This is a genomic window from Streptomyces sp. TRD_SC_5, assembly GCF_056836825.1.
Map to the genome: position 1 here is coordinate 3,055,615 of NZ_JBWZZS010000001.1, position 56,072 is coordinate 3,111,686.

General features: G+C 69.2%; 58 protein-coding genes (2 of these 58 only partly in view). 21 read left to right on the forward strand and 37 right to left on the reverse strand.

Annotated features, from left to right (window positions below; genetic code table 11):
- From AC1P0E_RS14120 to AC1P0E_RS14135, 4 genes are all read right to left on the reverse strand, one after another.
- Positions 1-278: the start of a UdgX family uracil-DNA binding protein gene (locus tag AC1P0E_RS14120; protein WP_482742506.1), read on the reverse strand. Its footprint begins 388 nt before the window's first position; only the first 278 of its 666 coding nucleotides appear in the window; the start codon lies at positions 276-278; its stop codon lies beyond the left edge, outside the window.
- A gap of 63 nt (positions 279-341) precedes the next feature.
- Complete coding sequence (gene mqnE / locus AC1P0E_RS14125) at positions 342-1,505, reverse strand: aminofutalosine synthase MqnE (RefSeq protein WP_482742507.1); 1,164 nt, start codon at positions 1,503-1,505, stop codon at positions 342-344.
- A gap of 85 nt (positions 1,506-1,590) precedes the next feature.
- Positions 1,591-2,043: an Lrp/AsnC family transcriptional regulator gene (locus AC1P0E_RS14130; protein ID WP_482742508.1), complete on the reverse strand. Its 453-nt coding sequence runs from the start codon at positions 2,041-2,043 to the stop codon at positions 1,591-1,593.
- A 122-nt stretch (positions 2,044-2,165) separates the two neighbouring features.
- Positions 2,166-2,873, reverse strand: coding sequence for a UbiX family flavin prenyltransferase (locus tag AC1P0E_RS14135; protein WP_482742509.1), 708 nt, complete (start codon positions 2,871-2,873; stop codon positions 2,166-2,168).
- 103 nt (positions 2,874-2,976) lie between these two features.
- On the opposite strand from AC1P0E_RS14135, the gene AC1P0E_RS14140 reads away from it, so the two are divergent.
- Positions 2,977-3,591, forward strand: coding sequence for a rhomboid family intramembrane serine protease (locus AC1P0E_RS14140; protein ID WP_482742510.1), 615 nt, complete (start codon positions 2,977-2,979; stop codon positions 3,589-3,591).
- On the opposite strand, the gene mqnP is transcribed toward AC1P0E_RS14140, so the two are convergent.
- Positions 3,581-4,483 carry a menaquinone biosynthesis prenyltransferase MqnP gene (gene mqnP, locus AC1P0E_RS14145; RefSeq protein ID WP_482742511.1) on the reverse strand — a complete coding sequence of 301 codons (903 nt, stop codon included), beginning with the start codon at positions 4,481-4,483 and terminating at the stop codon, positions 3,581-3,583. The genes AC1P0E_RS14140 and mqnP overlap by 11 nt on opposite strands.
- On the reverse strand, positions 4,480-5,937 hold the full coding sequence (locus AC1P0E_RS14150) for a menaquinone biosynthesis decarboxylase (RefSeq protein WP_482742512.1): 1,458 nt from the start codon (positions 5,935-5,937) through the stop codon (positions 4,480-4,482). Before AC1P0E_RS14150 ends, mqnP begins: the two co-directional genes overlap by 4 nt.
- Positions 5,938-6,026: 89 nt before the next feature.
- Between AC1P0E_RS14150 and AC1P0E_RS14155 the strand changes: the two genes are divergently transcribed.
- Positions 6,027-6,440: a PLD nuclease N-terminal domain-containing protein gene (locus tag AC1P0E_RS14155; protein WP_482742513.1), complete on the forward strand. Its 414-nt coding sequence runs from the start codon at positions 6,027-6,029 to the stop codon at positions 6,438-6,440.
- 293 nt (positions 6,441-6,733) lie between these two features.
- Here the strand turns inward: AC1P0E_RS14155 and AC1P0E_RS14160 are convergent, their stop codons facing one another.
- From AC1P0E_RS14160 to hemL, 8 genes are all read right to left on the reverse strand, one after another.
- Complete coding sequence (locus AC1P0E_RS14160; RefSeq protein WP_482742514.1) at positions 6,734-7,264, reverse strand: SRPBCC domain-containing protein; 531 nt, start codon at positions 7,262-7,264, stop codon at positions 6,734-6,736.
- Between the two features lie 49 nt (positions 7,265-7,313).
- A complete protein-coding gene (ccsB, locus tag AC1P0E_RS14165) occupies positions 7,314-8,387 on the reverse strand; it encodes a c-type cytochrome biogenesis protein CcsB (protein WP_482742515.1) in 1,074 nt (357 codons plus the stop codon).
- Entirely contained in the window at positions 8,384-10,132 is a 1,749-nt protein-coding gene (gene resB, locus AC1P0E_RS14170; RefSeq protein ID WP_482742516.1) for a cytochrome c biogenesis protein ResB, read from the reverse strand. Before resB ends, ccsB begins: the two co-directional genes overlap by 4 nt.
- Before the next feature lie 5 nt (positions 10,133-10,137).
- On the reverse strand, positions 10,138-10,905 hold the full coding sequence (locus AC1P0E_RS14175) for a cytochrome c biogenesis CcdA family protein (protein WP_482742517.1): 768 nt from the start codon (positions 10,903-10,905) through the stop codon (positions 10,138-10,140).
- Positions 10,906-10,909: 4 nt separating this feature from the next.
- Positions 10,910-11,533 carry a TlpA family protein disulfide reductase gene (locus tag AC1P0E_RS14180; RefSeq protein WP_482742518.1) on the reverse strand — a complete coding sequence of 208 codons (624 nt, stop codon included), beginning with the start codon at positions 11,531-11,533 and terminating at the stop codon, positions 10,910-10,912.
- 67 nt (positions 11,534-11,600) lie between these two features.
- On the reverse strand, positions 11,601-12,839 hold the full coding sequence (locus AC1P0E_RS14185) for a polysaccharide deacetylase family protein (RefSeq protein ID WP_482742519.1): 1,239 nt from the start codon (positions 12,837-12,839) through the stop codon (positions 11,601-11,603).
- 140 nt (positions 12,840-12,979) lie between these two features.
- Positions 12,980-13,654 (reverse strand): histidine phosphatase family protein, encoded by a 675-nt coding sequence (locus AC1P0E_RS14190; protein ID WP_482742520.1) that lies wholly within the window; start codon positions 13,652-13,654, stop codon positions 12,980-12,982.
- Entirely contained in the window at positions 13,651-14,967 is a 1,317-nt protein-coding gene (gene hemL / locus AC1P0E_RS14195; RefSeq protein WP_482742521.1) for a glutamate-1-semialdehyde 2,1-aminomutase, read from the reverse strand. The genes AC1P0E_RS14190 and hemL overlap by 4 nt, the downstream gene beginning before the upstream one ends.
- A 130-nt stretch (positions 14,968-15,097) precedes the next feature.
- Here hemL and AC1P0E_RS14200 point away from each other — a divergent pair, with 130 nt between their 5' ends.
- From AC1P0E_RS14200 to AC1P0E_RS14215, 4 genes are all read left to right on the forward strand, one after another.
- Positions 15,098-15,700 (forward strand): hypothetical protein, encoded by a 603-nt coding sequence (locus tag AC1P0E_RS14200; protein WP_482745755.1) that lies wholly within the window; start codon positions 15,098-15,100, stop codon positions 15,698-15,700.
- Positions 15,701-15,856: 156 nt separating this feature from the next.
- Complete coding sequence (locus AC1P0E_RS14205; RefSeq protein WP_482742522.1) at positions 15,857-16,888, forward strand: hypothetical protein; 1,032 nt, start codon at positions 15,857-15,859, stop codon at positions 16,886-16,888.
- A 148-nt stretch (positions 16,889-17,036) separates the two neighbouring features.
- Positions 17,037-17,276, forward strand: coding sequence for a hypothetical protein (locus AC1P0E_RS14210; protein ID WP_482742523.1), 240 nt, complete (start codon positions 17,037-17,039; stop codon positions 17,274-17,276).
- A 55-nt stretch (positions 17,277-17,331) separates the two neighbouring features.
- A complete protein-coding gene (locus tag AC1P0E_RS14215) occupies positions 17,332-18,081 on the forward strand; it encodes a Mut7-C RNAse domain-containing protein (RefSeq protein ID WP_482742524.1) in 750 nt (249 codons plus the stop codon).
- Between the two features lie 106 nt (positions 18,082-18,187).
- Here AC1P0E_RS14215 and AC1P0E_RS14220 read toward each other — a convergent pair whose 3' ends face one another.
- Complete coding sequence (locus AC1P0E_RS14220) at positions 18,188-18,808, reverse strand: TetR/AcrR family transcriptional regulator (protein ID WP_482742525.1); 621 nt, start codon at positions 18,806-18,808, stop codon at positions 18,188-18,190.
- 105 nt (positions 18,809-18,913) lie between these two features.
- Between AC1P0E_RS14220 and AC1P0E_RS14225 the strand changes: the two genes are divergently transcribed.
- Complete coding sequence (locus AC1P0E_RS14225; protein WP_482742526.1) at positions 18,914-19,264, forward strand: YnfA family protein; 351 nt, start codon at positions 18,914-18,916, stop codon at positions 19,262-19,264.
- Positions 19,265-19,273: 9 nt separating this feature from the next.
- On the forward strand, positions 19,274-20,029 hold the full coding sequence (locus AC1P0E_RS14230) for an SDR family NAD(P)-dependent oxidoreductase (protein ID WP_482742527.1): 756 nt from the start codon (positions 19,274-19,276) through the stop codon (positions 20,027-20,029).
- 129 nt (positions 20,030-20,158) lie between these two features.
- Here AC1P0E_RS14230 and AC1P0E_RS14235 read toward each other — a convergent pair whose 3' ends face one another.
- The 5 genes from AC1P0E_RS14235 to AC1P0E_RS14255 all read right to left on the reverse strand — a co-directional run bounded on the left by AC1P0E_RS14235 (position 20,159) and on the right by AC1P0E_RS14255 (position 24,791).
- Positions 20,159-20,836: a DUF3618 domain-containing protein gene (locus AC1P0E_RS14235; protein WP_482742528.1), complete on the reverse strand. Its 678-nt coding sequence runs from the start codon at positions 20,834-20,836 to the stop codon at positions 20,159-20,161.
- Positions 20,812-21,231, reverse strand: coding sequence for a phage holin family protein (locus AC1P0E_RS14240; protein ID WP_482742529.1), 420 nt, complete (start codon positions 21,229-21,231; stop codon positions 20,812-20,814). Before AC1P0E_RS14240 ends, AC1P0E_RS14235 begins: the two co-directional genes overlap by 25 nt.
- A 3-nt stretch (positions 21,232-21,234) precedes the next feature.
- Positions 21,235-21,933, reverse strand: a complete 699-nt coding sequence (locus AC1P0E_RS14245; RefSeq protein ID WP_482742530.1) for a hypothetical protein — start codon at positions 21,931-21,933, stop codon at positions 21,235-21,237.
- A gap of 155 nt (positions 21,934-22,088) precedes the next feature.
- Positions 22,089-23,261, reverse strand: coding sequence for a Cmx/CmrA family chloramphenicol efflux MFS transporter (locus tag AC1P0E_RS14250; RefSeq protein ID WP_482742531.1), 1,173 nt, complete (start codon positions 23,259-23,261; stop codon positions 22,089-22,091).
- A 336-nt stretch (positions 23,262-23,597) separates the two neighbouring features.
- Positions 23,598-24,791, reverse strand: a complete 1,194-nt coding sequence (locus AC1P0E_RS14255; protein ID WP_482742532.1) for an RtcB family protein — start codon at positions 24,789-24,791, stop codon at positions 23,598-23,600.
- A 161-nt stretch (positions 24,792-24,952) separates the two neighbouring features.
- On the opposite strand from AC1P0E_RS14255, the gene AC1P0E_RS14260 reads away from it, so the two are divergent.
- The 3 genes from AC1P0E_RS14260 to AC1P0E_RS14270 all read left to right on the forward strand — a co-directional run bounded on the left by AC1P0E_RS14260 (position 24,953) and on the right by AC1P0E_RS14270 (position 28,173).
- Positions 24,953-25,846: a DUF3558 domain-containing protein gene (locus AC1P0E_RS14260; protein ID WP_482742533.1), complete on the forward strand. Its 894-nt coding sequence runs from the start codon at positions 24,953-24,955 to the stop codon at positions 25,844-25,846.
- A gap of 64 nt (positions 25,847-25,910) precedes the next feature.
- A complete protein-coding gene (locus AC1P0E_RS14265) occupies positions 25,911-26,621 on the forward strand; it encodes a DUF3558 family protein (protein ID WP_482742534.1) in 711 nt (236 codons plus the stop codon).
- Between the two features lie 160 nt (positions 26,622-26,781).
- Entirely contained in the window at positions 26,782-28,173 is a 1,392-nt protein-coding gene (locus AC1P0E_RS14270; protein WP_482742535.1) for a DUF2637 domain-containing protein, read from the forward strand.
- Positions 28,174-28,574: 401 nt separating this feature from the next.
- On the opposite strand, the gene AC1P0E_RS14275 is transcribed toward AC1P0E_RS14270, so the two are convergent.
- The 3 genes from AC1P0E_RS14275 to lysS form a co-directional block, all read right to left on the reverse strand.
- The gene (locus AC1P0E_RS14275; RefSeq protein ID WP_482742536.1) at positions 28,575-30,851 is read right to left on the reverse strand and encodes an FG-GAP repeat domain-containing protein; all 2,277 of its coding nucleotides are present in this window, start codon (positions 30,849-30,851) and stop codon (positions 28,575-28,577) included.
- 172 nt (positions 30,852-31,023) lie between these two features.
- Positions 31,024-31,206: a hypothetical protein gene (locus AC1P0E_RS14280; RefSeq protein WP_482742537.1), complete on the reverse strand. Its 183-nt coding sequence runs from the start codon at positions 31,204-31,206 to the stop codon at positions 31,024-31,026.
- A 311-nt stretch (positions 31,207-31,517) separates the two neighbouring features.
- Entirely contained in the window at positions 31,518-33,287 is a 1,770-nt protein-coding gene (gene lysS / locus AC1P0E_RS14285) for a lysine--tRNA ligase (RefSeq protein ID WP_482742538.1), read from the reverse strand.
- 159 nt (positions 33,288-33,446) lie between these two features.
- Here lysS and argS point away from each other — a divergent pair, with 159 nt between their 5' ends.
- Positions 33,447-35,216 (forward strand): arginine--tRNA ligase, encoded by a 1,770-nt coding sequence (gene argS / locus AC1P0E_RS14290; RefSeq protein WP_482742539.1) that lies wholly within the window; start codon positions 33,447-33,449, stop codon positions 35,214-35,216.
- Positions 35,217-35,350: 134 nt separating this feature from the next.
- On the opposite strand, the gene AC1P0E_RS14295 is transcribed toward argS, so the two are convergent.
- Positions 35,351-35,623 (reverse strand): DUF1876 domain-containing protein, encoded by a 273-nt coding sequence (locus tag AC1P0E_RS14295; protein WP_482742540.1) that lies wholly within the window; start codon positions 35,621-35,623, stop codon positions 35,351-35,353.
- A 208-nt stretch (positions 35,624-35,831) separates the two neighbouring features.
- Here AC1P0E_RS14295 and AC1P0E_RS14300 point away from each other — a divergent pair, with 208 nt between their 5' ends.
- Complete coding sequence (locus tag AC1P0E_RS14300) at positions 35,832-36,698, forward strand: NAD(P)-dependent oxidoreductase (RefSeq protein WP_482742541.1); 867 nt, start codon at positions 35,832-35,834, stop codon at positions 36,696-36,698.
- Here AC1P0E_RS14300 and AC1P0E_RS14305 read toward each other — a convergent pair.
- Complete coding sequence (locus AC1P0E_RS14305; RefSeq protein WP_482742542.1) at positions 36,688-37,119, reverse strand: ATP-binding protein; 432 nt, start codon at positions 37,117-37,119, stop codon at positions 36,688-36,690. The genes AC1P0E_RS14300 and AC1P0E_RS14305 overlap by 11 nt on opposite strands.
- A 112-nt stretch (positions 37,120-37,231) precedes the next feature.
- Between AC1P0E_RS14305 and AC1P0E_RS14310 the strand changes: the two genes are divergently transcribed.
- From AC1P0E_RS14310 to AC1P0E_RS14325, 4 genes are all read left to right on the forward strand, one after another.
- Positions 37,232-38,056 carry a helix-turn-helix domain-containing protein gene (locus AC1P0E_RS14310; RefSeq protein ID WP_482742543.1) on the forward strand — a complete coding sequence of 275 codons (825 nt, stop codon included), beginning with the start codon at positions 37,232-37,234 and terminating at the stop codon, positions 38,054-38,056.
- Positions 38,053-38,304: a DUF397 domain-containing protein gene (locus tag AC1P0E_RS14315; RefSeq protein WP_482742544.1), complete on the forward strand. Its 252-nt coding sequence runs from the start codon at positions 38,053-38,055 to the stop codon at positions 38,302-38,304. Before AC1P0E_RS14310 ends, AC1P0E_RS14315 begins: the two co-directional genes overlap by 4 nt.
- 873 nt (positions 38,305-39,177) lie before the next feature.
- Positions 39,178-39,402: a hypothetical protein gene (locus AC1P0E_RS14320; protein WP_482742545.1), complete on the forward strand. Its 225-nt coding sequence runs from the start codon at positions 39,178-39,180 to the stop codon at positions 39,400-39,402.
- A 172-nt stretch (positions 39,403-39,574) separates the two neighbouring features.
- Positions 39,575-39,913, forward strand: coding sequence for a hypothetical protein (locus AC1P0E_RS14325; RefSeq protein WP_482742546.1), 339 nt, complete (start codon positions 39,575-39,577; stop codon positions 39,911-39,913).
- A gap of 997 nt (positions 39,914-40,910) precedes the next feature.
- Here the strand turns inward: AC1P0E_RS14325 and hemB are convergent.
- The 6 genes from hemB to AC1P0E_RS14355 form a co-directional block, all read right to left on the reverse strand.
- Positions 40,911-41,915, reverse strand: a complete 1,005-nt coding sequence (hemB, locus tag AC1P0E_RS14330) for a porphobilinogen synthase (protein ID WP_482742547.1) — start codon at positions 41,913-41,915, stop codon at positions 40,911-40,913.
- A gap of 173 nt (positions 41,916-42,088) precedes the next feature.
- On the reverse strand, positions 42,089-43,756 hold the full coding sequence (locus AC1P0E_RS14335) for a bifunctional uroporphyrinogen-III C-methyltransferase/uroporphyrinogen-III synthase (RefSeq protein WP_482742548.1): 1,668 nt from the start codon (positions 43,754-43,756) through the stop codon (positions 42,089-42,091).
- Entirely contained in the window at positions 43,753-44,742 is a 990-nt protein-coding gene (hemC, locus tag AC1P0E_RS14340) for a hydroxymethylbilane synthase (RefSeq protein WP_482742549.1), read from the reverse strand. The genes AC1P0E_RS14335 and hemC overlap by 4 nt, the downstream gene beginning before the upstream one ends.
- Positions 44,739-46,352 (reverse strand): glutamyl-tRNA reductase, encoded by a 1,614-nt coding sequence (locus AC1P0E_RS14345; protein ID WP_482742550.1) that lies wholly within the window; start codon positions 46,350-46,352, stop codon positions 44,739-44,741. Before AC1P0E_RS14345 ends, hemC begins: the two co-directional genes overlap by 4 nt.
- A complete protein-coding gene (locus AC1P0E_RS14350) occupies positions 46,349-47,140 on the reverse strand; it encodes a redox-sensing transcriptional repressor Rex (protein WP_482742551.1) in 792 nt (263 codons plus the stop codon). Before AC1P0E_RS14350 ends, AC1P0E_RS14345 begins: the two co-directional genes overlap by 4 nt.
- A gap of 280 nt (positions 47,141-47,420) precedes the next feature.
- Positions 47,421-47,702 carry a glutaredoxin family protein gene (locus AC1P0E_RS14355; RefSeq protein ID WP_482742552.1) on the reverse strand — a complete coding sequence of 94 codons (282 nt, stop codon included), beginning with the start codon at positions 47,700-47,702 and terminating at the stop codon, positions 47,421-47,423.
- 149 nt (positions 47,703-47,851) lie between these two features.
- Between AC1P0E_RS14355 and AC1P0E_RS14360 the strand changes: the two genes are divergently transcribed.
- The 3 genes from AC1P0E_RS14360 (at position 47,852) to AC1P0E_RS14370 (ending at position 51,390) form a co-directional block, all read left to right on the forward strand.
- Entirely contained in the window at positions 47,852-48,796 is a 945-nt protein-coding gene (locus AC1P0E_RS14360; protein WP_482742553.1) for an HAD family hydrolase, read from the forward strand.
- A gap of 342 nt (positions 48,797-49,138) precedes the next feature.
- Positions 49,139-49,921, forward strand: coding sequence for an ECF subfamily RNA polymerase sigma factor, BldN family (locus AC1P0E_RS14365; RefSeq protein ID WP_069927590.1), 783 nt, complete (start codon positions 49,139-49,141; stop codon positions 49,919-49,921).
- 257 nt (positions 49,922-50,178) lie between these two features.
- Positions 50,179-51,390 (forward strand): DUF5667 domain-containing protein, encoded by a 1,212-nt coding sequence (locus AC1P0E_RS14370; protein ID WP_482742554.1) that lies wholly within the window; start codon positions 50,179-50,181, stop codon positions 51,388-51,390.
- A 66-nt stretch (positions 51,391-51,456) separates the two neighbouring features.
- On the opposite strand, the gene AC1P0E_RS14375 is transcribed toward AC1P0E_RS14370, so the two are convergent.
- The 6 genes from AC1P0E_RS14375 to AC1P0E_RS14400 all read right to left on the reverse strand — a co-directional run bounded on the left by AC1P0E_RS14375 (position 51,457) and on the right by AC1P0E_RS14400 (position 55,791).
- The gene (locus AC1P0E_RS14375) at positions 51,457-52,566 is read right to left on the reverse strand and encodes a lysophospholipid acyltransferase family protein (protein ID WP_482742555.1); all 1,110 of its coding nucleotides are present in this window, start codon (positions 52,564-52,566) and stop codon (positions 51,457-51,459) included.
- A 1-nt stretch (position 52,567) separates the two neighbouring features.
- Positions 52,568-53,611: an NAD-dependent epimerase/dehydratase family protein gene (locus tag AC1P0E_RS14380; protein ID WP_482742556.1), complete on the reverse strand. Its 1,044-nt coding sequence runs from the start codon at positions 53,609-53,611 to the stop codon at positions 52,568-52,570.
- A gap of 240 nt (positions 53,612-53,851) precedes the next feature.
- The gene (locus AC1P0E_RS14385; RefSeq protein WP_003948845.1) at positions 53,852-53,950 is read right to left on the reverse strand and encodes a 30S ribosomal protein bS22; all 99 of its coding nucleotides are present in this window, start codon (positions 53,948-53,950) and stop codon (positions 53,852-53,854) included.
- A 110-nt stretch (positions 53,951-54,060) separates the two neighbouring features.
- Positions 54,061-54,273 carry a helix-turn-helix domain-containing protein gene (locus AC1P0E_RS14390; RefSeq protein WP_014046653.1) on the reverse strand — a complete coding sequence of 71 codons (213 nt, stop codon included), beginning with the start codon at positions 54,271-54,273 and terminating at the stop codon, positions 54,061-54,063.
- A 130-nt stretch (positions 54,274-54,403) separates the two neighbouring features.
- Positions 54,404-55,219, reverse strand: coding sequence for a phosphatase (locus AC1P0E_RS14395; RefSeq protein ID WP_482742557.1), 816 nt, complete (start codon positions 55,217-55,219; stop codon positions 54,404-54,406).
- Between the two features lie 140 nt (positions 55,220-55,359).
- Positions 55,360-55,791, reverse strand: a complete 432-nt coding sequence (locus AC1P0E_RS14400; protein ID WP_482742558.1) for a DUF2000 family protein — start codon at positions 55,789-55,791, stop codon at positions 55,360-55,362.
- A 49-nt stretch (positions 55,792-55,840) separates the two neighbouring features.
- On the opposite strand from AC1P0E_RS14400, the gene AC1P0E_RS14405 reads away from it, so the two are divergent.
- Positions 55,841-56,072: the beginning of an AraC family transcriptional regulator gene (locus AC1P0E_RS14405; protein WP_482742559.1), read on the forward strand. The gene runs 644 nt beyond the window's last position; only the first 232 of its 876 coding nucleotides appear in the window; its start codon is at positions 55,841-55,843; its stop codon lies beyond the right edge, outside the window.

Here is a 56,072-nt window from a genome sequence, read left to right on the forward strand (position 1 = left end):
TCCAGCGCCCGCGTCAGCACCTTGCCGGCCGGGCCGACGAACGGCTGACCCTGCCGGTCCTCCTGGTCGCCCGGCTGCTCCCCGAGCAGCAGGAACCGGGCGTGCGCGTTGCCGGCCCCGAAGACCGTCCGGGTGGCGTCGCGGTGCAGCGGGCAGCCGCGGCAGCCGGCCGCGGCCTCGCGCAGTCCGGGGAGGCCGGCGCGGCCGCCGGGCAGGAAGGGCTCGGCGGTGTACGCGTCCTCGGGCGACCCGCTGCTGTTCCCGGTGCGACTGGCCATGCGGCCCGGGTACCCCCCGGGCCCCGCGTAACACCCCAAACGGCCGTCAACCGCCCGTACGGGTCAGACCCGCATCGCCTGCGGCGTCTCGCGGCGGTCCGCCTCCGGGCCCGGGTACTCGCGGATGATCTCGTACCGGGTGTTCCGCTCCACCGGACGGAAGCCCGCGTCCCGGATCAGCTCCAGCAGGTCCTCACGGCCGAGCTTGTTCGGCGTGCCGTAGTTGTCCGCGTCGTGCGTGATCTTGTACTCGACGACCGAGCCGTCCATGTCGTCCGCGCCGTGCTGGAGCGCGAGCTGCGAGGTCTGCACGCCGTGCATGACCCAGAACACCTTGACGTGCGGAACGTTGTCGAAGAGCAGCCGCGACACCGCGAACGTCTTCAGCACGTCGGCGCCGCTCGCCATCGTCGTACGGGCCTGAAGGCGGTTGCGGATCTTGCCGTCCTTCATGTCTTCGAAGTCGTGCTGGTAGCGCAGCGGGATGAAGACCTGGAAGCCGCCGGTCTCGTCCTGGAGCTCACGCAGCCGCAGCACGTGGTCCACGCGGTGACGCGGCTCCTCGATGTGCCCGTACAGCATCGTCGCCGGGGTCTTGAGACCCTTCTCGTGCGCGAGCCGGTGGATGCGCGACCAGTCCTCCCAGTGAGTCCTGTGGTCGACGATGTGCTGCCGGACCTCCCAGTCGAAGATCTCGGCGCCGCCACCGGTCAGCGACTCGAGACCCGCCTCGATCAGCTCGTCCAGGATCTCGGAGGCCGACATGCCCGACACGGTCTCGAAGTGGTGGATCTCGGTCGCCGTGAAGGCCTTCAGCGAGACGTTCGGCAGCGCCTTCTTCAGCTCGCTCAGAGAGCGCGGGTAGTAGCGCCAGGGGAGGCTGGGGTGGAGGCCGTTGACGATGTGCAGCTCGGTGAGGTTCTCGTTCTCCATCGCCTTGGCGAGCTTGACGGCTTCCTCGATGCGCATCGTGTACGCGTCCTTCTCGCCCGGCTTGCGCTGGAACGAGCAGTACGCACACGACGCGGTGCACACGTTCGTCATGTTGAGGTGACGGTTGACGTTGAAGTGGACGACGTCGCCGTTCTTGCGCGTACGCACTTCATGGGCGAGGCCGCCCAGCCAGGCCAGGTCGTCGGACTCGTAGAGCGCGATGCCGTCCTCGCGGGTCAGCCGCTCGCCCGCCCGGACCTTCTGCTCCAGCTCCCGCTTGAGTCCGTCGTCCATCTCCGGCCGCCTCCCATTTGTCTACGAATCAGGCCCTCAACACCGTACGCCACCCCTCTTTCTGGGGGGCGACCCCCCAGTCCCCCTATTCTTCGGGCAGTTCCCCGACCCGGTTCTCCCACTTCGTGGAGAGCACGATCGTCGTCCGCGTCCGCGAGACGCCCCGCGTGCCGGACAGCCGCCGGATCGTCTTCTCCAGGCCGTCGACGTCCCCCGCCCTGACCTTGAGCATGTACGAGTCGTCGCCCGCGATGAACCAGCAGTCCTCGATCTCCGCGAGATCGCGCAGCCTGCGCGCCACGTCCTCGTGGTCCGCCGCGTCCGACAGGGAGATGCCGATCAGCGCCGTGACGCCGAGACCGAGCGACTTCGCGTCGACCGTGGCGCGGTAGCCGGTGATGACACCCGCCGCCTCAAGACGGTTGATGCGGTCGGTGACACTGGGGCCCGAGAGGCCGACGAGCCGGCCGAGCTCGGCGTACGAGGCCCTTCCGTTCTCCCTGAGGGCCTGGATGAGCTGCCTGTCCACGGCGTCCATATGCCTGAAGCCTTCCATTGTTCAGCAATACCGCGAGTTTATGTGTGCCATCTAAGGCGCGCAGGGCTCAACGCCCGGCAAAGTCTTTCAGACGATCAAGGGCGGGGTGCCGGCCAGCCCTTCTAGTCCTTGCGGGAGCCACCGAGCTCTCCCTCCCAGCGGCGGTACAAGCTGTGCGGCACCCCCGCCGCGTCCAGCACCCGCCCCGCGACGAAGTCCACCAGGTCCTGGATGTGCGTCGCCCCCGCGTAGAACGCCGGGGAGGCCGGCAGCACCACGGCGCCCGCCTCGTCCAGCGCCACCATGTGCTTGAGGGTCTGCCCGCTCAGCGGCGTCTCCCTCACAGCCACCACGAGCCTGCGCCGCTCCTTGAGCGTCACGCTCGCCACCCGCTGCAGCAGATCCTTCGACAGCCCCAGCGCCACACCGGCCACACTGGCCGTCGACGCCGGGACGATCAGCATCCCCTTGACCGGGTACGAGCCGGACGACGGCCCGGCGGCGAGATCCCCGGCCGCCCAGTACCGCACGTCGCCGACATCGGCCACGAACGTGTCGGGCTTCCCGTCCGCGCCGCGCGCCAGCCAGGTCCGCAGGTCCTCCTGCCAGTGCGCGTCCCGGAACGCGATCCCCGTCTCGTCGAGCAGCGTCAGCCGCGAGGCCCGGCTGACCACCAGGTCCACGCTCTCGCCCGCGTCCAGCAGGCCGCGCAGCACGGCGGCGGCGTACGGCGTACCGGACGCGCCGGAGACACCGACGACCCAGGGGCGGCGCGGCGGCTCCTGTCCCGGCTGCTGCGACTGCTGACTGCGTGCATGTCCTGACTCCACGTGCCCGACCTTATCCGGGCACCCGTGGGCGGAACCGAGACAGGTACCCGGGACGTTCCACTGACAGACCGCACGCAGGTCGCACGTACCGCAGGGGGACGTCATGCCACCGACTGCCATGGACCAGAACCGGAACCGAAGCCACCCGGCCAAGACCGCCGCCGTGCTGATGCTCGGCTGGGTCGCGCTGCTGTGGGTCCTGGAGGCGCTGGATTCGGCGACCGGCGCGCTGGACACCTACGGGCTGAGCCCGCGCGACCTCGGCGAACTGCGCGACGTACTGCCGATGTCGTTCCTGCACCACGGCTTCGACCACGTCGCGTCGAACACGATCCCCCTCTTGGTCCTCGGCTTCCTTGCCGCCCTGAGCGGGATACGCCGCTTCCTCGCGGTCGTACTCACGATCATGCTGGTCGGCGGACTCGGGGTGTGGCTCACCGCTCCCGAGTACTCCAACACGGCCGGCGCGTCGGTCGTCGTCTTCGGTCTTCTCGGCTACCTGCTGGTCCGCGGCTTCGTCGACCGCAACGCCGTCGACGTCGTGATCGGCCTGCTGGTGGCCGCGGTCTACGGATCGCTGCTGTGGGGCGTGCTCCCGACCAACACCGCCATCAGCTGGCAGGGTCATCTCTTCGGGCTGATAGGAGGCGTGCTGGCAGCGTTCCTCTTCCGGCGGGCGCCCCTCTCAGCGACACCCGCCTCGCGCCTCATACCGTGAGGCCGCGCACCAGCAGGTCCATCAGCGCGCATGCGAACAGGGCGATCCCGATGAAGCCGTTCGTCGAGAAGAACGCCCGGTTCAACCGGGACAGGTCGTGCGGCTTGACGATCGTGTGCTCGTAGAGGAAAGCCACGACCACCACCACCAGCCCGGCCCAGAAGAACACCCCCGCGCCGGTGGCCAGCGCGTACCAGACGAGCAGGACCGTCGTCACCGCGTGGCACGCCCGCGCGCCGTACAGCGCGGCCGGGACGCCGAAGCGCGCCGGCACGGACTTCACTCCGTGCGCACGGTCCGCCTGGACATCCTGGCTGCCGAAGATCAGGTCGAAGCCGCCGATCCAGATGCCGACGGCGAGACCGAGGATCACCGCGTCCGAGGACCACTCCCCGGTGATCGCGAGCCAGGCTCCGACAGGGCCCATGGCCTGGGCGAAGCCCAGAATGGCATGCGGGAAATTCGTGAAGCGCTTCCCGTACGGATAGACCACCATCGGGATGACGGCGATCGGCGCCAGCGCCAGACACAGCGGGTTCAGCGCGGCCGCAGCACCAAGAAAAATCACCACGGCGACGAGCGCGCCGGTCCACGCCGACCGCACCGAGACCGCGCCGGTGACCAGCTCGCGGTTGGCGGTGCGCGGGTTACGGGCGTCGAGCTCGCGGTCGATGATCCGGTTGCACGCCATCGCGAACGTACGCAGCCCGACCATGGCGACGGTGACGAGCAGCAGCTTGCCCCAGTGGATGTTCCGGTCCAGCTGGAACATCGCGGTGAGCGCGGCGATGTACGCGAAGGGCAGCGCGAAGACCGAGTGCTCGATCATCACGAGCCGGAGGAAAGCCTTGGTCCTGCCAACCTGCGGAACCGCGGCCGCGGCGCTGCTCACAGCCCGTACTCCTTCCAGCGCTTGGTGACCCGTTCGGCGATTGCCGGGTCGGACTCGACCATGTTCGGCCAGCCACCGTCCCGGGTGTAGCCCTCCTCGGGCAGCTTCTTCGTGGCGTCGATGCCCGCCTTGCCGCCCCAGAACTGCTGATACGACGCGTGATCCAGATGATCCACGGGCCCCTCGACCACAGTCAGGTCGCGGGAGTAGTCCACATTCCCCAGCGCCCGCCACGCCACCTCGTGGTAGTTGTGCACATCGCAGTCCTTGTCGACCACGATGATCAGCTTCTCCAGCGAGAGCATGTGCGCGCCCCAGATGGCGTGCATGACCTTCTGCGCGTGCTTCGGGTACTTCTTGTCGATCGCCACGATGACGCAGTTGTGGAAACCGCCCGCCTCCGGCAGGTGGTAGTCCACGATGTCCGGAACGATGATCTTGAGCAGCGGCAGAAAGAAGCTCTCCGTGGCCCGCCCCAGCGGCCCGTCCTCCGTGGGCGGCCGCCCCACCACGATCGACTGGAGCAGCGGACGCCGCCGCATCGTGATCGTGTCGATCGTCAGCGCCGGAAAGTCCTCCTGAGGCGTGTAGAACCCGGTGTGATCGCCGAACGGACCTTCCGGCAGCATCTTCCCGGGCTCCAGCCACCCCTCCAGTACGACCTCGGCCTGCGCCGGGACCTGGAGCGGGACCGTCTTGCAGTCGACCATCTCAATGCGCTTGCCCGACACGAAGCCCGCGAAGAGGTACTCGTCGATGTCACCCGGCAGCGGAGCCGTCGAGGCGTACGTCACGGCCGGCGGCGCACCGAAGGCGATCGCGACCGGCAGCCGCTCACCGCGCCGGGCCGCCACCTGGTAGTGATTCCGGCTGTCCTTGTGGATCTGCCAGTGCATACCAATGGTCCGCTTGTCGTGACGCTGAAGCCGGTACAGCCCCAGGTTCCGGATCCCGGACTCCGGGTCCTTGGTATGCGTAAGCCCCAGATTGAAGAACGACCCGCCGTCCTCCGGCCAGGTGAAGAGCGCAGGCAGCTTGTCCAGGTCCACGTCGTCGCCCGTCAGGACGACCTCCTGAACAGGAGCCGCATCCGACTTGACCTTCTTCGGCGGCACGTGCGCCATCGACCCGAGCTTGCCGAAAGCCTCCCGCACGCCCACGAAACCCTGCGGGAGCTCGGGCTTCAGCAGCCCGCCGATCTTGTCCCGGATGTCGTCGTAGGACTTCAGCCCGAGCGCCTTGAGCAGCCGCCGGTCCGTCCCGAACACGTTCATCGCCAGGGGCATCGCGGAGCCCTTGACGTTCTCGAAGAGAAGCGCGGGACCCCCCGCCTTGTTCACCCGGTCGACGATCTCCCCGACCTCCAGGTACGGATCGACTTCGGCCTTGATGCGCTTGAGGTCGCCCTCGCGCTCCAGCGCCCGGAGCAGGGAGCGAAGATCGTCGTAAGCCATGCGGTCCAGTATCCGGTACGCACTACGCTTGGCCCGTCACCGGGGCCGACCACCGCGCCCCGCGGTCCGCGTTCTGGGAGCTTGCCCTCATGCTCAGGTATCTGCCGTTCCTTCTGGTCCTGGCGCTGTGGATCTATGCCTTCATCGACTGCCTGAACACCCCCGAGGAAGAGGTCCGCCACCTCCCCAAGGTGGTCTGGGTGATCATCGTGCTCCTCTTCGGCGAGGTGCTGATCGGCCCGGTCGCGTGGCTCGCGGTCGGCAAAGTCCGAAAGGGAGCCCGGAACTCCGGCGGTACGCCCTCCGAATGGCAGCGCGGCCACAAATCCAAGAAGTGGGTCGCCCCGGACGACAACCCCGACTTCCTCAAGTCCCTGAAGGACGAGAGCGCCAAGGACGAGTCGATGATGAAGGACTGGGAAGCGGACCTCCAGCGCCGTGAAGAGGAACTCAAGCAGCGCGAGGACGACGGCCCCGAGGACCCGACGCCGCCCAAGTCCTGACGGCGCGCCGGCCTGGTCGAAGTCCGTGAAGAGCATCGCCGCGAACTGCCCCACCACACCAGCCACAACAGGGCCGCGCCGGTGTAAGCAGCGACGGCGACCATGCGGGGGCCCTCTCCTCCCCGCACATCACGGTGCCGGGAGGGGACGTGTCGGGGCGCTCCCCGCAGGGCGTCGAACGCAACCACCCCGACGACAACCCAGTACCCGAACGTTCGACGCCCGAGGAGACGCCCCGGCGCGGCACCGACCCCGAAGCCACTGCCCCCGCGCCCCCGCAAAGGACCGCCCGCTCAGGACTGGCTGCCCCCCGGCGCCTCGTAGGCGGCGTACAACTCCCGGTAGCGGTCCAGGGTCCACGACGACCAGTCCTGCCGACGCCCGTCGAGGAACTCGACGAGGTACTCCAGGTGCTGGTGCCAGCCGGCCAGGCGGCTCAGGCGGTCGGCCTCACCGAGCGCGCCCACCTCGTTGGTGAAGCGCAGCACCGTGCCGTTCGTCGCCCCACTCGGCGCGAGGTGGAAGCGGATCCGCCCGTGCACGGCGACGGTGTACTCGGCGACGTGCTCCAGATCCCAGGCGGTGACCGCGCCCACGGCGACCGCGCCCTCACCGCCGTCGCCGGCGGCGAGCCACCGCAGGGTGACCGCGCCGCCCAGACGCGGCTCCAGCGGCTCGGCGGCCGCGAGCCATCCGCGCAAGCCGACGGGGGTGGCGACGGCCGGCCAGACCCGGTGCACGGGGTGCGCCAGGTTCAGCGTGAACCGGAGCACATCCGTGTGTTCGCGGTGCTCGCAGGTACCAGGACCGATCACATCCGCCATAGCCCCAGCCTCACCCCGCGCCCGGGCTTCTGCACCCGCTGGGAGCGGGTCAGACGCCCGAGTAGGAGTGCAGACCGTTCAGAACCATGTTCACCCCGTAGTAGTTCCACAGCCAGCAGACGAACGCGAAGAGCCCCAGGTAGGCGGCCTTGCGGCCCTTCCAGCCGGCCGTCGCGCGCGCGTGCAGGTAGCAGGCGTACACGACCCAGGTGATGAAGGACCAGACCTCCTTGGGGTCCCAGCCCCAGTAGCGGCCCCACGCGTCGCCCGCCCAGATCGCGCCCGCGATGATCGTGAACGTCCACAGCGGGAAGACGGCGGCGTTCACGCGGTACGCGAACTTGTCGAGCGAGGCGGCCGACGGGAGGCGCTCCAGCACGGAGGACGCGAACTTGCCCGGCTCGCCGCCCCCGGCGAGCTTCGCCTCGTACGAGTCACGGAAGAGGTAGAGCAGCGTGCCCACCGCGCCGAGGTAGAACACCGCGCCGCAGAAGATCGCGGTGGAGACGTGGATCCACAGCCAGTACGAGTCCAGCGCGGGCACGAGCTGGTCGCTGTCGGTGTAGAGCCACTTGGTGGCGATGCCGAGGTCCAGAAGCACAGTCGTGACCAGCGGCAGACCGGCCCACCGGACGTTCTTCTTGGCGGCCAGGATCGCCAGGTACACGCCGACGACCACGGTGGAGAAGGTGATCGAGAACTCGTACATGTTGCCCCACGGCGCGCGCTGCACCGACAGGGCGCGGGCCACCACGCCGCCCGCCTCGACGAGGAAGGCGAGGACGGTGAGCGACACCGCGATGCGCCCGTAGAGGTCGCCCTTCTCGGTGCCGCCCGCCGCGCCGGGACCGTCCGGCACATCCCGCGTCCCAGCCGCCGAGCGGGTGATGACCTTGGGCTTGTCGAGGACCGCCGTGGAGCCACCGGAGCGCACCGTCACCCTGGGCGCCGCCCCGGCGTCGGCGGTCAGCGCGGCCGCCGTGCGGCCGACCTTGCTGCGGCTGCCGAAGACCCACTCGGCGATGTGCGCGAGGAAGGCCAGCGTGTAGACGGCCATCGACGAATAGATCAGCACATTGCTGATGTTGGCGAGGTTCTCGTTGGTTGCGGCCGCGAGATTCACGCGCGGACTCCTTCGACAGGTTCAGCGGGATCAGGTGCCGTCGGCGCCTGTGAATTGAGCGTTGCGGCCAGGTCGGCCAGTTCCTCGGGGAGCTTCGAGGACTCACTGCGGCCGAGTCCGGCCATCTCGACGACGGTGACGCCGTCCTTGCCCCGTACGGCCCGGACCCAGATCCGGCGCCGCTGGATGAACAGCGATCCGGCGAGGCCCGCGATCGCGGCGATGGCCCCTACGAGCGCCGGTACGTTGCCGGGCTGCTGCGAGATCTGGAAGGTCGCCCACTCCTTCACGTCCTTCTCGAACGTGATGGAGCCCGCGCCGTTCGGCAGCTTCATGGTCTCGCCCGGCAGCAGCCGCTGCTTGAGCAGGGCGCCCTGGTCGTCCTTGAATTCCTTCATCTTGCGCTTGTCGAGCTGGTAGACGTTCTGCGGCAGTCCCGCGTTCACGCCGAGGCTCCCGTGGTACGCGTTGAGCGCGAGGACCGGGAAGTCGAGACCCGGGTACTGGGAGAGCATCGTGCCCTTGCCCGCGCCCGCGAACGTCGGCACGAAGAACGCCTGGAAGCCCAGCTGGTCCTTCTTGCCGTCCTTGTCGCGGTAGCCGTCCATCACCTTGATCGCGCCGGACGAGGTGACGTTGGAGTCCATGGGCAGCAGCGGCACCGCGTCCTTGAAGACTTCCTTGCCCCTGCCGTCCCTGACGGTGACGACCGGGGCGTACCCGTGGCCGATGAGGTAGACCTTCGAGCCGTCGACCTCCAGCGGCTTGTTCACCTCGATCACGTTCTTCTTCTCGGCGCCGTCCGCCCCCTTGGCGTACGTCACATGAGCTTCGTACGTCCGGGGCGTGCCGCGCTGGGGACCGGTCCGCTCGTACGTCCCGACGAACTTGTCGAGCTTGAAGCTGAACGGCGCCAGGTCGTGGTCCCGGTCGAAGAGCGACCCGGACTTGAAGTCGTCGTACTGAGTCAGCGTGTTGGCGAAGCCGCTGCCCTCGACGACCAGCTTGCCGCCCTCGGACTTGAAGAGCTGGCCGGTGGCGAACGACACGAGCATCACGATGAGCGAGATGTGGAAGATCAGGTTCCCGGCCTCGCGCAGGTAGCCCTTCTCGGCCGCGACCGCGTCCCCGGCGGTGTGGGACCGGAAGCGGCGCTGCTTCAGCATCGCCAGCGCGGCCTCGCGGACCCGCTCGGGGTCCGTCTCCGTACGCCAGGTCGTGTACGCCGGAAGTCGCGTCAGGCGGCCGGGCGCGCCCGGCGGGCGGCTGCGGAGCTGGCCGACGAACTGCCAGGTGCGGGGCACGATGCAGCCGATCAGCGAGACGAACAGCAGAATGTAGATCGCGGAGAACCACACCGAGCTGTAGACGTCGAAGAGCCCGAGGTCGTCGTAGATCGGCGCGAGCGTCTCGTGCGCCGCCCTGAAGTCCTCGACCTTCGTCTCGTCGACGCCGGTCTGGGGGATCAGCGACCCGGGGATCGCGCCCAGCGACAGCAGGAACAGCAGGATCAACGCGACCCGCATCGACGTCAGCTGCCGCCAGAACCAGCGCACCCAGCCTGTCGACTCACGCCAGGCCCAGGCGATCCGGCCGGCCGCGCCGGGCTGCATCACGCCGCCGAAGGAGCCGGGGACCGCCCGCTCCTGGGGGGCGGTGGAGAGCTGTGCGCCGGCTTCGCCGAGCTCACGCTCGTCGTTCTCGGCGGCCGCTGCTGCCTCGTCGGTCGTCTCGGTCTTGCTCATGGAACTCAGATCCCCACCGTGAAGCCTTGGGTCCAGCCCTGCATGTCCTGGATGATGCCGTTCCAGATCCCTGTGACGAGCAGGATGCCGGTCGCGATCATCATCAGTCCGCCGATGCGCATCACCCAGGCGTAGTGCTTCTTGACCCAGGCGAACGCACCGAGCGCCCGCCGGAACGCCAACGCGGCGACCACGAAGGGCACGCCGAGGCCGAGGCAGTACGCGACGGTCAGTATGGCCCCGCGCCCCGCGCTTCCGTCGTTGAGGGCGAGCGTCTGGACCGCGCCGAGCGTCGGGCCGGTGCACGGCGCCCAGCCGATGCCGAAGAGTGCGCCCAGTACAGGAGCACCCGCCAGACCGGCCGCCGGCCGCTTGTGGAAGCGGAACTCGCGCTGGGTGATCCAGGGCATCAGCCCCATGAAGAAGACGCCCATGAGGATCATCAGCCCGCCGAGCACCATGGAGAGCGTTTCCTGGTGCTCCTGGAGCGTCGAGCCGAAGAAGCCGAAGAGCGCCCCGGTCGAGACAAAGACCGCACTGAAGCCGAGCACGAAGAGGGACGCGCCCGCGACCATACGGCCGCGCTTGGCCTCCGCCAGGTCGGTGCCGCTGATTCCGGTGACGTACGACAGATAGCCGGGCACGAGCGGCAGCACGCACGGCGAGAAGAACGAGACGAGACCGGCGGCGACGGCGATCGGCAGGGCCAGAATCAGCGCACCGCTATAAACGGTCGTGTTGTATTCGGTGATCGCGGCGGCGAGAACGCTCACTTGGTCACTTCTCCGCGATCAACGGGTCGATCATCCGGTGCAGCTTCTTCGCGTCCACGCCGCCCACGTAACGCGCCGCGAGTTTGCCCTCACGGTCGATCACAATGGTCGACGGAACGAGCTGCGGATTCAGACTGCCCTTGGGGAAGCGGAGAAGCAGCTTGCCGATCGGATCGTAGAGACTCGGATACTCGACGCCCCACTCCTCCTCGAACTTGATCGCCGGACCCTTGGAGTTGTCGCGGGTGTTGATCCCGACGAACTCGACTCCCTTGTCCTTGGTTTCCTTGGCGACCTTCGCGAAATGCGGCGCCTCGGCCCGGCAGGGCGTGCACCACGAGCCCCAGACGTTCATGACGACGACCTTGCCCTTGAAGTCGCCCACGTCGAGCTTCTTGCCTTCGAGGGTCTCGCCGTCGAGCTTCGGGGCCGGCTGCCGCTCCCCTTTGGCGACGGTGGAGATGCCGCTGTCGCCGGTCACGAAGTTGGCGCCGCCCGAGCCCGAGGACTTGGCTCCGTCGCCTCCGCACGCAGAGAGGACGAGTGCGCCCGCGATCGCGACGGCGCCCGCCGACACGGCGCGGCGGGTGCGGTTCGAGCGGCGGCGGGGGGCGCGGCTAGGGCTCATGTGAAAAGTTTCGCATGAGCGTTCCAGAGATCTTCCGCGCCCCCCATGGTGCCCGTAAAGCCCCTTGTCAAGACGCCTTAAGGAGAGACTTCCAGCCACCCGCCGGGGACTGTCCGACTTCCAGGGAACGGAGCTTCGCGAGCACCTTCGGGTCCTGCACGTCGAGCCAGTCGCAGAACTGCCGGAAGGAGACCAGGCGTACGTCCTTCTTGCCCGCCATGCCCTTGAGCGCTTCCTCGACGGCGTCCATGTAGATGCCGCCGTTCCACTGCTCGAAGTGGTTGCCTATGTAGAAGGGCGCGCGATTGCTTTCGTACGCCCGCTGGAAACCGGCGAGATAAGCCTCGGTGGCCTGCTTCTTCCAGCCGGGGTAGCGCGACGGCATGCCCTGGGTGGAATTCTTCGACTGGTTGGCGAGGATGTTGTAGTCCATCGACAGCACCTCGAAGGAGTGGCCGGGGAACGGCATCGCCTGGAGCGGCAGGTCCCACAGGCCGCCGCGCTTGACGGGCCACATCTGCCGGCCGCCGGGCGAGCTGGCGTCGTAGCGCCAGCCCAGCTTCTTCGCCGTCGGGAGCAGGTTGTCCTGGCCGAGGAGGCAGGGGGTGCGGCCGCCGACGAGTTCCTTCTCGTAGTCGAAGGGCAGCGGGTCGAGGTCGGTCCAGCCGCTGTTGGTCTTCCACTCGGTGACGAACGACTTGGCCTGGGCGGTCTCGTTCTCCCACTGGGCGGGAGTCCAGTTGCCGACCGAGCCGGATCCGGCGCAGAAGTGGCCGTTGAAGTGGGTGCCTATCTCGTGGCCTTCGAGCCAGGCCTGGCGGACGTACTTCAGCGTGTCCTTGATGTGCGCGTCGGTGAGATAGCCGATGTCGGAGGCGCCGACGGGGTTGTTCGGCGGCTTGTAGAGGCTCTTCTTCGACTCGGGCAGGACGTAGAGCCCGGAGAGGAAGAAGGTCATCGCCGCGTCGTGGTCCTTGGCGAGCTTCAGGAAGCGCGGGAACAGGCCGTTGCCGACCTCGCCCGCACCGTCCCAGGAGAAGATCACGAACTGCGGCGGGGTCTCACCGGGCTGGAGAGGGACGGGCTTGTCCGGCTGGTTCGGCTGCTTGCCCGTGTCGGCCGTCGAGCCGTCGCCTATCAGCCGTACGTCGTCACCGGTCTTGCTGGGCGACGGCGTGCCACCGCCCTTGCCGGGGCTGTTGGAGCCCGACTCCTTCGAACCCGAAGGGCCGCAGCCGGCAATCCCGACCGCGGCCGCTGCTCCGAGTCCCAGTCCGAGCAGACCCCTTCGACTCATGTCCCGCATACCGTCGCCCCATCCGCGCTTGTCGTCCCCGTTGGCGTCCGTCGGTCATACAAACGGACAACGGGTAAGAGGCTGTGGTGCGGAAACGGGTTCCGGCAATCGGCGCATTTTTGCCATGGGCGGCCGGAAAGAGATGGATATTACGCGCCGAATGCCTTCGCTTTGCCCTTTACTGGCTTGGCGCCGGCCAGCAGATGCGCCGGCACGAGATCGCGGGCCGGCTCGCTGTAGCCGACGGACACGATCTTGTCGCCCTCGAAGGTGAACGAGGTGAGCGAGGCGAGCGTGCACTGCCGCTTGCGCGGGTCGTGCCACAGCCGCCGCCGCTCGACGAAGCTGCGCAGCGTCCAGATCGGCAGCTGATGGCTGACGGCGACCGCCTCGTGCCCACGCGCCGCGTCGCGTGCGGCGTTGAGCGCGCTCATCATCCGTACGACCTGCTCGATGTACGGCTCACCCCACGACGGCTGGAACGGATTCGTCAGGTGCCTCCAGTTCGCGGGCCTGCGCAGCGCGCCGTCCCCGACCCCGAAGGTCTTGCCCTCGAAGACGTTGCCCGCCTCGATCAGCCGCTCGTCGGTGGCGAGATCCAGCCCGTGCGCCTTGGCGATCGGCGTCGCGGTCTCCTGGGCGCGCTCCAGCGGCGAGGAGACGGCGTACGCGATGTCGCGCCCGGCGAGGTGCTCGGCGACCCGGTCGGCCATCTGCCGGCCGAGCTCGGAGAGGTGGTAGCCGGACCGGCGCCCGTACAGCACCCCGTCCGGATTGTGCACTTCGCCGTGCCGCACCACGTGGACGACGGTGGTCTCGCTCATGCGGTCGCCTCCGCTGCGGCGCGGGCGGCGGCGGGCAGGGCGGCGGCGATGCGCTCGACGGCCCGCGCGTCGTGGGCGGTCGACACGAACCAGGACTCGAAGGCGGACGGCGGCAGATAGACGCCGTCGGCCAGCATCGAGTGGAAGAAGGCGTTGAAGCGGAAAGCTTCCTGCTTGCGCGCGTCGTCGTAGTTGCGCACCTCGTCGGCCGTGAAGAAGACCGAGAACATGTTGCTGGCGCTCTGGAGGCGGTGCGCCACACCTTCCTTGGTGAGCGCCAGGGTGACCAGCTCCTGGATCTCCCTCGACACCGCGTCGACCATGGCGTACGCCGCGTCGTCGAGCAGCCGCAGCTGCGCGAGCCCGGCGGCGGTCGCGACGGGGTTACCGGAGAGGGTGCCGGCCTGGTAGACGGGGCCGGCGGGCGCGAGGTGCGCCATGACGTCCTTACGTCCGCCGAAGGCCGCGGCCGGGAAGCCGCCGCCCATGACCTTGCCGAACGTCATGAGGTCAGGCGCGACGCCGTCGACGCCGTACCAGCCGGCCTTCGACGTACGGAAGCCGGTCATGACCTCGTCGGAGATGTAGAGCGCGCCGTCGGCCTGGCACAGCGCCTTGAGCCCGGCGTTGAACCCCTCCCCCGGCGGGACGACGCCCATGTTGCCGGGCGAGGCCTCGGTGATGACGCAGGCGATCTCGCCGGGGTGGGCGGCGAATGCGGCCCGTACGGCGTCGAGATCGTTGTACGGCAGGACGATCGTGTCGCCGGCCTGCGCGCCCGTCACGCCGGGCGTGTCCGGCAGCGCGAACGTCGCGAGGCCCGATCCGGCGGCGGCGAGGAGCGCGTCCACGTGGCCGTGGTAGCAGCCGGCGAACTTCACGATCTTCGCGCGGCCGGTGAAGCCGCGGGCGAGGCGGATGGCCGACATCGTCGCCTCGGTGCCGCTGGAGACGAGCCGCACCTGCTCGACCGGCGCGACGCGCGCGACGATCTCCTCGGCGAGCGCGACCTCGCCCTCACCGGGCGTACCGAAGGAGGTGCCGCGGGCGACGGCCTCCTGAACGGCGGCGATGACGTCGGGGTGGGAATGGCCGAGGATCATCGGCCCCCACGAGCACACGAGGTCGACGTACTCACGGCCGTCGGCATCGGTGAGGTACGGACCGGAACCGGACACCATGAACCGGGGCGTACCGCCCACGGCACGAAATGCCCGGACCGGAGAGTTCACGCCGCCGGGCGTCACGAGGGACGCGCGGTCGAAAAGCGTCTGCGAAACTGGGGCGTCATAGGGGAAGCTCACACAAGCCATGGTGTCAGAGGCTCCGACGGTCTTGCGGACAGGTGTTTCACCACACGTGTTTCACCGCACGGGCGTGGGGGAGGTCACTGACACGATGATCGGGTTGCGCGGCTGTGGCCGCGAGTGGTCGGGTGGAGATATGCATCGCGGTGGCGGAGTGGGCGAGGGGACCGACGATCTGGGTCCCGAGCGGGCCCAGGGCGGCCGGCATCGGCGTGAGCGAGAGCGGGAACGCGGGGCGAGGGCGGACAAGCGCGAGGCGAACCCGAGCGCGGACGCGGACACAGGAAACAGGAGCGGCCGGGTGGGGGTGACCTACAAGTACTTCGGCGCTCCGAACGGAGCCACCGCGGCCCGCGTGCCCATCTCGATGCGCCCGGAGGAGCTGGGCGGCGACGAACTCGGCATGGGCGGCATGTTCACGAAGATCAAGCCGGAGACGGTGGCCGCGATGGTCCTGACCGGCATCGAGGGCATACCCCTGCACAAGGTCCCGCCGCTCGAACTGGTCGTACTCCACCCCGATTACGCCGTGGTCAAACTCCCCATGACGGTCGTCGACCCGCTGCGCGGCATCGGCGAGGAGTCGGTGGGCGCGGCCGCCTTCATCTGGTCCACGGTCCCGGACCGCGGGGGCCCGCGCGACGCGTTCAACGTCTACCAATTGCTCCACGAATGGCAGGACTTCAGCCACCGCCTGCACGAGGCCGGGCACCAGCCGTACTGCCTGGTCTGGCCCTGACCGGCAGGTCCCGCAACGTCTGCGCACCTTGCGTGCGGCGTACAACCTTGTGCGTACGTCATCAGTCTCCTCAGTGACCATCACCGTGGTCGCACCTACGAGGAGACCGTCATTCCCGCGATACGCAAAACCCTGACCGCCACTGCCGTCGCCACCGTGGTCCTGGCGGGCTCGTCCGCCTGCGGCACGGTGGAGAACCTCTCCGCCGGGCAGAAGCTCGACCGGGCCTTCGACAAGCTCGGCAAGGAGCGCTCGCTCTCCTTCGAGCTGGATCTGGACGCCGACGCGGCGACGCTGAAGGCGCTGGATGCCGAGGCGGAGCCCGACGACAAGATGCCCGAAGAGGTCGCCGAGCTGCTCAGCGGTGGGCGGATCTCCTTCTCCATGCAGTCCAAGAAGCCGATCGAAGAGTCCGGCGAAAAGGACTTCGACGCCATGGCGATGAAGTTCAGCGGCCCGGCCGGTGACCTGTTCGAGTACCGGGTGGTCGGCGACTACAGCTACTTCCGCGCCGACGTGGAGGAGTTCGGGAAGATTACGGACAGCCCGATGCCGTCCGCCGACGAACTGCCCGACAGCGCCGATGCGCTGAAGAAGGTATTCAACGGCGAGTGGGTCAAGGTCGCGACGAAGGACCTCGAGAAGACCCGCGACGAGATGGAGGCCGCGCAGGCCCCCGGTGGCGGGAAGCCCTCGGCGGAACCCACACTCGACGCCAAGACGCAGAAGAAGCTCGTGAAGGCCCTCCAGCAGGTCGTCGCCCGGGAGGTCGACTTCAAGACTTCCGGCGAGAAGGACGGCACCGAGCACATCACGGCCAAGGCTCCCTTCCGCACGCTGATGACCGAGCTGGTCGACGAGCTCCGCCCGCTGGCGAAGGAGCTGCCGCCGGGTACCGAGCTGCCTACGGCCAAGGACCTCAAGGAGGTACCGAACAAGAAGGTCACGGCCGACTTCACGCTCAAGAACGGCGCACTGACCGAGGTGTCCGTGGACCTGGCCAAGCTGGCAAAGGACGCGAAGGTCAAGAAGTTCGCGCTGGTGCTGCGCATGGGCAAGGGCGAAAAGGCCACGGCTCCGGCCGGAGCCACCGAGGTGAAGCTGGACGAGCTGCTGTCGGGCTTCTTCCAGGGAGCCTCGGACGAGGCGTTCGCGGAAGAGGACTTCGCGGAGGGCGTCCAGGGCTGACCCCGGTCGGCGGGCGGAGCCGGCGGACGGGCCCGGCCCAAGAGTGACCTCTCGATCAAAGGTCGGCCCTCCCCCGTCCCGCATATGATCTTCAGAAGTCGCCTTGGCGTGCCGATGTACCGGGCATCGACGCTGAAGGAGGCCCGCCATGGGCGACATTCTGACGGCCCTGGCCATACCGGTCCTGTTGTGCGCCAGCGGTATCTACGCGGCGTGCTCCTGCTGGTGGCGGCGGACGCACCCGGCACCGCCGCCGCACTCGCAGAGCGCCGCCCGGCTCGCCGAACTCGACCTGATGGCGGTCACCGAGGGGATCATCAGGGAGTCCTGGGCTGAGCTGGACGACCTCTACCGCACGGCCCCGGTGCCGGAACCCGGGGCCAGGTAGCGACCCTGCCGGAAAGCCCTGGATACGGCGTGCGCACCGATGGCATGCTGGCGGCGTGAACGGACCGGAGATCCACCTCAGCGTCGCCCCCGAGCTGCACCTCTTCGTCGCGGCGGACCGGCGCGGCGGGCGTACGGCCGTGACCACCGACGGCGCCTCGACGCTCGGGCATGTCGTCGAGTCGCTCGGCATCCCGCTCACCGAGGCGGGGTGCCTGCTGGTCGACGGCCGCGAGGTCCCGGTGTCGCACATCCCGGCGGCGGGCGAGAGCGTCGAGGTGCGCACGGTGCGACGACCGCAGCAGGTGCCGGGGGCGCCGCTGCGCTTCCTCCTCGACGTGCACCTGGGCACGCTGGCGCGGCGGCTGAGGCTGCTGGGCGTCGACGCGGCGTACTTCAGCGAGGACATCGGCGACCCGGCCCTCGCCACGCACTCGGCGCGCGACCAGCGCGTGCTGCTGTCGCGGGACCGGGGGCTGCTGCGGCGCCGTGAACTGTGGGCCGGCGCGTACATCTACAGCGACCGCCCCGACGAGCAGCTCGACGACGTGCTGAGCCGGTTCGCGCCCGCCCTGGCCCCCTGGACGCGCTGCGTCGCCTGCAACGGCGACCTCAAGGACGCCACGAAGGAGTCCGTCAGCGAGCTTCTCGAAGGCGGCACGGAGCGCTCGTACGACGTCTTCGCGCAGTGCACGGCGTGCGACCGCGTCTACTGGAACGGCGCACACCACTCACGCCTGCAGACGATCGTCGACGACGCCCTGCGCACCCATGGCGACGCGGAAACCCAGCGACAGGCCTCCTGACCCAAACCCGTACGCCGACCGCCTGCCGTCACCGCCTGCCGTCACCGCCTGCCGTCACCGCCTGCCGCCGACTGCCGACCGCCTGCGACAGCCTGGCTGAAGCCTCCTACGGCCGCTCCGCCGTCAGATACCGCTGCACGGTGGGTGCCAGCCAGTCGATCACCTCCTGCCGCGTCATCTCCACGGCGGGCGGCAGCCGCAGTACGTACCGTGCCAGCGCCATGCCGAGTACCTGGGAGGCGACCAGCGCGGCCCGCACGGGCGCCTCCTCCGGCACCGGGCTGAGCCCGGCCGCGACAGGGCCCAACTGCTCCCGGAATATCGCCTGCATGCGCTCCGCCCCGGCGGCGTTGGTGACACCGACCCGCAGCAGGGCGGTCAGTACCTCGTCCGCCTCCCAGCGGTCGAGGAAGTGCCCGACGAGCACGGCGCCCACATGCTTGCCCGGCAGCGCGCCCAGCTCGGCCATCTGCCCCAGGTCCGGCATGCGCAGGTCGAATTCCGAGGCGGCGGCGAACAGCCCCTCCTTGTTGCCGTAGTAGCGCATCACCATCGACGGGTCGATCTCCGCGTCGCCCGCGATGGCGCGGATGGTGGCGCGCTCGTACCCGTCGGCCGCGAACCGCTCCCGGGCGGCGGCGAGGATCGCCGCCTTCGTCGCGTCGGACCGGCGGGGCGTCGGAGCGGCAGGGGCGTCGGAGGCGGCAGGAACAGGCGTGTCACTCATGTCAACAACTGTAGGCCAACATCCGTTGACATTCCATGGCTCAGAAGAAACAAGCTCAAATGAGGTAACCGTCTCGGCCGCCGGGCCCCATGGCACGCTGAACGCATGACCGTCGCCCGCTCCGCCGCCCTCTTCCTCCTCGCCGCCCTCTTCGAGATCGGCGGCGCCTGGCTCGTCTGGCAAGGCGTACGCGGCGGAGCTCACAGCCACGGCCGCGGCCTCCTGTGGATCGGCGCGGGCGTCATCGCCCTCGGCGCGTACGGCTTCGTGGCGACGCTCCAGCCCGACGGCGAATTCGGCCGCATCCTCGCCGCGTACGGCGGAGTCTTCGTCGCAGGCTCCATCGCCTGGGGCATGGTCGCCGACGGCTACCGCCCCGACCGGTGGGACATCCTCGGCGCCCTGATCTGCCTCGCCGGGATGGCCGTCATCATGTACGCACCACGGGCTCGCTAGCCTGTCCCCATGTCTACGCCCATCGCCGTCATCACCGGAGCGAGCAGCGGAATCGGCGCCGCCACCGCCCGCCGACTGGCCGCCGCCGGCTACCGCGTCGTCCTCACCGCCCGCCGCAAGGACCGCATCGAAGCGCTGGAGGCCGAACTCACCGCAGCCGGCCACCAGGCGACGGCGTACGCGCTGGACGTCACCGACCGCGCGGCGGTCGACGAGTTCGCCGGCGCCTTCCGCACCCTCGCCGTCCTCGTCAACAACGCCGGCGGCGCACTCGGCGCCGACCCCGTCGCTACCAGCGACCCCGCCGACTGGCGCCAGATGTACGAAACCAACGTCATCGGCACCCTCAACCTCACCCAGGCCCTGCTCCCCGCCCTCACCGCGAGCGGCGACGGCACGGTGGTCGTCCTCTCCTCCACCGCCGGTCACGGCACGTACGAGAACGGCGGCGGCTACGTCGCGGCCAAGCACGGCGCGCACGTCCTCGCCGAGACCCTCCGTCTGGAGATCGTCGGCACCCCGGTGCGCGTCATCGAGATCGCCCCCGGCATGGTCAAGACGGAGGAATTCGCCACGACCCGCTTCCGCGGCGACACCGACAAGGCCGCCAAGGTCTACGCAGGCGTCGCCGAGCCCCTCAGCGCCGACGACGTGGCCCAGACCATCGCCTGGGCGGTCACCCGCCCCAGCCACGTCAACATCGACCTCCTGGTCGTCCGCCCCCGCGCCCAGGCCTCCAACACCAAGGTCCACCGCGAACTGTGACCACCACCGACGGCGGCTACGACCGCGCCCCCGCCGAGATCACGCGAAGAGCCGAAAAGCGGCCCGCATCAGGAGAGGAACTCCCGATGCGGGCCGCCACCGCACAACGCGCCGCCCGTCATACCCCCACTACGGCCGACCGCTCTCGTCACGGGCCTCACCCGCCACCGTCTGCCCCGACTGCCGGGCCTGCTCGGTGACTTGACCCGCCTGGTCACGCGCCTGCTCCTGCGTCGTACGCGCGGCATCCGCGGCAGACTCCTTGACCTGCTGAACCGCATGCTGCGCGGCCTGCGTCGCGTCCTCCTTCAGATGCTGCGCCGACTCGGCCGCCGCCTGCTTGACCGGCTCGAGGGCCCCACCGGCCCGATCCGCCAACTGCGCGGCCGCATGCTGCTCGGCCTGCGTACTCGGCAGCATCGAACCGGCCAGCAGACCCGCCCCGAAGGCGACCATCCCGGCCGCCAGCGGATTGCCCTCCGTCTGCCGCATCGCCTGCTCAGGCGCCCGCTTGACCGCCTCGCCGGCCTGCCCCGCCGTCTCACGCACAGTGCCGGCGGCCTGCCCGGCGCCCTCCTGCACCGACTGAGCAGCCTGCTGCGTACGGTCCTGAGCCATGCCCGTGGTGTGCGAGGCGGTACCCATGACCCGCCGCCGCACACCGGACACCGCACCCCGAACGCGCTGGCTGCGCCGACGCGCCACCCGCCGGGGGCTCGTACGGTCGGCCAGCCGGTCGACGTCACCGGACAGCTTCTCCCGCGTCGTCTCGATGTCGGCTCTTACTTGGTCGGGTGACGTGCCCATTGCGCGTCCTCCTTCAGTGTCTGCACGGTCTGTTCCGGCTTCGGCGACACGCTGCGCATCCGGGAGCGGCCCATCACGAACAGGACGGCGCCCACCACCGCCCACACCCCGGTGACGATCAGCGCGGCCCAGCCGGCGTCCATCACGTTCGCCAGGCCGAACACGGCCGCCAGCGAAGCGAAGAGGGCCACCATGTATCCGGCGAACCCCGCCCCGCCGAACATCCCCGCGGCCTTGCCCGCCTTCGTGGCCTCCTCGCGGATCTCGAGCTTGGCCAGCTCCATCTCCTGCCGGAAGAGCAGCTGCACATCCGAGGTGACCTCCGACAGCAGCTCACCCACCGAGCTGTCCTGCTCCCGCTTGTACGGAGCCTGCCGCATGTACGCAGACGACATCACTCACACCTCCGGTGAACCGGGTGAACCCGGCAGCCCCGACCACCCGGGAGTTTGAGCCGCGCGGCTGTCGGTCTCGGGCGGCGGCACCTGCACCGGCGGGTCCTGCGGGAACCGGGCCGCATCGTCGCCCGCCCGGCCGCCTCCGTCGCTGCCCTGCCGGATGTCACCGTCGGCGCCCGCCCGGCTACCTCCGTCACTGCCCGGACGGGACTTGCCGGCCTTGGCCATCCGGCCGACCGCCAGCCCCGCCAGCGCCGCACCGCCCAGGAACGCGCCCGGCTTCCGCCGCGCGAACCCGCGCACATCGTCCATGGCGCCGCTCAGGCCGTTCCTGTCCAGGTAATCGGCGGCGCGGTGACCACCGTCGGCGGCCTGCACAGCGAGGCTGCGCACCGGGGAATCGCCCGGGGCGTTCTGAGCCATCTCGTCGAGGTCGTCCGCCCACTTCCGCAGCGTGCCCGCCGCGCGCTCGGCCTGACCCTGCACCTCGTCGTTCACACGACCCCGCAGGTCATGCACCGCCGTACCGGCCTGCTGCCGAGCCTCACCAGTGACGGCCTTGGCCTGCTGCGCGACCGAACCGGCGACCTCACCCGCTGCCTGCTTGGCCTGACCGGCTGTGACCGACGCCTCCTCTTTCGCTGTCTGCCCGGCCTGCTGGACACGCCCGGCACCACCATTCGCGGACACACCACTCATGGATTCCACCTTTTCCGGGACGCCGCAGAGCCGGCCGGCCGGTACGCCGAGGACTCACCACACGCCCCGTCTCTTGTGCTGGCTGGGTCATCCTCCGGGTAACCCCCCACGAGCGCCCGAAACAACCTAAAGCGGCCAGAATGCACATTCCGCCCCTACGCCGACACCCATGCGTTCCGCCGCCCGACGAACAACGTCACACCGGCCGTGACCAACGCAAGAACCATCAGCACCGCACTCACCCACACCGGCGACCGGAAGCCGAACCCCTCACCGATCGCCAGCCCGCCGACCCACGGCCCGACCGCGCCGCCCACATTGAACGCAGCCGTGGCAAAAGCCCCCGCCAGCGTCGGCGCCCCCGCCGCCAGCCGGAACACCCGCGAGATCAGCGCCGTACCCGTACCGAACGCGAGCATCCCCAGTACGAATACGAGCAAGGGCACCACCACCGGACTCCCGGCCCCCACCGCCAGCACCACCCACCCGAGGCCGAGCGCCACCAGGCCGGCCAGCACGAGCGCGTCGAGCCGCGCATCGCCGAGCCGCCCCGCGACGGTGACGCCGACGAACGACCCCACCCCGAACAGCGCGAGCATCACCGGCACCCACCCGTCACCGAACCCCGTGACACGCGTGACCAGCGGCTCCAGATACGAAAACGCACAGAAAGTAGCCCCCTGTACGAGCGCCATGGCCACCAGCGTCAACATCAACCCGGTCCCACGCAGAACCCGAAACTCATCGAGCGCCCTCACCTCATGGGCGTCCCCCCGCCCACCGCCGCCGCCCGGAATGACCCGAGCGATCGCGACGAAGGCCGGCACCGACACCACGGCCACCGCCCAGAAGGCCGACCGCCACCCCCACTGCTCCCCGAGCAGCGCCCCGGCGGGCACACCCGCTACGCAGGCAACGGTGACCCCACCGACCACAACGGACGTGGCACGTGTCCGCGCCTCGGGCGCGACCATCCCCACTGCGGCCACCAGTGCCACGGCCCAGAACCCGGCGTTCGCCAGCGCCCCCACCACCCGCGACGCGAGCAGCACGCCGTAATTGGGCGTCAGAGCTCCCACGACATGGACGGCGATGAAGACCCCCAGAAAGATCAACAAGGCACGCCGCCGCGCCCACCTCCGGCTCCAGAGCGCCATCAACGGCGCGCCGACCACCATCCCGACCGCGAACCCCGAGGTCAGCAGCCCCGCAGCCGGAATGGACACGTTCAAATCACCTGCGATGTCTGACACCAGCCCGGACAGCATGAACTCCGATGTGCCCTGGGCGAAGACGGCCAGCCCGAGCACGAAAACAGCAAATGGCATGAGGGAACCCCAGAAGCGCCTAGTGGATCAACCAACGAGGAGCGGAGCGGACACCCGCACACATGAGGAGGGGGGCCGGCCCACGAAAACCCGGCGATACCCGGCGATCCGGCGACGACAGCCGCGCAAGCACACCCACGGCCTCCAGGGCCGGCGGCTTCAGCGCGCCAAAGGGTCAGCCACCGGACGCCCGGTGGCTAGCCTCTGTCAGATTCGGGGCGGGACATACCCGCGAAACTACCAGCGTGCCCCCAGCCCCCTCCACCGATTTCCGGACGCACGGAAGGCCCCGGCAACCACAACCGGGGCCTTCCGCTCCCCGCGCCCAGGGCGTCCTCAGCCCTTGACGCAGATGACCTGCTTCAGCTTCGCGACCACCTCGACGAGGTCGCGCTGCTGGTCGATGACCTGCTCGATCGGCTTGTACGCCGCCGGGATCTCATCCACCACACCGGAGTCCTTCCGGCACTCCACGCCCCGCGTCTGCTCCTCCAGGTCCCGCGCCGAGAAGCGCCGCTTCGCCGCGCTGCGGCTCATCCGGCGGCCGGCGCCGTGCGAGGCCGAGTTGAACGACTTCTCGTTCCCCAGACCCTTCACGATGTACGAGCCCGTCCCCATCGAGCCGGGGATGATCCCGAAGTCGCCGGAGCCCGCCCGGATCGCGCCCTTGCGGGTGACGAGCAGGTCCATGCCTTCGTAGCGCTCTTCGCTGACGTAGTTGTGGTGACAGGAGATGACCGGCTCGAAGGCCACCTTGGCCTTCTTGAACTCCCGTCGGACCACGTCCTGGTAGAGCCCCATCATGATCGCGCGGTTGTACTTCGCGTACTCCTGCGCCCAGAACAGGTCGTTCCGGTACGCCGCCATCTGCGGAGTGTCCGAGATGAAAACCGCCAGGTCGCGGTCGACGAGGCCCTGGTTGTGCGGGAGCTTCTGCGCCTGGCCGATGTGGTACTCCGCCAGCTCCTTGCCGATGTTCCGCGAGCCGGAGTGCAGCATCAACCAAACAGAATCGGTCGAATCAATACAAAACTCGACGAAGTGGTTGCCGCTTCCGAGCGTTCCCATCTGCTTTGTGGCGCGTTCCTGACGGAATTTGACCGCATCGGCCACCCCCTCGAACCGCCCCCAGAAGTCGTCCCACCCCGCAGTCGGAAACCCGTGCAGCCGCCCCGGATCGACCGGGCTGTCGTGCATCCCCCGTCCCACCGGAATCGCCTGCTCGATCTTTGTACGGAGGCGAGAAAGGTCACCCGGAAGGTCGTTCGCCGTGAGGGATGTTTTCACCGCCGACATGCCGCAGCCGATGTCAACCCCGACCGCCGCCGGGCACACCGCGCCGTGCATCGCGATCACCGAGCCGACAGTGGCGCCCTTGCCGTAGTGGACGTCCGGCATGACCGCGAGGCCCTTGATCCAGGGCAGGGTGGCGACATTCTGGAGCTGCTGCATCGCGCCGCCCTCGACCGTCGCCGGGTCGGCCCACATCCGGATCGGAACCTTCGCACCCGGTACCTCTACATACGACATAACTCCTCTATTCCCCCGAAATTCAGAAAACGCAAAACTGGCGCCAAGTACCGCGAATGGGACAGCGGACCGGCGTTCTGGCCAGCGCGTGCGATACACATTGTGTCCACCGGCCGCCATCGCGCGGCAACCGCATTTCCGATCGAAGGGAGCCTGGGACCGTGCAGCGAAAGGTGTACGTACCCGGCGTCGCGCTCCTCGCGGCGCTTGCCGCCGGCTGCACCGGCGGCTCCGGTACCACCGACTCCACCACCGACGCGAAGGCGGGCGAGGCCAACACGTCCGTCGCCGCCCCCGGCAAGTACCGCACGCTCCGTGAGCCCTGCGGCTCCGTCGACCGCAGCATGCTCCGCGACCTCCTCCCCGGCGCCACCACGCTTCCCGAGGACCAGCAGGAGAAGGCGTACGACGGCACCGCCGCCGTGACATACGACACGGACCGGCGCGTCGGCTGCCGCTGGAAGGTGGACTCGCCCGGCGCCACGCACCAGCTCTCGGTCGACTTCGAGCGGGTGGTCTCGTACGACTCCGAAGTGAGCGACGACGACCGCGCGAAGGAAGTGTTCGCGAAGCAGGAGATCGCGGCGGACCTCCCGGCCGCCACCCAGAGCCCGGAGGACGGCGAGGACACGGAAGACGGCGAGGGCGAGGGCGAGGGAAGCGCCTCCCCCGGGAGCAGCGACTCCCCCACGGCCCCCGCGTCCAAGGCCGGTGACGACTCCGCCACCCGTGCCCCCGAGAGCGACAGTACGAGCGAGACCGACACCGGCAGCGGTGCCGGTGGCGGCGCCGGCGTCCAGGCCCCCGAGGGTCTCGAACCGCGCACTCTCAGCGGTCTCGGCGACGCCGCCTTCCTCGACGACGCCCTCGTACGCTCCGGCTCGACCACCCAGCGCCGTACCGTCAATGTGGTGTTCCGTACCTCGAACGTCATCGTGACCGTTCAGTACAGCGAGCAGCCCGCTCTGACCACCACCGATGTACCCGACAGCAAGGAACTGCAGGAGAAGACGCAGGCCCTGGCCCGCAGGCTCGCCGAGCAGTTCAGTGATTAGCCGACAGCCCCGTCGGGCACCGACAGGCCCGACAGCTCCGACAGCCCCGATGAGTGAAGGAACCATGCACCGATCAGCCCCGCGACTCTCTCGCATACTCGCCTGCGCAGCCGTCCCGGTGATGCTCGTCGCCGCCGGCTGCTCCTCGGACTCGGAAGGCGGCAAGGACGCGTCCGCGTCGGCCGGCGCCTCGCCCTCGGTGTCGGCGAAGCCGACCGTCAAGCCCGCGGCGTTCTCGGAGCTGCCCGAGCCGTGCAAGTCGATCGAGAAGAAGACGGTCGATTCGCTGGTGCCCGAGGCGAAGGACAAGTCCGGTACGGCCGACAAGTCGAACGACGTGTCCGCGCGCGGCGGCTGTGCCTGGAACGGCCTGGACAACAAGGGCGTGGACGGCTCGCAGTACCGCTGGCTGTCCGTCTCCTTCATGCGGTACGAGTCGGACCAGACCCGCGGTGCCGGCGACAAGCTCGCCGAGGAGTACTACGCGAAGCAGGTCGAGGCCGCGAAGGCGACGGACGGCGCGAAGAAGGTCGTGGCCGAGCCCGCCGCCGGCATCGGCGACCAGGCGACGACGGTCGCGTACGACCTGCGCAAGACGGATGCGGACTTCAAGTACGCAACGGTCGTGACACGTAAGGAGAACGTCGTCGCCACCGTCATCTACAACGGCGCCGGCTACCAGGGCGCAAAGTCCCCCAAGGGCGCCGACCTGCTGAAGGACGCTCAGAAGGCGGCCAAGGAGGCGGTGGCGTCGGTCACCGCGGCAAACAAGTGACCCCTGGCAGGAACTAGTACGTACCAGCCGATCTCGGGCGTTTACCGGAGCCCGGCCTTCCCCTTGAGGGCCGGGCTCCGCCCGTACCCGCGCAACGCGGCCCGCACACATGTGCCAGGCTGACCCCCGCCAAGTCCGTCGTAACGGGAGGGGATCGCGGGTGGCCGCGATGCAGTTGACACGTACGCACCGCATATTGATCGGTGTCGTCGTCGCGGGAGCGGTGGTCATCGCCGCGATCGGTTTCGCCGGCTCGTACGCCGCCGTGCGCGAACTCGCGGAGGAGAAGGGCTTCGGCAACTTCTCCCTCGTGTTCCCCATCGGCATCGACGCGGGTATCTGCGTCCTGCTGGCCCTGGACCTCCTCCTGACCTGGATGCGGATCCCGTTCCCCCTTCTGCGCCAGACGGCGTGGCTGCTGACGATCGCGACGATCGCCTTCAACGGCGCGGCGTCCTGGCCCGACCCGCTCGGTGTCGGCATGCACGCCGTCATCCCGATCCTGTTCGTCGTCTCGGTCGAGGCGGCGCGGCACGCGGTCGGCCGGATCGCCGACATCACGGCCGACAAGCACATGGAAGGCGTACGCCTGACCCGCTGGCTGCTGTCGCCGCTGCCGACGTTCAAGCTGTGGCGCCGCATGAAGCTGTGGGAACTCCGCTCCTACGAGCAGGTCATCAAGCTGGAGCAGGACCGTTTGATCTATCAGGCGCGTCTGCAGGCCCGCTTCGGGCGCGGCTGGCGCCGCAAGGCGCCGATCGAGTCGCTGATGCCGCTGCGGCTGGCGAAGTACGGCGTCCCGCTCGCGGACACCGCCCCGGCGGGCCTGGCGGCGGCCGGCATCGAACCGGCGCTGCTGCCGCCAGCGCCGGCGATCGAGGCGCAGCCCCAGCAGCCCGAGCAGCGCCAGGAGCTGCGGGCGCTGCCGTCCCAGCCGCAGCAGCCGGTGCGGGAGCGGGAGCAGCCGTACCCCGACGAGGAGTGGCCGCAGGAAGCCCCGGACGCGGACACGGACCACCAGGACACCGAGGAGCCCCACCCCTCCCAGGAGCAGGGCCCCGGCTCGCACTCGAGCCCGTGGTTCGCCGCGCCGCAGGTCCCTGCGGTGGCGCAGGCTCCGCAGGAGGCGGCGTACGAGAACAACGGCTACAACCCGGCGTACGCCGAGGCCCCCGAGGCCACACCCGTGATGGTCCCGTCGGGCCCCGGCCGCACCCGGCCCCTGGGCGGAATCCCGGGCCCCCGCCACGAGCAGGACCCGGCGCGGTACGCGGATGCGCAGTACACGGACACCGAGTCCGCGAGTGAAAGGTCCGCGAATCCCGGGTACTACGCCGAGCCGGAGCCCGAGGACGCCTCCCCCGAGGAGGTCTACTACGACGCGTTCCGCAAGTACCTGAGCGAGAACCAGACCTTCCCGACGGCCCGCCAGCTCGGCTCGTACTTGCAGGACATGTACGCGGAGGCCCCGACCCCGGGCGAGCTGGCGGAGTACACGAATCGTTTCCAGGTGCGCTATCAGCAGGAACTCGACGCCGAACACATCGCCTAAGGCTTGTCCCGTATAAGGGTGTGAGCTGGGGGTTTCCCGGTACGGTCGGCGGGTGGAGCCGAAGAGGGTGAGTGAGTGCCCGTTGCACGGGGTCGGTGTGCGTCCTGACTACCTGGTCGGGCGGCGTCTTGAGCAAGTAGTCGCCTCGTGGCACCTGTACGGCTCAGAGGCTCCGTCCGGCAGGCGAGGACGGCCTCGTCCGGACGGGGGTCGCGGACACGCGGGGCGACCGGGAGCCGATGCCCGTCCCTCACGGAACCTGGAGAGGGCGGATGCGGGCTGCTGCTCGTATCCGCCCTCACCGGCGCCTGGGCGCCAAGGACCGCCGCGTCGAAAGGACCGTCTGGGCGACCCTGCCGACGTCCTGTCAGAACAGGGTCACCGGATGGAGGCCCACGTCGTCAGAAAACCGAGTTGACGGGTGCCGAGCTCCCAAGCAGGTTGCCCGGGGCAGCGGGCTTGAACGGGACCGCCTTGTCGCCGGTGCCCGCGTAGAACTTGGCGCCCGAGGTTCCGACCGCGTAGAGATCGGCCCGCCCGTCGCGGTCGGCGTCGCCGATGCCGACGAGGTGGGTGAAGACGCCCCAGCCCCCGCCGATCCTCGTACGCGGGGCGTAGGTGCCGTCGCCCTTGCCCTCGTACAGCCACAGGACACCGGCCTTGTCGCGGGCGACGAGGTCTCCGGCGGAGGTGCCGGTGATGTTGCCGGTGGCGGTGAGCTGGTTGTAGATCCCCCAGCCCCGGCCGATCTTCTTGCGGGGTGCGAACGGCGCGCTCGTGCTGCCCGTGCCCTTGTAGAACCACACGTCGCCGGCGGCGTCGGTGGCGAGGAGGTCGGACTTCCTGTCGCCGTTGAGGTCGCTGCCGCCGGTTATGTTGTTGTAGATCTGCCAGCCGCCGCCGATCTTCGTACGGCCGGCGAAGTTGCCGTTTCCGTTGCCCCGGTAGAGCCAGAGCACGCCGGCCTTGTCACGGGCGACAAGGTCGCCGGCCGGGGTGCCTGCGATGTTCCCGACGGCCTCCAGCTGGTTGTAGATCTGCCAGCCGCCGCCGACCTTCACCCGACCCGTCGAGTACGGCTGCGGCGCGGACGCCACCTTGGCCGAGTCGTCGCGCCACAGCACGCCAGCGGCATCACGGGAGAGCAGGTCCGGTGTGCTGTTGTTCGTGTAGTCGTGCAGGCCGGTCGTACGGGTGACCTTGAAGGTGCCGGTCTGCGCGACGTCCGGACCGATGCCGTTGAGCGGGGAGGCGGTGAAGTCCCAGGCGTAGTCGCCGCTGGGCGCGAACTCCTTCATGCCTGCGGCGTTGGGGAGCATCCCGTCCCAGCGGAAGTCGACGGAACCCTTGCCCTCGTAGGTGGCCGCCTGCGCGAAGTCGTACCGCACGCTGCGGCCCGTGCCGACATGACGCACCGTCACGGAGCCCTTGGCGTTGGTCCGGGAGAGCACCCAGCGGAGCAGGGTCTGACCGTTGTTCTTGTCGAGGTCGACGACCGGGGGAATGGGCGCGGTGTGCAGCGTGAGCACGGTCGGCTCGCCGGTGCTCGCGATGAGCGTGGCGGTGGGCTTGCCGTCCGCCCCGAGTACGATCCGGTAGACCCCCTCGCCGTGGGCGACCGTACCGCCGCGCACCAGGAGCGCGCCGTCGGCGGTGGGGACGGTGGACGAGGCGTGGTCGAGGAGCTTGACCGTGGATTTGTCGACGGGGTTGACGGCACTGAGCGCGAAGCGCGGGGACGCTTCGGTCGCGGCGGCGCCGCCCGGAGCCGCGTACGTGACCCAGTCGCCCAGGACGCCGATGTGCGGGCGGACGGAGTTGCCCAGGTCGGCCGCTTCCACGGCCGGCGTGCTCCCCGAACCGTCGCGGGTGGCGTACATGAGCTTGGCGTGCGCGGACGTCGGGGCGTCGACCCAGACCCAACGGTCCCCGGAAAGGGCCGTGTCGGTGTCGTACGCGGACACGCCCACCTCGCGCTTCTCGACGACGGAGGCGGTGGCGACGTCCACGACGGCGAGGTAGGAGCGGTCGGTGTCGGCATCCGCCGAGACGTACCGGACGAGCGCCGAGCTGTCCGACAGGGCCTCGACGCTCTGGACCCTCGAGTTCGGCGTGAGGCCGGTCACCTGCCGGTCGCTGCCCGCCTGGTTCCCCTCGCCGATCAGACGGAGCTGGCCCACCTTGGTCTGGCTGTCCCAGGACGAGAAGACGAGAGTCCTTCCGACCACGCCCTTCCAGTAGAGCCGGGTGTCGGTCTGGTTGACGACCGCGGGGTCGCTGCCCGGCGATGACATGTCATGGAGCAGGTACCGGGTCGTGCCGTCCTCCTTGGCGACGACGGTGTCGGAACCGCCGCCGCGGTACCCGCTGGACCACTCCGGGAGGGCCGTGGTGGTGCCGTCGACGGTGCTGGTCCAGCGGTAGTACGTGTGGTCCCATCGGCGCTCCACCGACAGAAACCCGGTCGGGCCGACACTGAGGATCTGGTCGGTGCGGGGGATGGAGATGACGCCGTCGACGGTCGCCTGCGCGTCGGCGGGTCCGGCGTCCGCGGCGACGGCAGCGGTGGGCGTCGCGGCGATCGCGGGCGCCGTCGCGAGGCTCGCACCGACGGTCACGGCCAGAACGGTGGTGACGGCCGCGACGAGCTGATGTCGGGCGGGACGAACGTGGATCAAAGCGGGTTCCTCTCAAGCGACCGGGCGCGCACCAGGGGCTGCGCGCCCGGTCAGACTCTTGATCACGTCGGAAGGTTGTGTTGAGTGGCGATGTCGTCAGGCCGACGGAGGTGTCGCTCAGACGAAGTGGTCCTACCGGCGCTTGGTGCCGGCGAAGTACACACCGACCTGCTCACGCGAGCCGCGAGCGGAAGGGTACGCGCCAGTCGCCCGTGCCCTTGGAGAAGTACGCGCCGTGGGGGTTGGCAGCGTTGACGGCGTACAGGTAGGGGCGCCCGTCGCGGTTGGCGTCGCCGACGCCGACGAGGTGGTTGTACGTGTTCCAGCCGCTGCCCCGACCTGTGATTGGCGCCACCTCTACGCGGCCTGACTCCGCCATGTCGTATCCCGCGAAGGGGGCCGCCATCTCCACGATCAGGCACCAGTCCGAACCGGTCGTGATGTGCGTGGCGACCCCCTCGCTGTCGATCAGTCACACGTCCAGCGGGCCGGACGGAGCCTCTGAGCCGTACAGGTGCCACGAAGCGACTGCCCTTATACGGCACAAGCCTTAGGCCCGCTTCTGGAGCCCGTCCGGCGTTCGAGGACACGCCGGCCACCGCCACGCGAAAGGGCCGCCACCCCCGGAAACCCAGGAGTGGCGGCCCTCAGCACAAGCGCAGGCGGCTACGCCCCGAGCAGCTTCCTCACCCGCTCCGCGCCCACCGCGAGCAGCAGCGTAGGCAGTCGCGGCCCGGTGTCGCGCCCGACCAGCAGCTGGTACAGCAGCGCGAAGAACGACCGCTGCGCCACCTTCAGCTCCGGCGTCGGCTTCGCATCGGCCTCCAGCCCCGCCATCACCTTCGGTACGCCGTAGACGAGCGTCGTGAGCCCGTCCAGCGACCAGTGCGAGTCGAGCCCGTCGAGCAGCAGCCGCAGCGACTCCCGTCCGGCCTCGTCCAGCGAGCCCAGAATCGCCGTGTCCGGCTCACTGCGCACGACGGTGCGCTGCTCGGCCGGCACCTGCGTGGTGATCCAGTTCTCGGCGCGGTCGAGGCGCGGCCTCACCTCGTCCAGCGACGTGACCGGGTTCTGCGGATCCAGTTCGCTCAGGATCCGCAGCGCCTGGTCCTCGTGCCCGGCCGTGATGTCCGCCACCGAGGCGAGCGTCCGGTACGACAGCGGTCGCGGCGTCCGCGGCAGCTCGCCCGCGGCCGTCCTGATCGCGCGCGAGTGGGCCGCCGCGTCGGCCGGCAGCACCGTGCCCTCGGTGACCTTCTTCTCCAGCGAGTCCCACTCGTCGTAGAGCCGCTGGATCTCCTGGTCGAAGGCGATCTTGAAGGACTGGTTGGGCCGGCGTCGCGCGTACAGCCACCTGAGCAGCGGCGCCTCCATGATCTTCAGCGCGTCGGCCGGCGTCGGCACGCCGCCCTTCGACGACGACATCTTCGCCATCCCGCTGATGCCGACAAAGGCGTACATCGGCCCGATCGGCTGCACGCCGTCGAAGACCTCGCGCACGATCTGCCCGCCGACGACGAACGACGACCCCGGCGACGAGTGGTCGACACCGCTCGGCTCGAAGATCACGCCTTCGTACGCCCAGCGCATCGGCCAGTCGACCTTCCAGACCAGCTTGCCGCCGTTGAACTCGCTCAGCAGCACGGTCTCGGAGTGCCCGCAGACGCACACGTACGACAGAGCGGTGCTCTCGTCGTCGTACGCCGTCACCGTGGTGAGGTCCTTGCCGCAAGCCGTGCAGTACGGCTTGTACGGGAAGTACCCCGCGCCGCCGCCACTGCCGTCGTCCTCGTCCGCCGCTCCGGACCCCTCGGCGGCTTCCAGCTCGGCCTCGTCGACCGGCTTCTGCCCCTGCTTCTTCTTGCCGCCCGCCGCCGGGTCCTTCTTCGTCCGGTACCGGTCGAGTACGGCGTCGATGTCGCCCCGGTGCTTCATCGCGTGCAGGATCTGCTCGCGGTAGGTCCCGGCCGTGTACTGCTCGGTCTGGCTGATCCCGTCGTACTCGACCCCGAGCTCGTCGAGGGCCGCCGTCATGGCCGCCTTGAAGTGCTCGGCCCAGTTCGGGTACGCCGACCCGGCCGGCGCGGGCACCGACGTCAGCGGCTTGCCGATGTGCTCGGCCCACGACTCGTCGACCCCGGGGACGCCCGCCGGCACCTTGCGGTACCGGTCGTAGTCGTCCCACGAGATGAGGTGCCGGACCTCGTACCCACGCCGCCGGATCTCGTCAGCGACCAGGTGCGGGGTCATGACCTCACGCAGGTTGCCCAGGTGGATCGGCCCGGAGGGCGAGAGTCCGGATGCGACGACGACCGCCGGCGCGTCGGCGCCGGAATGTTTCGCGCCAGGCGCACGTCGCTCCGACTCGGCGATGACCTCGTCCGCGAACCGGGAGACCCAGTCGGTCTCTGTGCTGCTCTGAGCCACGATCGGCACGTCCTTCTTCCTGGATAGCTGTCGATAGCTGTCGCCGGCCATTCTCCCAGACGGAACGACCCCGCCCGAGGCTCCCCTTTATACGAGACGACGCCCCGCACACCCCCATGAAATACTCGTCTGCACATTCAACTTTCCTCTCGACAGGAACGGCAGCTCATGGCCTCGGTCCATTCCCTCGCTTCGACCGTCAACCAGCGCGTCGCGGACGCCCTCTCGGCAGCCCTGCCGGAGGCCGGCGCCGCCGACCCGCTGCTGCGACGAAGCGACCGGGCCGACTTCCAGGCGAACGGCATCCTGGCCCTCGCGAAGAAGGCGAAGGCCAACCCGCGCGAGCTGGCCGCGCAGGTCGTCGCCCAACTCCCCGCCGGTGACGTGATCAAGGAGATCGAGGTCTCGGGCCCCGGCTTCCTGAACATCACGATCACCGACCGGGCAATCATCGACACCCTCGCGGCCCGCGCCGCCGACGACCGTCTCGGCGTACCGCTGGCCGAGAAGCCGGGCACGACGGTCGTCGACTACGCGCAGCCGAACGTGGCCAAGGAGATGCACGTCGGCCACCTGCGCTCCGCCGTGATCGGCGCCGCGATGGTCGAGATCCTCGAATTCACCGGCGAGAAGGTCGTACGCCGCCACCACATCGGCGACTGGGGCACCCAGTTCGGCATGCTCATCCAGTACCTGACCGAGCACCCGCACGAGCTGGACCACAAGCACGGCGGCCCGGAGGAGGGCGAGGCGGCGATGTCGTCCCTCAACCGCCTCTACAAGTCGTCGCGCGTGCTCTTCGACTCCGACGAGGACTTCAAGGCGCGCTCGCGCGACCGGGTCGTGGCCCTCCAGGCGGGCGACCCCGACACTCTCGCCGTCTGGCAGCGCTTCGTCGACGAGTCGAAGATCTACTTCTACTCGGTCTTCAACAAGCTCGACATGGAGATCAACGACCCGGACGTGGTCGGCGAGTCCGGCTACAACGCCATGCTCGAAGAGACGTGCCAGATCCTGGAGGACACGGGCGTAGCGGTCCGCTCCGACGGCGCCCTCTGCGTCTTCTTCGACGACGTGAAGGGCCCGGACGGCAAGCCTTCCCCCCTCATCGTGAAGAAGTCGAACGGCGGCTACGGCTACGCCGCCACCGACCTCTCCGCGATCCGCGACCGGGCCCAGAACCTCGGCGCGACCACACTCGTCTACGTGGTGGACGCCCGCCAGTCGCTCCACTTCAAGATGGTCTTCGAGACCGCCCGCCGGGCCGGCTGGCTGAACGAGGACGTCCACGCGGTGCAGCTCGCCTTCGGCACGGTCCTCGGCAAGGACGGCAAGCCGTTCAAGACCCGTGAGGGCGAGACGGTCCGGCTCGTGGACCTGCTGGACGAGGCGGTCGACCGTGCGACCACCGTCGTGCGCTCGAAGGCCGACAAGGTGGGCCTGACCGAGCCGGAGATCGTCGAGAACGGCCGGTACGTCGGCATCGGCGCCGTGAAGTACGCCGACCTCTCCACCTCCGCGTCCCGCGACTACAAGTTCGACCTGGACCAGATGGTGTCGCTGAACGGCGACACGTCGGTGTACCTCCAGTACGCGTACGCCCGTATCCAGTCGATCCTCCGCAACGCCGGCGACCGCAAGGCCGCGGCCCGCCCGGAGCTCGAACTGGCCCCGGCGGAGCGCGCGCTGGGCCTGCACCTGGACCAGTTCGCGGAGACGCTGAGCGAGGTAGCCGCGGCGTACGAGCCGCACAAGCTGACGGCATACCTCTACCAGCTCGCGTCGCTCTACACGACGTTCTACGACCAGTGCCCGGTCATCAAGCCCGAGCCCGCGACCGCCGTCGCCGAGAACCGCCTCTTCCTCTGCGACCTGACCGCCCGCACGCTCCACCAGGGCATGGCCCTGCTCGGCATCCGGACGCCCGAGCGCCTCTGATTCACGCGCGGACGATACGGCGATGCCCCCACCGGGACCCCGGTGGGGGCATCGCCGTATCCAGCATCCTGTCTCAGGGCGTCACGTCCTCAGGTCGTCACGTCTCAGGGCGTCAGGCCGTCACGTCGTCCTCGTCACGTGGTCAGCGGATATGACGACCGCCCCGAGGCCTCGTCGATCTCACCGTGCGCCTTCCCCAGCAGCTGCGACGCGAGGTCCATGAGCGCACGCGCGCCCGCGATCTCCTCGCCGACCCGGAGCTGTTCGGCGTCGGTCGGGTGCCGCTTGGCGTACCCGTGAGCCCGGAGCTCCACGCCGTCACCGAGCCGCACCATCGCGGCCGCCCTGGTCCTGCCGTCCTCTTCCCGGAACTCCATCTCGACATGCCATCCGACGAGTGTGTGCATGGCAGATCACCTCCAGCAGTGCCCCTTCCCCCCTTCCAGGGTGCGCCGCATGGCCATTGATCACCACTCCCCACTTACCCATTGGTGAGTACCTGACTTATTAGTCGGTACTTGTCCCAAACTCAGCACCCGGCAAGGATCAAAGGACCGTGAGCGGGCCCCCAGCCCCACGCCCCACGCCCCAGAGACCTCACCCAGGAGCCCTGACATGCATTCCCTCCCTCCTCCCGTGTCCGTCCTCGGCCTCGGATTGATGGGCAGCGCCCTGGCCGCCGCCTTCCTGAAGGCCGGCCACCCGGTCACCGTCTGGAACCGCTCAGCCGCCAAGACCGGCCCGCTGGTCGCCCAGGGAGCGAGCCCGGCCGAGACGGTCACCGACGCGGTGGCGGCGAGCCCGCTGGTGATCGTCTGCTTCACGACGAACGACAACGTCACCGAAGCCCTCGCCACCGACGACTTCACCGGCAAGACCCTCGTCAACCTCACCAACGGCACCCCGGCCCAGGCCCGCGCCCTCGCCACGTGGGCGGAAAAGCAGGGCGCCGCGTACATCGACGGCGGAATCATGGCGGTGCCGCAGATGATCGCGACCCCGGCGGCGTACGTCCTCTACAGCGGCGACGAGGAGGCGTTCGAGACCCACCGGCAGGCACTCTCGGCCCTGGGCGGCACCAAGTGGGTCGGCACCGACCCGGGCCGCGCCGCGCTCCACGACCTGGCGCTGCTGACCGGCATGTACGGCATGCTCATGGGAGTGGCCCAGGCCTTCGCCCTGATCCGTACGGAGAACATCACGGCCACCGAATTCGCCGAACCGCTGCACGCCTGGGTCTCGGCGATGCTGAGCGGAGTGGTTCCGGGCGTGGCCACGGCCGTCGACTCCGGGCAACACCTCACCGACGTGTCCAGCCTGGGCATCAACCAGGCGGCGTTCCCGAACTTCATCGACACGTACAACGACCAGGGCGTGAGCTCCGAGCTTTTCCTGCCGTTCCAGAAGCTGCTGGACCGCTCCGTGGAGGAGGGCCACACGGCGGACGGCCTCTCGCGCCTGGTGGAGATGCTCAAGAAGTAACGCCACCACCGTCGCCGCCACTGCGGCCCACCACGGCGAACTCGCACCACACGACCTTCCCGGGATCGCGCTCGCCGACCCCCCACTTGTCGGCGAGCGCCGCCACCAGCAACAACCCCCGCCCGGACTCATCGTCGGGCTCGCGAAGGCGGGGGAGCCCGCCGCCGCTGTCGTGCACTTCGATACGCAACAGCTCGTCGCCGTACCGCAGTACGAACAAGAAGCCGCGGCCGGCAGGCACACCGTGCAGCAGCGCATTGGTCGCCAGCTCGCTCACGCACAGCAATACGTCGTCCGCGCGCTGATCGATGCCCCAGTCGCCGAGCGCCCAGCGGGCAAACTCCCTGGCGGCGGGCACGGACCGCCTGTCCCGCCGATAGAACCTCTCGCGCACCCGAAGCAGTTGATTCGTCTCGTTCACGGAACGAGGGTTGCGGAGAGTGACTAGCGTGGAGCACTGGGCGAACCCGTACAGATTTCTTGTACGGGTTCGCGCGGGGTCAGATACGGCCAGGCGGGGGGAGTTGGACGGCATGAGCCCGAGGAAGCGTCCGAAGAAGAACGCGTCGGCGATGAAGATGCTGGGAGCGCAACTGGCGGCGCTCCGCAGGGCGGCGGGTTACACCCAGCGGTCACTCGGCGAGCGCGTCGCCGCCGACGAGGAGACGATCGCCTCGATCGAGCAGGGCAGGCGCCCGTTGAAGGCGGACTTGGCGGGGGTGCTCGACGAGCTGCTGGACGCGAAGGGAGCGCTGGCGGCAGGCGTGGACAACCTCCCTGAGATCGACCTGTTTCCGCTGTGGGCCGAGGAGTTCATGGACCACGAGCGCGAAGCGATCGCGCTGTCGCTGTACGCGAATCAGGTTCTGCCCGGCCTGCTCCAGACTGAGGCGTACGCGCGGGCGGTGTTCCGCAGCCGCGTCCCGGTCTACGACGGGGACGAGATCGAGACCTTCACCGCCGCGCGAATCGAGCGCCAGTCAATCCTGCACCGCAGGGTCCCGCCGACCGTCAGTTACGTCATCTGGGAGCCGGTGCTCCGTCTGCCCATGGGTGGCCGCGAGGTCTACACGGAGCAACTGAAGCATTTGCGCGCAGGTACCGAACTCCCGGCTCTCACCATCCAATTCCTGCCGCTGGACCGCACGACACACGCCGCGCTCGACGGTCCGTTCGTCATGATGGAGACCCCCGATCACCAGCATCTCGCCTACGCCGAAACACAACGTGGCAGCCAATGGGTGTCCGATCCCGATGACGTCTCCATCCTCGCGCGAAGGTATGCGATGCTGCGAGCACAGGCCCTCACCCCGGAGGACTCCCGTAGCCTGCTGGACCGTCTGCTGGGAGAGCAATGAGCACCGCACTGCACTGGTTCAAGTCGACGTACAGCGGCAGCGACGGCGGCGAGTGCCTCGAAGTCGCCTACAACTGGCGCAAGTCCACCCACAGCGGCAGCGAAGGTGGCGCCTGCGTCGAAATCGCCACCTGCCCCACCGCAGTGCACGTCCGGGACTCCAAGATCCCCGACGGCCCAACCCTCACCCTCACCCCCGCCACCTGGTCCCACTTCGCGAGGTACGCCGGTTCGTCGCACGGGGTTTAACGTCCGCACGCACCGGCGGCGTTGCTGACCCCGTGGCGTTGCTCGCTTCTGCGATGGGGGCCGCCTTTACCAAGGTTGGCGTCGGAGGCCCGCCCCTCAAGGGCGCTCCTGCGTCGCGTCGCCTGCGGCGATTGCGCTGCGCTCCACCCTTGACCGCCGAACCTCCGCCGCAATGCTTAAGGGGGGCGGCCCCCGGGGGGAGCCCACGGGGAAACTCCGGCAAGTGGTTGCGCTGTCGTTGCCGGGCGGCGGGTCTGTAGGTGGGGCGCACGAGCTCTAGGGGGCAGCTCGGCCCCAGGCTAAGCGGCTGCGGGAACGGCCGCTGGTGCACCATCCGCATTCCGGACGCACACGCGCACCCACGCCGGTAGGCGGCCGCCCAACCGGATCGACCTGCGGACCGTCCCGTCTGCGGGTGGGGCGCGTCAGTTGAATGGGGTGACTCGGGCCGGCTCGGCGTCCACCCCCACCGGTGGTCGGCAGGGCCACAAGCACGTGGTCGGGCTTGGTGGGTGGAGGGGCGCCCAGGGGTGTGCACCACCCGGTGGATTCATGAGGCCCGTTGGACCGCCGTGGGTCGAAACGCTCCCATGACGACCGCAAGCGACACGGGTGTGACTGGTGAGACTCCGGGGGCGTTAAGGCTCATCAAGTGTCGAGTTCATCGCATCCAAGCAACGCACCGACCGAAGCGGCTTCGCACCGGGTGGTCAGACACCTGCCCGGTGGGCGGCCCACAGCGCAGCAACCTTCCCTGAGACGGTACGTCCACACCTCGGGATGTCCTCCGGTCGACGCCACGGGTGGATCCGGTCCGGACTGCGACAGCGCCGTCGACCAGAGCTGCACCGGCGCCCCGGCATCCGACCGGAGATGGACCGCGCCGGCTATCGCATCAACCGACGCCTGGCGGGCAAGTCGTACGGAACGCACTGCCTCCACGACCTCCACCTCCTACACCAACACCGCTCCCCCACCGGCCAGACCTACTCCTCCGAGGTCCGCGATTACGACAAGGCGAAGAACGAATCCACGGGTACGGCGGACAAGGACGTCACCACCGTCGGCAAACCGCCGCCCGGAGTGCGGTGGACGTGAACCCGGAAGCCGGTGTCCGACGCGGACAGCTACCGCGTACTGCGCTCGGCCACGGCGGCCGGCACCTACAGCGCTGTATCCGCTGGGTGAGCGGTACCTCGTACAAGTACCGCCACGGCCGACATCAAGCCGCAGGGGTTCTACCAGGTCACCTCACAAAACGCGGCGGCCAGTGGGCATCCGCATCAGCTGGGCGTCATCGTCCTCTTCCGACACCGTGCACTACCAGGTGTACGCGAAGACAGTCGGCAAGCAGGAAGATGAGCGCCTGACAATCGTCACCGACGCATCGTTCACAGACGCGGACGCTCCGGTCTACTACCAGTCCGGCTACCGGCGAGCCGTGGGACGACCGCAACGTCGTGCATTCGCCCCGTCCGCCAGCTCCGACCTGCGGGCCGTCAGCGAATACCGCGTCTACCGGCGCGCCGACACCCTGGGTGCGCGGATCGGCCGCTCCTACTACTCCGGGGTGGAGCTGGGACTTCAGTACCGAGAGGGGTCGACGTGAACCCGCAGAGGCCGGCAAGGACCGGAAGCTCAGCGGCTACGTACGGGAGTTCTCCGGCACCTGCGGAAGATCACGGGCGAGACCGGCTCCATCACCTGGCAGCCGCGCTACGACGGACCGTGCCGACTGGAGGTGTACGCGATCGCCCGCTACGGCATTGGCGGCTCCGGCTCGGCTTCCGCTCTCGCGACGAAGCAATTCACGCTCCGCTGACCGACGACGGATGCGACGCAGGGTCATACGGCCTTCCGTCCCATCCGTCGTATGCGGCTTCCGCCCCGCCGAACCGTCGTCTTGCACCAAACCCGCCACATGACGCACCCCGAGGCCGCAACAAAGGGTGGAAACTCGGGCACAAGGGGCGGCCGTTTTCGTCTTCTGTCGGTTTCGGCCCATCCCGCCCCGCCGAGGACCTCAAACCGCCCCACCAACCGGGCCGTCCGGTCCGATCACCGGCCCCAGCCACCGGCAGGACCACTCGCTCCTGGATGCCCTTCCACCCACCAAGCCCAGCAACGTGCTTGTGGCCCGACCGACCACCCGTCGGGGTGGACGCCAGACCGGCCCGAGTCGCCCCATTCAACTGTCGCGCCCCACCCGCAGACGGGACGGTCCGCAGGTCGGCCCGGACGGTCGACCGTCCACCGGCGTGGGTGCGCGTGTGCGTTGGAATGGGGGTCGTGCACCAACGGCCGTCGCTGCACTCGCTGAGTCTGGGGCCGAGCCGCCCCCTAGACCGTCCGCGCTCCACCCACCAACCCGCAAGCCACCAAGCCCACCCGCGCTCGTATGCCAGTTGTCGTGCAGGGCGTTTTTTCTTGGGCCGTCCCCTGTTGAGCGTTAGCGGTGGGACGGGGCGGCGGGTCAAGGGTGGAGCGCAGCGAAATCGCCGCAGGCGACGCGACCGAAGGGAGCGCCCTTGACGCGGCGCCCCGGCCCACCGACACTCGAGCGCTCGGGACGGCCCGAAACCCCCAGACGCAACCAGTGGTTGTCTTTACCCCCGACCCCGCCCCACCCACCGCGCGACCTCAGTCGCCCAGTACGTCAGGATCATGTTCGCGCCGGCGCGCTTGATGCCCACCAGCGACTCCATGATCGCCTTGTCCCGGTCGATCCAGCCCCGCTCCGCCGCCGCCTCGATCATCGCGTACTCACCACTGATCTGGTACGCCGCGACCGGTACGTCCACAGCCTCCGCGACCTTCGCCAGCACATCCAGGTACGGCCCGGCCGGCTTCACCATCACCATGTCGGCGCCCGCTTCCAGATCCAGCGCCAACTCCCTCATCGACTCCCGCAAGTTCGCCGGGTCCTGCTGGTACGTCTTCCGGTCACCCCGCAGCGAAGACCCCACCGCCTCCCGGAACGGACCGTAAAAGGCGGACGAGTACTTGGCCGTATAGGCCAGCACCGACACATCTTCCTTGCCGATCGTGTCCAGCGCGTCGCGGATGACGCCGACCTGGCCGTCCATCATTCCGCTGGGGCCCACCACATGCGCGCCCGCGTCCGCCTGCACCTGCGCCATCTCGGCGTACCGCTCCAGCGTCGCGTCGTTGTCGACCCGCCCGTCGGCATCGAGGACGCCGCAGTGACCGTGATCGGTGTACTCGTCCAGGCACAGATCAGACATGATCACGAGATCGTCACCCACCTCGGCCCGCACCGCCCGCAGCGCGACCTGCAGAATCCCGTCCGGGTCGGTCCCAGCCGTCCCCGCCGCGTCCTTCTTCTCATCGACCGGTACGCCGAACAGCATGATCCCGGCGACGCCTGCCTCGACCGCATCGACCGCCGCCTTGCGCAAGGTCTCCAGCGTGTGCTGCTGAACGCCCGGCATGGCCGAGATGGCCACGGGCTCGCTGATGCCTTCCCGTACGAACGCCGGAAGGATCAGATCGGCCGGATGCAGCCGGTTCTCGGCGACCATGCGCCGCATGGCGGGGGTGGTACGCAGCCGACGGGGCCGGGCCCCGGGAAAGGATCCATACACAGTCATGCCAAACACGCTACGCCGCCGGAACGACCCCTTTTACCGTCACCCCGTCGGCACGATCGACGTGGGGCCCGGGGGACGACAACCCCCCGGACCCCACGAACGAGATGTGGGGACCCGGGGGATAACGACTCCCCGGACCCCCACACCCCTCCTCACCACACCTCTCGCCCCGCCTAGGTGGTCCGGCGCCGCCGAGACCCCGGCCGGCGCTCGCTCGGCCGCGTCACGTGCTCCCCGGCCTCGACAGCCACCGCACGCCGTTGCGCACCGAACTCCGCGAGCGCCTCGGCCAGCTTGTGCACCGACGGCTCCGGCGACAGAACGTCGACCCGCAGCCCGTGCTCCTCCGCCGTCTTGGCGGTAGCAGGGCCGATACAGGCGATCACGGTCACGTTGTGCGGCTTGCCCGCGATGCCCACCAGATTCCGCACCGTGCTGCTCGACGTGAACAGAACGGCGTCGAACCCGCCGCCCTTGATCGCCTCACGCGTGTCCGCCGGCGGCGGTGACGCCCGCACAGTCCGGTAAGCCGTGACGTCGTCGACCTCCCACCCGAGCTCGATAAGCCCCGCGACCAGCGTCTCCGTCGCGATGTCGGCCCGCGGCAGGAAGACCCGGTCGATCGGGTCGAAGACCGCGTCGTACGGCGGCCAGTCCTCCAGCAGCCCAGCCGCCGACTGCTCCCCACTCGGCACAAGATCCGGCTTCACGCCGAACTCGACCAACGAAGCAGCAGTCTGCTCCCCCACCGCGGCGACCTTGATCCCCGCGAAAGCACGAGCATCAAGCCCGTACTCCTCGAACTTCTCCCGGACAGCCTTCACCGCATTGACGGACGTGAAAGCGATCCACTCGTACCGCCCCGTCACGAGCCCCTTGACCGCCCGCTCCATCTGCTGCGGGGTCCGAGGCGGCTCGACAGCGATCGTCGGCACCTCGTGCGGCACGGCCCCGTAGGACCGCAGCTGGTCGGAGAGCGACGCCGCCTGCTCCTTCGTACGCGGAACCAGCACCCGCCACCCGAACAGCGGCTTCGACTCGAACCACGACAACTGCTCGCGCTGAGCAGCGGCGCTGCGCTCACCGACCACGGCTATGACGGGCTGGTGGCCGTCCGGCGACGGCAGTACCTTCGCCTGCTTCAGGACCTGGGCGACCGTACCGAGCGTCGCGTTCCACGTCCGCTGCCGCGTCGTCGTACCGGCCACGGTGACGCTCATCGGCGTATCGGGCTTGCGCCCGGCCGAAACAAGTTCACCGGCGGCCGACGCGACAGCGTCCAGCGTCGTAGAAACAACAGCGGTCGCGTCGCTGGCCCCGACCTCGGACCAGCATCTGTCGTCGGCACTCCGGGCATCGACGAAGCGCACATCGGCGCCCCGCCCGTCCCGCAGCGGCACACCGGCATACGCCGGCACGCCGACCGCCGACGCGACACCCGGCACGACCTCGAAGGGAATGCCTTCAGCCGCGCAGGCGAGCATCTCCTCGCCCGCGTTGCCGTCGAGGCCGGGGTCGCCGGAGATCGCACGGACGACCCGCCTGCCGCTCCGTGCGGCCTCCATGACAAGATTGACCGCATCCCTGATCGCGGGGATACCGGCGGCAGTTGACGCATCGTCAACCACCGTCAGCTGTGGCGTGCTTACGCCCGCCCCGACATGAGTGCGTACGACATCGAGCACATGCGGCTCGGCGATCAGCACGTCCGCACTGGCAAGCGCCTCGACGGCGCGCAGCGTCAGCAGACCAGGGTCACCGGGTCCGGCGCCGAGGAATGTGACGTGCCCGGATGCGGCGAACGCCGAAGGTGCTGGCGTAGAAGTGGTGGTGGGGCTCATTGTGCTCGCTCCCCCATAAGACCGGCCGCACCCTTCGCGAGCATCTCGTCCGCGAGTTCGCGTCCGAGAGTGATCGCGTCGTTGTGCGACGTGGGTACGGGACCGGTGGTGGACAGCTGCACCAGCTCGGAGCCGTCGGTCGTACCGACGACACCGCGCAGGCGCATTTCGTTGACAACCTGTCCGTCGGCCAGCAGGTCGGCCAGTGCACCCACAGGTGCGCTGCAACCGGCCTCCAGGGCGGCGAGCAGGGATCGCTCGGCGGTCACGGCGACCCGCGTGTACGGGTCGTCGAGCTCGGCGAGCGCGGCAGCGAGTTCGACGCGCGTGGCGGCGCACTCGACTGCCAGGGCCCCCTGGCCGGGGGCGGGCAGGACGATGTCGACCGACAAGAACTCGGTCACCTCGTCGATCCTGCCGATGCGGTTGAGGCCGGCGGCGGCCAGAACCACCGCATCCAATTCCCCGCTCCGTACATATCCGACACGAGTGTCGATGTTCCCGCGGATCGGCACGGTCTCGATGTCGAGACCGTGGACCCGCGCGTACGCGTTGAGCTGCGCCATGCGGCGCGGCGATCCGGTGCCCACCCGGGACCCGGCAGGCAGCCGCGCCAACGTGAGACCGTCCCGCGCGACAAGTACGTCACGCGGATCCTCACGCTCCGGCACGGCGGCCAGCGTCAGATCGTCCGGCTGGGCGGTCGGCAGGTCCTTGAGCGAATGAACCGCGAAGTCCACTTCACCGCTCAGCAGCGCATCGCGCAGCGCCGTCACGAAAACGCCCGTACCGCCGATCTGCGCGAGCTGCTCTCGCGAGACGTCTCCGTACGTGGTGATCTCCACCAACTCGACGGGGCGCCCCGTGATCTGTCGCACCGCCTCGGCGACGTGGCCGGACTGGGCCATGGCGAGCTTGCTGCGCCTGGTACCCAGCCTCAAGGCATCGGTCCTCGACGCATCCGTCTTCAAGGCATCCGTAGTCATGCCCGCCCTCTATTCCCACCGTCAGGGGTGTCGTTCAGGTCGGCCCTGCTGACGGCGGCGACCGTCTGCGGGTCGAGGTCGAAGAGTTCGCGCAGCGCGTCCGCGTACCCGGCGCCGCCGGGTTCGCTGGCGAGCTGCTTGACCCGCACGGTGGGCGCGTGCAGGAGTTTGTCGACGACGCGGCGCACGGTCTGCGTGATCTCCGCGCGCTGCTTGTCGTCCAGTCCGGGAAGCCGCCCTTCGAGCCGGGCGACCTCATTGCTCACCACATCGGCCGCCATGCTGCGCAGGGCGACGACGGTGGGCGTGATCTGCGCGGCGCGCTGGGCGGCGCCGAAGGCCGCGACCTCGTCGGACACGATGGTCCGCACCTGGTCCACATCGGCGGCCATGGGCGCGTCGGCGGAAGCTTCCGCCAGCGACTCGATGTCCACGAGCCGTACGCCGTCGAGCCGGTGTACGCCGCCGTCGATGTCGCGGGGCATGGCGAGGTCGAGCAGAGCGAGCCGTACCGGCGCACCACTGCGCGCAACGGCACCGGCCGGCTCGCGCGTACGGGCCTGAGCCACGGGTGTGCCGCCGTCGGCGCGGGCGCCGACGACGGCGGTGCCGTTGTCGGCCCAGGCGCCGTGCTGCTCCATGGAGCCGGCGTCGGTGCCCTGCCGGGCGGCGGGCATGACGGCGCCCTCGCTCGGCACCGGGCAACCAGTAGCCGCGTCCGCACCCGCACCCGCGCCACGGCCCGCCACAGAGACGGCCGCAGCCCGGTCCACCGTCAGCCCGAGCGCGCTCGCGACATGCTCAGCGGTAAGGACAAGACCGGTCGCGCCCGTGCACGAGACCACAACATCGACTCGTGTCAGTTCCTGCGCCACATCGGCCATCGGCACAGCGCGCGCCACGGCGCCCGCCTCGCCCAGGATCTCCGCCAGCCGCTCCGCCCGCGCCTGCGTCCGGTTCGCGACGACGACTTCGGCCACTCCGGTGCGTACGAGCGTCGCGGCGGCCAGCGAGGACATCGAGCCCGCGCCGATCACCAGCGCCCGCTTGCCCTCGGCCCACTCACCGACCGAAACGCCACTGCCCACCGCGAGCTGTTCGAGCCCGAAGGTGACGAGCGACTGCCCGGCCCGGTCGATGCCGGTCTCCGAGTGCGCCCGCTTGCCGACGCGCAGCGCCTGCTGGAAGAGGTCGTTGAGGAGCCGGCCCGCGGTGTGGAGCTCCTGCCCCAGCGCGAGCGCGTCCTTGATCTGGCCGAGGATCTGCCCCTCGCCGACGACCATCGAATCGAGCCCGCACGCCACCGACAGCAGGTGGTGGACGGCACGGTCCTCGTAGTGGACGTACAGATAAGGAGTGAGCTCCTCGAGCCCCACCCCACTGTGCTGTGCGAGCAGTGTGGACAGCTCGGCGACACCGGCGTGGAACTTGTCCACGTCGGCGTACAGCTCGATGCGGTTGCATGTCGCGAGTACGGCGGCCTCGACGGCCGGCTCCGAGGCGAGCGTGTCCTGGAGGAGCTTGGCCTGCGCTTCGGCGGTCAGCGACGCCCGCTCCAGCACACTGACCGGAGCGCTGCGGTGACTCAGCCCGACAACCAGAAGACTCATGCCGGCATCACGGCGGGGACATCCCCGTCTGGTCCTTTCCGGCTCGCCGCCGCGCCCGCCGCGCTTCCGCGCAGCGGGGGCGGCGCCGCGACGTCGCCCGACGCACCGGCCACGGCGGCGGCTTCCTCGCCGGCCTTGCGCTGCTCGTGGAAGGCGAGGATCTGGAGCTCGATGGAGAGGTCGACCTTGCGTACGTCGACGCCGTCCGGCACCGACAGAACGGTCGGCGCGAAGTTGAGAATCGAGGTCACACCGGCGGCGATGAGCCGCTCGCTGACCTGCTGGGCGGCACCCGCCGGGGTGGCGATCACGCCGATGTGGACCCCGTTGTCACTGATGATCTTCTCGAGATCGTCGGTGTGCTGCACGGGCATCCCGGCGACCGGCTTGCCCGCCATGGCCGGGTCGGCGTCTATGAGCGCGGCGACGCGGAAGCCACGGGAGGCGAACCCGCCGTAGTTGGCGAGGGCGGCGCCGAGGTTACCGATGCCGACGATGACGACCGGCCAGTCCTGGGTCAGCCCGAGCTCGCGGGAGATCTGGTAGACGAGGTACTCGACGTCGTATCCGACCCCGCGCGTCCCGTAGGACCCGAGGTACGAGAAGTCCTTGCGCAGCTTCGCGGAGTTGACCCCGGCCGCGGCGGCGAGCTCCTCGGAGGAGACCGTGGGGACCGAGCGCTCGGAGAGCGCCGTCAGGGCGCGCAGATACAGCGGAAGGCGGGCGACGGTGGCCTCGGGAATGCCTCGGCTACGGGTCGCCGGTCGGTGAGTTCGGCCAGTTGCCACGGTGCTCCTGCGGGATGAGCGGGGCTGCAGGCGGCCGTACGTACAAGGACCGCCCCGTCGCAAGCAGGCTATGCCTTTGTGAACGCGTGCACAAAGATGGTGTCCGTTTTGTCCGGGCAAAGTGACCGGGGTCACGCATGCCGGCCGCCCGATCCTGGAACCACGGACCGTCCGAGCTCGTTGAAGATCCGAAGGGGGCAAAACCGTACACACTCCTCACGACTACGCCCCCGAGATCGCTCAAATCGCCCATAATGCTAGCCGTCTTTCGGCCGGCCTCTCAGCCCTCCAGCGCCTTGCGCAGCCTCCCCGCGTCCACGCGCCAGAAGGTGTGCTGCTCACCGTCGACCAGGACAACCGGAATCTGCTCCCAGTACGCCCGGTTCAACTCCTCGTCCTGCGTGATGTCTTTCTCCTCCCAGGGCACCCCGAGCGCCCCGCACACCTCGCTGACCACAGCCCTCGCGTCGTCACAGAGATGACAGCCCGGCTTCCCGACCAACGTGACCAATCGCTCGTCGGGCTTCCGCTTCGGGTGCGTGCGTCGAAACAGGGGACTCATGACGCCATTCTCGCCCCCGCCCCCGCCTTCCGGCGTCGCCGTGACCGCCCACACCCCGCCCGGCCGCTTAACACCGGCGTCCCGGAGAGTTCACGCCGCCGCATCCCGGCAGGTCCGGAAGTACCGAACAGACTGGCTATGCTCACGACATGGCCGCACTGGGATGGCTCACCCCCCGCAGGCGCTCGGCGACAGCCCGCAGCGTGCTGGCGGGAGAGGCAGCAGCCGAGGCAGCACGCAAAACGTCGCTGGAGCAGGAAGAACTCGAAGCGGCCTCCTCCGGCAGGCCCGAAGAGCCGGAACCCGCGTTCCCCGTGTTCGGTGACGACCGGGCCGCCGCGTTCTTCGATCTCGACAACACCGTCATGCAGGGCGCCGCGATCTTCCACTTCGGCCGCGGCCTCTACAAACGGAAGTTCTTCCAGCGCCAGGAGCTCGCCCGCTTCGCCTGGCAGCAGGCCTGGTTCCGCCTCGCCGGCGTCGAGGACCCCGAGCACATGCAGGACGCCCGCGAGAGCGCACTGTCCATCGTGAAGGGCCACCGCGTCTCCGAGCTGATGTCCATCGGCGAGGAGATCTACGACGAGTACATGGCCGAGCGCATCTGGCCCGGCACCCGCGCCCTCGCCCAGGCCCACCTCGACGCGGGCCAGAAGGTCTGGCTGGTCACCGCCGCCCCGGTCGAGACGGCCACGATCATCGCCCGCCGCCTGGGCCTGACCGGCGCGCTGGGGACGGTCGCCGAGTCCGTCGACGGCGTTTATACGGGCAAGCTCGTCGGCGAGCCCCTGCACGGCCCCGCGAAGGCCGAGGCGGTCCGCGCCCTGGCCGCCGCCGAGGGCGTGGAGCTGGCCCGCTGCGCGGCGTACAGCGACTCCCACAACGACATCCCGATGCTCTCGCTCGTCGGACATCCGTACGCGATCAATCCCGACGCGAAGCTGCGCAGGTACGCCCGCGAACGCGAGTGGCGGCTGCGCGACTACCGGACCGGCCGCAAGGCCGCCAAGGTCGGCATCCCGGCGGCCGCCGGCGTCGGCGCCATCGCCGGCGGCACCGCGGCCGCCATGGCCCTGCACCGCCGCCGCCGCTGACAGCGGTCCCCGCGGAGCACGACGGGCCCGGCGGGCAACACGCAATCCCGGGTCCCTACCCTCCCCCGGCTCCCGCCAGTCCCGTTACTGCCACTCGGGCACAACGCATCCAGCAATCACGCAGATTACGAAGTGATCCGATCAACAACTGATCACGAACTGCGCCTTGAACCGCCGCTTAGACGTAACAGAAGCGACGGAATCGATGATTTTAGCAACTGGGTGTAGCGCTGCCTGTACGAAGCGTTATTCTCCTCAGACGCATACCGGACCCCACCCGTCAGCACGACGGGTGACCGGTCTAGCACTGAACGTGTTGGAAGCTCTGCCTCTGGGAGTCCCGTGTACCCACACGTCGGGGTTGACGCCTCGGGCCTGGCTACGCTGCGCGCAACGGTCGTGGACCGCTTGCGCGGCTTCGTCCCCACCGCGTACGCCGTCCCCGCCCTTGCCACCCCTGCACTTGTCGGCCCCTGCTATGCCCTGGCCGACGGCGGTGCGGCGGTCGGCAGACGCAGCCGTGGCGCCGGCTCGGGCACTGGCACGTCCACCGCCCGTCGGCCCAGTGCCGACAGCGACAGCGCACGCATGATGGACCTCGTCGAACGCGCTCAGGCCGGCGAGGCCGACGCGTTCGGCCGCCTCTACGACCAGTACAGCGACACGGTCTACCGGTACATCTATTACCGCGTCGGCGGAAAGGCGACCGCGGAAGACCTGACGAGCGAGACGTTCCTGCGCGCCCTGCGCCGCATCTCCACCTTCACCTGGCAGGGTCGTGACTTCGGCGCCTGGCTGGTCACCATCGCCCGAAACCTGGTCGCCGACCACTTCAAATCGAGCCGATTCCGTCTCGAAGTGACCACCGGCGAAATGCTCGACGCCAACGAGGTCGAGCGCAGCCCGGAGGACTCCGTCCTCGAATCCCTGTCGAATGCGGCCCTCCTGGAAGCGGTCCGCAAGCTCAACCCGCAGCAGCAGGAGTGCGTGACCCTTCGCTTCCTGCAGGGCCTCTCGGTCGCCGAGACGGCTCGCGTCATGGGCAAGAACGAGGGCGCGATCAAGACCCTCCAGTACCGGGCCGTCCGTACACTGGCCCGACTCCTGCCCGACGACGCCCGCTGACACGCGCCCGCGCACGCCCGCCGATCGGCCGACCGCGACTCACGCTCGGTAACGTCTTCATGCCCCTTGATGACGTTGTGGTCCGATCATCCGTCGCGCGTAACCCAAGTGCCGCGACGCTCGTTGTGCGGGATGCAGGCTCCCTGCGGTCACGCCATGTCCGCAGCCACTCACTCGATCGTGTGGATGTGCTCATGGCGTGCAACCTTCCGGACCCCCAGGGGAGTCGATCGTCATGACGAGAGGAGGTGCCGCCAGTGATCGCGAACGTATCGGCGCACCGGCGGGCGAACGCCTTCGCCCAGGCGCTGGAGGCACAGACGCCCCAGGGCACGGCGGCAGATCAGCCCGAAGAAACGGCCGAAGGGCCAGAGCCCACACGGCTTTTGGCCCTGGCGAACGGTCTCGGCGAGCTGCCGTCACCGGAGTTGGACCCCGAGGTCAAAGTCGTCCAGCGGGCACAGCTCATCGCCGCCATGGAAGCGATGGTCGCCGAGAGCGGCGCACCGACGGGCCCTACGGTGCCCGAGCAGCGGACCGGACGGGGCGCCCACCGGGCATCCCCGCTCCGGAAGCTGCGCCCGCGCTCCCGCTGGTCGAAGGGCATTGCCGCGGGCGGGCTCACCGTCGGTGTGGCCGCAGGAGCCTTCAGTGGAGTGGCCGCTGCGAGTTCCGACGCCCTGCCGGGTGATTCGCTGTACGGGCTGAAGCGAGGCATGGAAGACGTCAAGCTCGGCATGGCAGGCGACGACGCCGACCGTGGCGAGATCTATCTCGACCAGGCGGCGACCCGCCTCATGGAGGCTCGCCGCCTCATGGAGCGTGGTCGGGCCTCCGCGCTGGACCATGAACAGCTGGGTGAGGTCAGGCGCACCCTGAGCGGGATGACGCACGACGCCGGGGAGGGCCACCGCCTGCTCAGCCGGGCGTACGAGCGCGACGGCTCGATCGGCTCCATCCAGGCCCTGTCGTCGTTCGCCAAGTCGCACCGCGAAGCGTGGAGCAGCCTGCGCGAGCGGCTGCCGGTGCAGCTGACCGACGTGGGCGACCAGGTGAGCTCGGTCTTCGACGCCATAGACGAAGAGGTGGCTCCGCTCCAGTCACTCCTGCCGCGCGCCCCGCAGTCGCCCGAGAACCGCGACCGACCCGGCGGCTCCACCCAGGACCGTACGGGCACACCGGGCACCGACCTCCCCGCCCCTTCCAGCACCACGTCCTCCGGCGGCCGAACGGGCGGCGACAGCAAGCCCGACCCGTCGGCTCCCCGCAGCAGCTCCAAGGACGACGGCCTCATCGGCGGCGCCCCGGGCGACCTCCTGGACCCGCCGTCGGCCGACACGACGACCCCGTCGTCGCCACCGTCCAAGGACAGGGGCGGCAACAACCCGCCGGTCCCGGACGTCACGGTCCCCCCGCTGCTCCCTGGAATCCTCCCGGGCCTGGGCATCGAGGAGGAGAACGCGCCGTAACACGAGAACAGCAGCACCCGCGGGCCCGCTCTCCACCGGAGACCGGGCCCGCACCCTTGAGCCCGCTCAGAAGAACACAGACCGCCGCTGCACCAGCAGCTTGTACAGCGTGTGCTGAATCTGCTCCCGTACCTGGTCCGTCAGGTTGAACATCAGCATCGGATCCTCCGCCGCCTCCGCCGGATACCCGTCCGTTGGAATCGGCTCCCCGAACTGAATCGTCCACTTCGTCGGCAACGGCACAGCCCCCAGCGGCCCGAGCCAGGGAAAAGTAGGCGTGATCGGGAAGTACGGAATCCCCAGCACCCGCGCCAGCGTCCGCGCGTTCCCGATCATCGGGTAGATCTCCTCGGCACCCACGATCGAGCAGGGCACAATCGGTGCTCCCGCCCGCAACGCGGTGGAAACGAACCCGCCCCGACCGAACCGCTGCAGCTTGTACCGCTCGCTGAACGGCTTCCCGATCCCCTTGAAGCCCTCCGGCATCACACCGACGACCTCGCCCCGCCGCAGCAGCTCCTCCGCGTCCTCCGCACAGGCCAGCGTGTGCCCGGCCTTGCGCGCCAGCTCGTTGACGACCGGCAGCATGAACACCAGGTCCGCCGCGAGCAGCCGCAGATTCCGCCCGTCCGGGTGCTTGTCGTGGACAGCGGCCTGAAGCATCAGCCCGTCCAGCGGCAGCGTCCCCGAGTGGTTGGCGACGATGAGCGCCCCGCCCTCCGACGGGATGTTCTCGATGCCCTTGACCTCCACCCGGAAGTACTTCTCGTAGAAGGGCCTGATCATCGACATCAGGACCTTGTCGGTGAGCTCCTCGTCGTAACCGAACTCGTCGACCTCGTAGTCACCGGTGAGCCGGCGCCGCAGGAACGCGAGCCCGCCCGCGATCCGCCGGTCCCAGCCACCCCCGCCGCCCAGGTGGCCCATCCGCGGCTCCTCCGGTGCCACCAGGGATGCCTCAGCGACCGCCACGTCCTCCGGCGCCGCGTGCTGCTCCGGTACGGGCGCGAGCGGCCCTCCCTTGCGCCCCGGAGGCCGCTTCCCCTTCGCCTCGCCGGCGGCAGCACCGGCACCGTGGCCGGCACCAGCGCCCGCACCGGCGTCCTTGAACTTCGGCCGGGCCGCCCGCCTGGTCCTCGGATCGTCACCGAAGGGGATGACCTTGGCATCGGCCATGTCAGATGCGCTCCTTGCTGACGACGAGAGTGGAGAGCCGGTCGACGGTACGGGCAAGTACCTCGGGCGGCAGCAGCCCCGCGCCCCGGCCGCGCGCGAAGTCCGAGAACGCCTCCGCGGTCGTGTACTTGGGCTCAAAACCCAGTGTCTCGCGCATCTGGGTGGTCCTGACGACCCGTCCGTGCGTCAGCAGCCGGATCTGCTCGGGCGAGAAGTCGGTCACCCCGACGGTCCGCAGCGCCGACCCGACCCAGGTGACGGCGGGCAGCAGCACCGGCACAGTCGGCCGCCCGAGCCGCCTCGAGCACTGGGAAAGCGTCACCACTCCGTCGCCGGCGATATTGAACGTGCCGCTGTTCATCGTCCCGCGCCGCGGATCGTGCGAGGCGACGCGCAGTACATCAATGACGTCGTCCTCGTGCACGAACTGCAGCCGCGGGTCGTACCCGAACACCGTGGGCAGCACAGGCAGCGAGAAGTAATCAGCCAGCGGAGAGTCCGCACAGGGCCCGAGGATATTGGCGAATCGCAGCACGCACACCGCAACGTCGGGCCGCCGGCGCGCGAAGCCGCGTACATACCCCTCGACCTCGACCGCGTCCTTGGCGAAGCCTCCGCTCGGCAGCGACTTCGGCGGCGTGGTCTCGGTGAAGACGGCGGGGTCGCGCGGCGCCGATCCGTACACGCTCGTACTGGACTTCACGACGAGCCGCTGCACGGTCGGCGACTTCTGGCACGCGCCGAGCAACTGCATGGTGCCGATGACGTTGGTTTCCTTCACCGACGTACGGCTGCCCCCGGTGCCCAGCGGCGTACCGGTGACGTCCATGTGTACGACGGTGTCGACGCCGTGTTCGGCGAGAACGCGCGCGATGGCGGGCTGGCGGATGTCCGCCCGCACGAAGTCGGCGCCTCCCAGGTGATGCTCGGGCGCGATCGCATCGACGCCGATCACCCGGTCCACATCGGGATCGCGCTGGATGCGTCGTACGAAACGGCCGCCCAGCTGCCGGGCCACACCTGTGACTAGCACGACCTTGCCCAAGATCAGCGCCTTCCCTCGGTCTCCCCTAGCGCCACCGTAGCGGTTGGATGTTGCGCTGTGATGACCGCACGGCACCCGAAGTGGCAGCAGACACACATGGGCTACATGGGCCAGACGGGCCAAAAGGGCCGGACGAGCCTGGAAGAGCCACGCGAGCCGGATGAGCCACCCGCGCCACAACGCACCGCAGCCCTCCCACCATGGAGGTGGAAGGGCTGCGGATACACGTACAGCTGCCGCTTACTTCTTGTTACGACGCTGAACGCGGGTGCGCTTGAGCAGCTTGCGGTGCTTCTTCTTGGCCATCCGCTTGCGCCGCTTCTTGATAACAGAGCCCACGACTACCCTCGCTCACTTCTCTTCACTCGGTGCGGGGCGTCTGGGCCCACACGACCTACGAGGGCCTAGCCTACCCGCCACCGAGAGAGGGACGTAATCCGAGGCCACCGTCAGGCTGATTCCACCCCCACAAAGGACTCGCGGAGGTACTCGTGCACTGCTTGCTCCGGAACCCGGAAGGACCTGCCCACCCGGATCGCCGGCAGATGACCGCTGTGCACCAATCGGTACACGGTCATCTTGGACACTCGCATCACCGAGGCGACTTCCGCCACGGTCAGAAACTTGACCTCGTTGAGAGGCCTCTCGCTGCCAGCAGCCATGACCCACCACCTGTACCTTCCGCACCCGACGCGCACCGGCTTCCCCTCCGGTGACTCTTCGTCGTTGTGCGCTCACTCCCAGACTAGGGGCGGGTGATGCGAGTGGGGAAGAGGAGCAGCGATCCGCCGCCTACCGTGACAGACACGCTCGATTGAGTACATAGCGAGTAAGCGGTCGGTAGTAATCAGACCGCACAGCATCATCAAGCGGAACGGCGACGGACACCCGCCCCTCGGCCTCTCCGACGAACAGTGCGGGATCGTCCGTATCGGCCAGTCCAATGGCCTCAAACCCCAGTTGACCTGCACCGCAGACCCACCCGTGGTCCCCGACGACCAGCCCGGGCAGGGGCCCGTCACCCTCCCCCGCGGCGGCGAGCGCGACCCTGACCGGGAGGGGTGAATGGCTGTGTGCGCCGGTATCACTCGCGGGGCCTCGCACGCCGGGTTCGCGCACCATCGCGACTCCTCGTGCGTAGTCAAGGTTGTACGTACGTACGCCGAACCGGGTCGTTATGTCGATACATCGCCCCTGCGCCGGTGTGAGGACAAGGCACCCCGCCGCCGACAAAGCGTCTGCGAGATCGGCGTAGAACCCGAGCAATCGATGCGGATGTCCGGTCCCGAACAGCACCGGCACCCCCTGCGCGGCTGCTTCCCCCAACCGCCCCGCGAACGCCTCCAGCCCGGCCAGCGTCCGCTCGGGATCGATCACATCGGCTCCGCTGACGCACCCGGGATCGTCGGACACCCCGCACTTGTCCGCCATCAGAGCCATCACATCGAGCTCGCCCCACGCCCATTCGGGATCGAGCCCGAGCAGCACCCGCGGGTCCCGTGCGGCGAACAACCGGTAACTCCGCAGACTCGCCTCCCGCGAGGTGGCCACGGTCCCGGCCAGCCGGGACGCCAGCAGATGCGCACGCAAAGCGCGGGTACTCAACACCCTCCCGATGCTCCCGCACCCCCACGCCCCATTCCCCCAAAACCCCGAACAGACCCCACAGTTGGCGTAACGCCCGGCCCGCCCTCCTGCCCACCGGCCTGCCGCCCGGACATCCGGCGGCACTCAGCAGCCGGCGGTGCTCAGGGGTGCATGCGGGCGCCTTTGAGTACCTTGTCGACCGCGTTGCGCGGACCGTAGAAGGCAAGACCCACCACATCCAACTGGTCCTTCGGCACCGCCCGTACCGCCGCGCGGTTGTCCCGGTCGTTGCCGGTCGCGAAGAGGTCGGAGGTGAACACCGACCGAGGGAGCGAGCGGGACAAGGCGCGACCGTGCGCGGCGGTGAGTGTCTCCTTCGCCCCCTCGAAGATCAGGACGGGCTGGCGGAACATGGGCAGATACGGGGTGCCGTCGGCGTCGGCGTACGGTTCGCCGATCACTTCAGGAAGCTGTGAGCCGAGACCGCTGACCAGGAACGCGGTCACATTCAGCCGCTGCCAGGACTCCAGATCCTCGCGCAGCAGTACAGCGATCTTGGTGTCGAACCGTACAGAGGTGTTCTCGATCGTCATGCTCTGAGACTGCCAACCGCCCAGCCGCACCCTCTTGTACGTTCTTGGCATGGTGGCACGGCAAGAGGTTTCCGCGTGGCGGCCGAAGCTCCCGGGGGTCGTGGAGGTCTTCCACGCCCATTTCACCGAGCACTCGTACCCGATGCACGTCCACGACGTATGGACCTTGCTGATCGTCGACGACGGCGCGGTCCGCTACGACTTGAACCGGCGCGAGCACGGCACCCCGCACGACACGGTGTCCTTGCTCCCCCCACAGGTACCGCACAACGGCTCGTCCG

Bases quoted from the DNA above. Each gene is read 5' to 3' on its own strand.
- AC1P0E_RS14300 (WP_482742541.1), top strand. From the start codon at position 35,832: ATGCATTCCCTCCCTCCTCCCGTGTCCGTCCTCGGCCTCGGATTGATG.
- AC1P0E_RS14400 (WP_482742558.1), bottom strand. From the start codon at position 55,791: ATGACGATCGAGAACACCTCTGTACGGTTCGACACCAAGATCGCTGTA.
- AC1P0E_RS14130 (WP_482742508.1), bottom strand. From the start codon at position 2,043: ATGGACGCCGTGGACAGGCAGCTCATCCAGGCCCTCAGGGAGAACGGA.
- AC1P0E_RS14185 (WP_482742519.1), bottom strand. From the start codon at position 12,839: ATGCGGGACATGAGTCGAAGGGGTCTGCTCGGACTGGGACTCGGAGCA.
- AC1P0E_RS14220 (WP_482742525.1), bottom strand. From the start codon at position 18,808: ATGAGTGACACGCCTGTTCCTGCCGCCTCCGACGCCCCTGCCGCTCCG.
- hemL (WP_482742521.1), bottom strand. From the start codon at position 14,967: ATGGCTTGTGTGAGCTTCCCCTATGACGCCCCAGTTTCGCAGACGCTT.
- AC1P0E_RS14295 (WP_482742540.1), bottom strand. From the start codon at position 35,623: ATGCACACACTCGTCGGATGGCATGTCGAGATGGAGTTCCGGGAAGAG.
- resB (WP_482742516.1), bottom strand. From the start codon at position 10,132: ATGAGCAAGACCGAGACGACCGACGAGGCAGCAGCGGCCGCCGAGAAC.
- AC1P0E_RS14355 (WP_482742552.1), bottom strand. From the start codon at position 47,702: ATGAGTCCCCTGTTTCGACGCACGCACCCGAAGCGGAAGCCCGACGAG.
- AC1P0E_RS14230 (WP_482742527.1), top strand. From the start codon at position 19,274: ATGTCTACGCCCATCGCCGTCATCACCGGAGCGAGCAGCGGAATCGGC.
- AC1P0E_RS14160 (WP_482742514.1), bottom strand. From the start codon at position 7,264: ATGGCGGATGTGATCGGTCCTGGTACCTGCGAGCACCGCGAACACACG.
- AC1P0E_RS14235 (WP_482742528.1), bottom strand. From the start codon at position 20,836: ATGGGCACGTCACCCGACCAAGTAAGAGCCGACATCGAGACGACGCGG.
- AC1P0E_RS14245 (WP_482742530.1), bottom strand. From the start codon at position 21,933: ATGAGTGGTGTGTCCGCGAATGGTGGTGCCGGGCGTGTCCAGCAGGCC.
- AC1P0E_RS14240 (WP_482742529.1), bottom strand. From the start codon at position 21,231: ATGTCGTCTGCGTACATGCGGCAGGCTCCGTACAAGCGGGAGCAGGAC.
- AC1P0E_RS14225 (WP_482742526.1), top strand. From the start codon at position 18,914: ATGACCGTCGCCCGCTCCGCCGCCCTCTTCCTCCTCGCCGCCCTCTTC.
- AC1P0E_RS14150 (WP_482742512.1), bottom strand. From the start codon at position 5,937: ATGGCTTACGACGATCTTCGCTCCCTGCTCCGGGCGCTGGAGCGCGAG.
- AC1P0E_RS14360 (WP_482742553.1), top strand. From the start codon at position 47,852: ATGGCCGCACTGGGATGGCTCACCCCCCGCAGGCGCTCGGCGACAGCC.
- argS (WP_482742539.1), top strand. From the start codon at position 33,447: ATGGCCTCGGTCCATTCCCTCGCTTCGACCGTCAACCAGCGCGTCGCG.
- AC1P0E_RS14210 (WP_482742523.1), top strand. From the start codon at position 17,037: ATGGGCGACATTCTGACGGCCCTGGCCATACCGGTCCTGTTGTGCGCC.
- AC1P0E_RS14375 (WP_482742555.1), bottom strand. From the start codon at position 52,566: ATGGCCGATGCCAAGGTCATCCCCTTCGGTGACGATCCGAGGACCAGG.
- AC1P0E_RS14155 (WP_482742513.1), top strand. From the start codon at position 6,027: ATGCTCAGGTATCTGCCGTTCCTTCTGGTCCTGGCGCTGTGGATCTAT.
- mqnE (WP_482742507.1), bottom strand. From the start codon at position 1,505: ATGGACGACGGACTCAAGCGGGAGCTGGAGCAGAAGGTCCGGGCGGGC.
- AC1P0E_RS14310 (WP_482742543.1), top strand. From the start codon at position 37,232: ATGAGCCCGAGGAAGCGTCCGAAGAAGAACGCGTCGGCGATGAAGATG.
- AC1P0E_RS14335 (WP_482742548.1), bottom strand. From the start codon at position 43,756: ATGAGCCCCACCACCACTTCTACGCCAGCACCTTCGGCGTTCGCCGCA.
- AC1P0E_RS14390 (WP_014046653.1), bottom strand. From the start codon at position 54,273: ATGGCTGCTGGCAGCGAGAGGCCTCTCAACGAGGTCAAGTTTCTGACC.
- AC1P0E_RS14255 (WP_482742532.1), bottom strand. From the start codon at position 24,791: ATGTCGTATGTAGAGGTACCGGGTGCGAAGGTTCCGATCCGGATGTGG.
- AC1P0E_RS14140 (WP_482742510.1), top strand. From the start codon at position 2,977: ATGCCACCGACTGCCATGGACCAGAACCGGAACCGAAGCCACCCGGCC.
- AC1P0E_RS14345 (WP_482742550.1), bottom strand. From the start codon at position 46,352: ATGAGTCTTCTGGTTGTCGGGCTGAGTCACCGCAGCGCTCCGGTCAGT.
- hemB (WP_482742547.1), bottom strand. From the start codon at position 41,915: ATGACTGTGTATGGATCCTTTCCCGGGGCCCGGCCCCGTCGGCTGCGT.
- hemC (WP_482742549.1), bottom strand. From the start codon at position 44,742: ATGACTACGGATGCCTTGAAGACGGATGCGTCGAGGACCGATGCCTTG.
- AC1P0E_RS14200 (WP_482745755.1), top strand. From the start codon at position 15,098: ATGCATCGCGGTGGCGGAGTGGGCGAGGGGACCGACGATCTGGGTCCC.
- AC1P0E_RS14190 (WP_482742520.1), bottom strand. From the start codon at position 13,654: ATGAGCGAGACCACCGTCGTCCACGTGGTGCGGCACGGCGAAGTGCAC.
- AC1P0E_RS14315 (WP_482742544.1), top strand. From the start codon at position 38,053: ATGAGCACCGCACTGCACTGGTTCAAGTCGACGTACAGCGGCAGCGAC.
- AC1P0E_RS14320 (WP_482742545.1), top strand. From the start codon at position 39,178: ATGGACCGCGCCGGCTATCGCATCAACCGACGCCTGGCGGGCAAGTCG.
- AC1P0E_RS14265 (WP_482742534.1), top strand. From the start codon at position 25,911: ATGCACCGATCAGCCCCGCGACTCTCTCGCATACTCGCCTGCGCAGCC.
- AC1P0E_RS14180 (WP_482742518.1), bottom strand. From the start codon at position 11,533: ATGAGCCCTAGCCGCGCCCCCCGCCGCCGCTCGAACCGCACCCGCCGC.
- AC1P0E_RS14250 (WP_482742531.1), bottom strand. From the start codon at position 23,261: ATGCCATTTGCTGTTTTCGTGCTCGGGCTGGCCGTCTTCGCCCAGGGC.